At 68.3% G+C, this 57,671-nt stretch carries 53 protein-coding genes, 3 tRNA genes and 1 pseudogene (1 of these 57 running past the window's edge); 26 read left to right on the top strand and 31 right to left on the bottom strand.

Annotation, left to right across the window (positions count from 1 at the left end):
* Both AU197_RS03015 and AU197_RS03010 read right to left on the bottom strand, forming a co-directional pair.
* Positions 1-573, bottom strand: the 5' portion of a protein-coding gene (locus AU197_RS03015; RefSeq protein WP_197415449.1) for an ESX secretion-associated protein EspG. It extends 207 nt beyond the left edge of the window; the window shows 573 of its 780 coding nt (coding positions 1-573); its start codon is at positions 571-573; its stop codon lies off the left edge, out of view.
* Positions 574-629: 56 nt separating this feature from the next.
* Positions 630-956 (bottom strand): type VII secretion target, encoded by a 327-nt coding sequence (locus AU197_RS03010; protein WP_064401008.1) that lies wholly within the window; start codon positions 954-956, stop codon positions 630-632.
* Between the two features lie 515 nt (positions 957-1,471).
* Between AU197_RS03010 and AU197_RS03005 the strand changes: the two genes are divergently transcribed.
* On the top strand, positions 1,472-2,782 hold the full coding sequence (locus AU197_RS03005) for a MinD/ParA family ATP-binding protein (RefSeq protein WP_064401182.1): 1,311 nt from the start codon (positions 1,472-1,474) through the stop codon (positions 2,780-2,782).
* Positions 2,783-2,791: 9 nt separating this feature from the next.
* Here the strand turns inward: AU197_RS03005 and AU197_RS03000 are convergent, their stop codons facing one another.
* Positions 2,792-3,523 (bottom strand): helix-turn-helix domain-containing protein, encoded by a 732-nt coding sequence (locus AU197_RS03000; protein ID WP_064401005.1) that lies wholly within the window; start codon positions 3,521-3,523, stop codon positions 2,792-2,794.
* 311 nt (positions 3,524-3,834) lie between these two features.
* On the opposite strand from AU197_RS03000, the gene AU197_RS02995 reads away from it, so the two are divergent.
* Positions 3,835-4,125 (top strand): WhiB family transcriptional regulator, encoded by a 291-nt coding sequence (locus tag AU197_RS02995; RefSeq protein WP_064401003.1) that lies wholly within the window; start codon positions 3,835-3,837, stop codon positions 4,123-4,125.
* Between the two features lie 199 nt (positions 4,126-4,324).
* Here the strand turns inward: AU197_RS02995 and AU197_RS02990 are convergent, their stop codons facing one another.
* Entirely contained in the window at positions 4,325-5,893 is a 1,569-nt protein-coding gene (locus AU197_RS02990) for an acyl-CoA carboxylase subunit beta (protein WP_064401001.1), read from the bottom strand.
* A gap of 97 nt (positions 5,894-5,990) precedes the next feature.
* On the opposite strand from AU197_RS02990, the gene AU197_RS02985 reads away from it, so the two are divergent.
* Genes AU197_RS02985 through AU197_RS02970 form a run of 4 tightly spaced genes read left to right on the top strand, consistent with a single transcriptional unit; the run spans position 5,991 to position 8,559 of the window.
* Positions 5,991-6,407 carry an EVE domain-containing protein gene (locus AU197_RS02985; RefSeq protein ID WP_064400999.1) on the top strand — a complete coding sequence of 139 codons (417 nt, stop codon included), beginning with the start codon at positions 5,991-5,993 and terminating at the stop codon, positions 6,405-6,407.
* Positions 6,408-6,422: 15 nt separating this feature from the next.
* Complete coding sequence (locus AU197_RS02980; RefSeq protein WP_064400998.1) at positions 6,423-7,388, top strand: pirin family protein; 966 nt, start codon at positions 6,423-6,425, stop codon at positions 7,386-7,388.
* A 7-nt stretch (positions 7,389-7,395) separates the two neighbouring features.
* Positions 7,396-7,728, top strand: coding sequence for a GNAT family N-acetyltransferase (locus AU197_RS02975; protein ID WP_064400995.1), 333 nt, complete (start codon positions 7,396-7,398; stop codon positions 7,726-7,728).
* A 27-nt stretch (positions 7,729-7,755) separates the two neighbouring features.
* The gene (locus AU197_RS02970; RefSeq protein ID WP_064400993.1) at positions 7,756-8,559 is read left to right on the top strand and encodes an acyl-CoA thioesterase domain-containing protein; all 804 of its coding nucleotides are present in this window, start codon (positions 7,756-7,758) and stop codon (positions 8,557-8,559) included.
* Positions 8,560-8,635: 76 nt separating this feature from the next.
* On the opposite strand, the gene AU197_RS02965 is transcribed toward AU197_RS02970, so the two are convergent.
* The 5 genes from AU197_RS02965 to AU197_RS02945 all read right to left on the bottom strand — a co-directional run bounded on the left by AU197_RS02965 (position 8,636) and on the right by AU197_RS02945 (position 12,157).
* Complete coding sequence (locus tag AU197_RS02965; RefSeq protein WP_064400990.1) at positions 8,636-9,595, bottom strand: coiled-coil domain-containing protein; 960 nt, start codon at positions 9,593-9,595, stop codon at positions 8,636-8,638.
* 128 nt (positions 9,596-9,723) lie between these two features.
* Entirely contained in the window at positions 9,724-10,203 is a 480-nt protein-coding gene (locus tag AU197_RS02960) for a nitroreductase family deazaflavin-dependent oxidoreductase (protein WP_064400988.1), read from the bottom strand.
* A 4-nt stretch (positions 10,204-10,207) separates the two neighbouring features.
* Positions 10,208-10,708, bottom strand: coding sequence for a pyridoxamine 5'-phosphate oxidase family protein (locus tag AU197_RS02955; protein ID WP_064400986.1), 501 nt, complete (start codon positions 10,706-10,708; stop codon positions 10,208-10,210).
* A gap of 69 nt (positions 10,709-10,777) precedes the next feature.
* The gene (locus tag AU197_RS02950) at positions 10,778-11,956 is read right to left on the bottom strand and encodes a DUF7373 family lipoprotein (RefSeq protein ID WP_064400985.1); all 1,179 of its coding nucleotides are present in this window, start codon (positions 11,954-11,956) and stop codon (positions 10,778-10,780) included.
* Positions 11,957-12,074: 118 nt separating this feature from the next.
* Positions 12,075-12,157 (bottom strand) — tRNA-Leu (locus AU197_RS02945).
* 248 nt (positions 12,158-12,405) lie between these two features.
* Here AU197_RS02945 and AU197_RS02940 point away from each other — a divergent pair.
* The 7 genes from AU197_RS02940 (at position 12,406) to pknB (ending at position 22,207) form a co-directional block, all read left to right on the top strand.
* Entirely contained in the window at positions 12,406-13,890 is a 1,485-nt protein-coding gene (locus AU197_RS02940; RefSeq protein WP_064400983.1) for an FhaA domain-containing protein, read from the top strand.
* Positions 13,891-14,017: 127 nt separating this feature from the next.
* On the top strand, positions 14,018-14,485 hold the full coding sequence (locus tag AU197_RS02935; protein ID WP_064394676.1) for an FHA domain-containing protein FhaB/FipA: 468 nt from the start codon (positions 14,018-14,020) through the stop codon (positions 14,483-14,485).
* Complete coding sequence (locus AU197_RS02930; protein WP_064400982.1) at positions 14,482-16,062, top strand: PP2C family protein-serine/threonine phosphatase; 1,581 nt, start codon at positions 14,482-14,484, stop codon at positions 16,060-16,062. The genes AU197_RS02935 and AU197_RS02930 overlap by 4 nt, the downstream gene beginning before the upstream one ends.
* Positions 16,059-17,471 carry an FtsW/RodA/SpoVE family cell cycle protein gene (locus AU197_RS02925; protein WP_064400980.1) on the top strand — a complete coding sequence of 471 codons (1,413 nt, stop codon included), beginning with the start codon at positions 16,059-16,061 and terminating at the stop codon, positions 17,469-17,471. Before AU197_RS02930 ends, AU197_RS02925 begins: the two co-directional genes overlap by 4 nt.
* Positions 17,468-18,943 (top strand): D,D-transpeptidase PbpA, encoded by a 1,476-nt coding sequence (gene pbpA / locus AU197_RS02920; RefSeq protein ID WP_064400979.1) that lies wholly within the window; start codon positions 17,468-17,470, stop codon positions 18,941-18,943. Before AU197_RS02925 ends, pbpA begins: the two co-directional genes overlap by 4 nt.
* Positions 18,944-18,989: 46 nt before the next feature.
* Complete coding sequence (locus AU197_RS02915) at positions 18,990-20,333, top strand: protein kinase domain-containing protein (RefSeq protein ID WP_064400976.1); 1,344 nt, start codon at positions 18,990-18,992, stop codon at positions 20,331-20,333.
* Positions 20,330-22,207, top strand: a complete 1,878-nt coding sequence (pknB, locus tag AU197_RS02910; RefSeq protein WP_064400975.1) for a Stk1 family PASTA domain-containing Ser/Thr kinase — start codon at positions 20,330-20,332, stop codon at positions 22,205-22,207. The genes AU197_RS02915 and pknB overlap by 4 nt, the downstream gene beginning before the upstream one ends.
* On the opposite strand, the gene AU197_RS02905 is transcribed toward pknB, so the two are convergent.
* Entirely contained in the window at positions 22,185-22,871 is a 687-nt protein-coding gene (locus AU197_RS02905; RefSeq protein WP_064400972.1) for an aminodeoxychorismate/anthranilate synthase component II, read from the bottom strand. The two genes, pknB and AU197_RS02905, sit on opposite strands and share 23 nt — an antisense overlap.
* Before the next feature lie 74 nt (positions 22,872-22,945).
* The gene (locus AU197_RS02900) at positions 22,946-23,659 is read right to left on the bottom strand and encodes a DUF881 domain-containing protein (RefSeq protein ID WP_064400971.1); all 714 of its coding nucleotides are present in this window, start codon (positions 23,657-23,659) and stop codon (positions 22,946-22,948) included.
* A 152-nt stretch (positions 23,660-23,811) separates the two neighbouring features.
* On the opposite strand from AU197_RS02900, the gene crgA reads away from it, so the two are divergent.
* Both crgA and AU197_RS02890 read left to right on the top strand, forming a co-directional pair.
* Entirely contained in the window at positions 23,812-24,075 is a 264-nt protein-coding gene (gene crgA, locus AU197_RS02895; RefSeq protein ID WP_064394683.1) for a cell division protein CrgA, read from the top strand.
* Between the two features lie 154 nt (positions 24,076-24,229).
* Positions 24,230-24,655, top strand: coding sequence for a PH domain-containing protein (locus tag AU197_RS02890; protein ID WP_064400967.1), 426 nt, complete (start codon positions 24,230-24,232; stop codon positions 24,653-24,655).
* 97 nt (positions 24,656-24,752) lie between these two features.
* Here the strand turns inward: AU197_RS02890 and AU197_RS02885 are convergent, their stop codons facing one another.
* On the bottom strand, positions 24,753-25,280 hold the full coding sequence (locus tag AU197_RS02885) for a peptidylprolyl isomerase (RefSeq protein WP_064401181.1): 528 nt from the start codon (positions 25,278-25,280) through the stop codon (positions 24,753-24,755).
* Between the two features lie 106 nt (positions 25,281-25,386).
* On the opposite strand from AU197_RS02885, the gene cwsA reads away from it, so the two are divergent.
* On the top strand, positions 25,387-25,827 hold the full coding sequence (gene cwsA / locus AU197_RS02880; RefSeq protein WP_064400965.1) for a cell wall synthesis protein CwsA: 441 nt from the start codon (positions 25,387-25,389) through the stop codon (positions 25,825-25,827).
* 35 nt (positions 25,828-25,862) lie between these two features.
* Here the strand turns inward: cwsA and AU197_RS02875 are convergent.
* From AU197_RS02875 to dnaA, 11 genes are all read right to left on the bottom strand, one after another.
* A tRNA-Ala gene (locus AU197_RS02875) sits at positions 25,863-25,935 on the bottom strand.
* On the bottom strand, positions 25,926-26,054 hold the full coding sequence (locus AU197_RS26745) for a hypothetical protein (RefSeq protein WP_286145545.1): 129 nt from the start codon (positions 26,052-26,054) through the stop codon (positions 25,926-25,928). Before AU197_RS26745 ends, AU197_RS02875 begins: the two co-directional genes overlap by 10 nt.
* Before the next feature lie 16 nt (positions 26,055-26,070).
* Positions 26,071-26,144: transfer RNA gene (locus AU197_RS02870), tRNA-Ile, on the bottom strand.
* A 139-nt stretch (positions 26,145-26,283) separates the two neighbouring features.
* Entirely contained in the window at positions 26,284-27,183 is a 900-nt protein-coding gene (locus AU197_RS02865) for a DUF3566 domain-containing protein (protein WP_064400963.1), read from the bottom strand.
* 30 nt (positions 27,184-27,213) lie between these two features.
* Positions 27,214-29,721, bottom strand: a complete 2,508-nt coding sequence (gene gyrA / locus AU197_RS02860; RefSeq protein ID WP_064400961.1) for a DNA gyrase subunit A — start codon at positions 29,719-29,721, stop codon at positions 27,214-27,216.
* 45 nt (positions 29,722-29,766) lie between these two features.
* Complete coding sequence (gene gyrB, locus AU197_RS02855; RefSeq protein ID WP_064400960.1) at positions 29,767-31,803, bottom strand: DNA topoisomerase (ATP-hydrolyzing) subunit B; 2,037 nt, start codon at positions 31,801-31,803, stop codon at positions 29,767-29,769.
* 244 nt (positions 31,804-32,047) lie between these two features.
* Positions 32,048-32,602 carry a DUF721 family protein gene (locus AU197_RS02850; protein WP_064400958.1) on the bottom strand — a complete coding sequence of 185 codons (555 nt, stop codon included), beginning with the start codon at positions 32,600-32,602 and terminating at the stop codon, positions 32,048-32,050.
* Entirely contained in the window at positions 32,599-33,759 is a 1,161-nt protein-coding gene (recF, locus tag AU197_RS02845; protein WP_064400956.1) for a DNA replication/repair protein RecF, read from the bottom strand. The genes AU197_RS02850 and recF overlap by 4 nt, the downstream gene beginning before the upstream one ends.
* A gap of 11 nt (positions 33,760-33,770) precedes the next feature.
* Positions 33,771-34,664, bottom strand: coding sequence for a phosphogluconate dehydrogenase (NAD(+)-dependent, decarboxylating) (gene gnd, locus AU197_RS02840; RefSeq protein ID WP_064400954.1), 894 nt, complete (start codon positions 34,662-34,664; stop codon positions 33,771-33,773).
* Between the two features lie 38 nt (positions 34,665-34,702).
* On the bottom strand, positions 34,703-35,902 hold the full coding sequence (gene dnaN / locus AU197_RS02835; RefSeq protein ID WP_064400952.1) for a DNA polymerase III subunit beta: 1,200 nt from the start codon (positions 35,900-35,902) through the stop codon (positions 34,703-34,705).
* 549 nt (positions 35,903-36,451) lie between these two features.
* Positions 36,452-37,936 carry a chromosomal replication initiator protein DnaA gene (gene dnaA, locus AU197_RS02830; protein WP_064400950.1) on the bottom strand — a complete coding sequence of 495 codons (1,485 nt, stop codon included), beginning with the start codon at positions 37,934-37,936 and terminating at the stop codon, positions 36,452-36,454.
* Between the two features lie 553 nt (positions 37,937-38,489).
* On the opposite strand from dnaA, the gene rpmH reads away from it, so the two are divergent.
* From rpmH to AU197_RS02785, 9 genes are all read left to right on the top strand, one after another.
* Entirely contained in the window at positions 38,490-38,633 is a 144-nt protein-coding gene (rpmH, locus tag AU197_RS02825; RefSeq protein WP_064346175.1) for a 50S ribosomal protein L34, read from the top strand.
* Positions 38,634-38,666: 33 nt separating this feature from the next.
* Positions 38,667-39,026, top strand: a complete 360-nt coding sequence (gene rnpA / locus AU197_RS02820) for a ribonuclease P protein component (RefSeq protein WP_064401180.1) — start codon at positions 38,667-38,669, stop codon at positions 39,024-39,026.
* Positions 39,023-39,403, top strand: a complete 381-nt coding sequence (gene yidD, locus AU197_RS02815) for a membrane protein insertion efficiency factor YidD (RefSeq protein ID WP_502687851.1) — start codon at positions 39,023-39,025, stop codon at positions 39,401-39,403. The genes rnpA and yidD overlap by 4 nt, the downstream gene beginning before the upstream one ends.
* Before the next feature lie 43 nt (positions 39,404-39,446).
* Positions 39,447-40,517, top strand: coding sequence for a membrane protein insertase YidC (gene yidC, locus AU197_RS02810; protein ID WP_231744811.1), 1,071 nt, complete (start codon positions 39,447-39,449; stop codon positions 40,515-40,517).
* Positions 40,518-40,551: 34 nt separating this feature from the next.
* A complete protein-coding gene (locus tag AU197_RS02805; protein ID WP_064400946.1) occupies positions 40,552-41,097 on the top strand; it encodes a Jag family protein in 546 nt (181 codons plus the stop codon).
* Between the two features lie 59 nt (positions 41,098-41,156).
* Positions 41,157-41,846 carry a 16S rRNA (guanine(527)-N(7))-methyltransferase RsmG gene (gene rsmG, locus AU197_RS02800; RefSeq protein ID WP_064400944.1) on the top strand — a complete coding sequence of 230 codons (690 nt, stop codon included), beginning with the start codon at positions 41,157-41,159 and terminating at the stop codon, positions 41,844-41,846.
* A 32-nt stretch (positions 41,847-41,878) separates the two neighbouring features.
* On the top strand, positions 41,879-42,946 hold the full coding sequence (locus AU197_RS02795) for a ParA family protein (RefSeq protein ID WP_082696484.1): 1,068 nt from the start codon (positions 41,879-41,881) through the stop codon (positions 42,944-42,946).
* Between the two features lie 107 nt (positions 42,947-43,053).
* Positions 43,054-44,037: a ParB/RepB/Spo0J family partition protein gene (locus AU197_RS02790; protein WP_064401177.1), complete on the top strand. Its 984-nt coding sequence runs from the start codon at positions 43,054-43,056 to the stop codon at positions 44,035-44,037.
* Between the two features lie 207 nt (positions 44,038-44,244).
* Positions 44,245-45,144, top strand: coding sequence for a hypothetical protein (locus AU197_RS02785; protein ID WP_064400942.1), 900 nt, complete (start codon positions 44,245-44,247; stop codon positions 45,142-45,144).
* On the opposite strand, the gene AU197_RS02780 is transcribed toward AU197_RS02785, so the two are convergent.
* The 8 genes and pseudogenes from AU197_RS02780 to AU197_RS02745 all read right to left on the bottom strand — a co-directional run bounded on the left by AU197_RS02780 (position 45,039) and on the right by AU197_RS02745 (position 56,004).
* Positions 45,039-46,235: an N-acetylmuramoyl-L-alanine amidase gene (locus AU197_RS02780; RefSeq protein WP_064400941.1), complete on the bottom strand. Its 1,197-nt coding sequence runs from the start codon at positions 46,233-46,235 to the stop codon at positions 45,039-45,041. The two genes, AU197_RS02785 and AU197_RS02780, sit on opposite strands and share 106 nt — an antisense overlap.
* A gap of 154 nt (positions 46,236-46,389) precedes the next feature.
* Positions 46,390-46,725, bottom strand: a complete 336-nt coding sequence (trxA, locus tag AU197_RS02775) for a thioredoxin (protein WP_064400939.1) — start codon at positions 46,723-46,725, stop codon at positions 46,390-46,392.
* A gap of 13 nt (positions 46,726-46,738) precedes the next feature.
* Positions 46,739-47,710: a thioredoxin-disulfide reductase gene (trxB, locus tag AU197_RS02770; protein WP_064401176.1), complete on the bottom strand. Its 972-nt coding sequence runs from the start codon at positions 47,708-47,710 to the stop codon at positions 46,739-46,741.
* Between the two features lie 93 nt (positions 47,711-47,803).
* Positions 47,804-48,421: an RsmA family anti-sigma factor gene (locus AU197_RS02765; protein WP_064400937.1), complete on the bottom strand. Its 618-nt coding sequence runs from the start codon at positions 48,419-48,421 to the stop codon at positions 47,804-47,806.
* A 57-nt stretch (positions 48,422-48,478) separates the two neighbouring features.
* Positions 48,479-49,051 carry an RNA polymerase sigma factor SigM gene (gene sigM, locus AU197_RS02760; protein ID WP_064400935.1) on the bottom strand — a complete coding sequence of 191 codons (573 nt, stop codon included), beginning with the start codon at positions 49,049-49,051 and terminating at the stop codon, positions 48,479-48,481.
* A gap of 67 nt (positions 49,052-49,118) precedes the next feature.
* The gene (murJ, locus tag AU197_RS02755; protein WP_082696483.1) at positions 49,119-52,841 is read right to left on the bottom strand and encodes a murein biosynthesis integral membrane protein MurJ; all 3,723 of its coding nucleotides are present in this window, start codon (positions 52,839-52,841) and stop codon (positions 49,119-49,121) included.
* Positions 52,759-55,102, bottom strand: a pseudogene (locus AU197_RS02750) (hypothetical protein); the annotation flags it as partial. The pseudogene AU197_RS02750 and the gene murJ, both read right to left, overlap by 83 nt.
* On the bottom strand, positions 55,099-56,004 hold the full coding sequence (locus tag AU197_RS02745) for an NUDIX hydrolase (RefSeq protein WP_082696478.1): 906 nt from the start codon (positions 56,002-56,004) through the stop codon (positions 55,099-55,101). The pseudogene AU197_RS02750 and the gene AU197_RS02745, both read right to left, overlap by 4 nt.
* 187 nt (positions 56,005-56,191) lie before the next feature.
* Between AU197_RS02745 and AU197_RS02740 the strand changes: the two genes are divergently transcribed.
* Entirely contained in the window at positions 56,192-57,631 is a 1,440-nt protein-coding gene (locus tag AU197_RS02740; RefSeq protein WP_064400932.1) for a CCA tRNA nucleotidyltransferase, read from the top strand.
* Positions 57,632-57,671: the final 40 nt, after the last annotated feature.

Genomic DNA, 57,671 nt, shown 5'->3' with positions numbered 1-57,671 from the left:
GGCTTGGGTGAACGTGCCGCCGGGGTGCCGCTCGATCGCGGTGATCTCGGCCCAGCTCGCCGGGTCGGCGATGATCTCGGCGTAGGCGCGTGCCGAGGAGGGCCCTATTCCGTAGGCGGCGATCTCGTTTGCGTCGCGGCATGCGGCGAGTTTGCTCGCCACGCCGGTCAGCGGCTCGACGTCGGCCGGTGTCGCGGTGCCCAGCACCGTCGTCACCATGCCGGCCAAACCCACCTGGGGAGCCACTCGCTGCAACACCAGCATGTCGCCATCACGGGCCGCGACGACATGGCGGTCACCCTTGCGACAGACCACGAACCTGATCAGCTTGCCGCCGACGTCGCGCCGCCACCAGCGAGCTTCCAACGTGCGGTCCGCCCGGCTCAACGTGTCGACCATCGCCGCCACCTCCGGATGCGGATGGCCGAACACGTCGAGCACACCCTGCGCGGACAGGTCCCGGGCGACTTGGTCCCACACACGGTCGCGCAGTTCAGGCTGAGGGATGTTCGGCCGGATGCCCAACGCCGTCGGGAATTCCATCAAGCCCATCCGGTCGGCGATGACCAGCATGCCGTCGATGGTCACCTCGACGCCCACGACGTCGTCGATATGCGTGGCATCCGTGCTCACGGCCGATCCCTCTGCAGCTGGGTGCTCAGCGTCGAGGCCGCCGCCTCATCGGCCCGGTCGTAGCGCGCGGCGGCGTCGGTCAGCCCGTCGGAGAGCGCCGTCGACGATTCCGCGACCGCGACGCCCGCGTGGTCGCGCGAGGTGAGCACGGCATCGAGCGCACCGACGGTCGGTGCCGCGATCGTGCCGTGGGTGTTCGTGATCGCTGCCTGGAGGTCCTCGCCGGCGCGACTCGTCGCTCGCATGTCCGCGGCGGTCCGATCATGGCGGGCGGCCAGGTCGCCGAGGTGCGCGGCGGAGACACGCACATTGTCGTCAGACACCGCCGTTCACCCCTTCCCTTCGTCGTGTGGTGACACGCCGTTGCGGAACCACCCGTTTGCGCGCAGAGCCCATATATTTGCCGCGGATCCCTCCACACAGCCGGAACCGAGCGCGCAGGCGCCGTCGCCGCGAGTCAGCGTACCAGCGGTTGAGCACCCTCAACGTCACCAAATTTTCGACCCCTCGGGGCGGCCCGACCGGTCGGCACACGGGCCTCCCAGTTAATGCCCAAACCTCCATCCCAGCGGCATAACCGAACCTATGTCGGTTGCAGCAAACTCGCTTGGTGCGCTTGGCCACGCTTTCCGCGTGCGCAAGCCGCTCGCCCCTGCTTGACCTGGCAAGCACGCCCGCCGACGGTCCCGGCCTGCTGGACGTCGGGTCACCGCGCTTCGCATCGTCCCGGACAATGCCCGGCAGCTGTTAGCTGGCAGTGCTGACGAGGAGCCGCACGGACCGTGGTTGATACTTGAGCCCGGGGACCGACGACAGACGAGATCCGGAGGAGATCGCATTGAGCGACCGCGATGACGCGCTGCGCAGAGAACTCGGCTGGACGAGCCCCGAGGAGGCCGGCCAGCAGCCGCCGCCCTCCGAACCCGAACCCGAACCGGCGCAGCCGCCGCCACCGGGTTTTCCGGATCCGGAGGCGCCGCGCGCCAGTTTCCGCGAACAGCCGTCCCGATTCGGTCCGCCCCCGGACTCGCTGCGCGACACCGGACCGGTACCGGCCGCCCCCCGTCCCGATCCGCGGATGTGGGGCCACCCGACCAGGCAGCAACCGCCGCCTCGTCCTCCGCAGCAGCCCGGCCAGCCGACCAACGGGCCCTGGCCCGGTCCCGGGCCGCAGGCTCCGGCCGCACCGCCGCAACCGACGGGTTCCTATGCCGAGAGGATCCGGCCCGACGAGTTGATGCCGCCACGTAAACCGGTGCCCACCCGGGGTTGGCGATTCGCCCTGTACCGAGCGACCTTCGGATATGTGAACCTCGGGCCGGGGCCGGACGAGGTCCGGCAGGCCGAGCTGGAGGCGAAGATCCGCGGTGCGCTGCGTGGGCACTACAAGATCGGCGTCATGGGCAAGGGCGGGGTCGGCAAGACGACGGTCTCGGCCAGCATCGGATCCGTGTTCGCCGAGATCCGTCAGGACGACCGGGTCGTCGCAATCGACGCGGACACCGCATTCGGCAAGCTGGGCAGCCGTGTCGACCCCAGGGCGCAGGGTTCGTACTGGGAACTGGCCGCCGACCAGCACCTGGAGACCTTCGCCGACGTCCGCAGCCGCGTCGGAAACAACGCCGCCGGGCTCTTCGTGCTCGCCGGTGAAGGCACGCCTGCGCGCCGCCGGGTGCTCGACCCGGCGATCTACCGCGAAGCCACCTCGCGGCTGGACCGCTACTTCACGATCTCGATCATCGACTGCAGCTCGACGATGGACTCCCCGGTCACCCAGGAGGTGCTCCGGGACCTGGACGCGATGGTCGTGGTGTCCTCACCGTGGGTCGACGGCGCGGCCGTGGCCGGCCAGACGCTGGACTGGTTGGCCGCACGGGGGCTCACGAAGCTGCTGCAGCGCACGGTGATCGTGCTCAACGATTCTGACGGCCATGCCGACAAGCGCACGCGTTCGATACTGGCCCAACAGTTTTCGGGTCAGGGCCAAAGAGTCATCGAGGTGCCGTTCGACGGGCATCTGCGGCCGGGCGGTGTCATCAACGGGACATCGGAGATGTCTGCCAAGACCCGGCGGCGGTTTCTCGAGATCGCCGCCGCGCTGGCCGAGCACTTCCCCACCAGCGACGACCGCAGCCGCGAACGCCACTGACTCGCCGGCTCAACTGAGCTCGTCGACCAGTGCGGCGATCGCCTCGGCGGCCACCGCCGGAACCTGCTCTCCTGCCTCGGCGTGCGCGATATCGTCATCGGAAACCCCCGCCGCCTGGGCGGTTTCGGCGATGGTGAGGTTGGCGCGGCGTCGGGCGGCGTAGAGGCGCTGACCGAGTGTTGCGCCCGCGGATCTCGCCGCGCGCAGCATCAGCTCGTCGTAGCGTGTCCGCACCGCGCTCAACGCCTTGATCAGCGGCGGAGTCACCCTGCCGATCCGCGCCGCCCGCGCCGCCACCGCCTCCAGTTGACGCAGGTCGGCCAGGATCTTGGCGGCCTTGGCGCCGAACTCGGGGTCCTCGGATTCCGGTAGCGCCGCGATGGCCGAGTCGAACGTCCGCGCGGCGGTGATCACCGCCTCGGCGATCAACGGCACCTCGGCGCTGCGCGGTGTCCCGGCGGGCGGTTGCTCCTCGCCCACCGGTTCGCCTCGACGGAGCCCTGCGATCGTGCCGGGCGGCCACCGCAGCACCTCTTCGAGCTTTGCTCGGGTCCGCTCCCGCGGCCAGCTTCTGCCCTTCTCGAAGGCGATCAGGGCACCGGCGTTGATGATGCCGTCCGCCGCGAGGCTGCGTTGGCTGATGTTGAGTTCGCGACGTCGGGCCGCGGCGGCCGCACCTGCTCGAACCATGCCGGGATCGAGCGCCTCGGTCGATCCGTCGACCGATTCCGGATTGGTCATGGGCGCGGCGGGTCCTCGATGGCGGGGATGACAAGTCGCCGCAATCGTATCCCTCGTTATGTTGCGCGCTACGGCTTGGGGCGGCGTGGCGGCTGACAAATCGTGTCGACGCTGCGGTTCATACTGACCACCGAGTGCCAGCGCTACACCTTTTGGGTGGCGCTATTTCCGCGATAACCCCTGTTCAACCGGCCTTAGCGCACCTGAGCCGGGCGGATTGTCGCCACTAACTGTTGCGTCGCTACGGTTTCTCCGCTACGTTTTCGGCATCGCAGCCGATGGGCCGCACACAGCACAGAGGAGCAACACGAATGAACACGACCCCATGGGACGAGACGCCCGTCGGTGCTTGCACCCGGGACCCGGAGCGGTGGACCACATCGGCCGACGAGCAGGCCAAGGCCATCTGCCGCGCGTGCCCCCGCCGCTGGCTCTGCGCCCGGGACGCATGCGAGTTGCCGCGCGCCGAGGGTCTGTGGGCAGGGATCTTCGTTCCCGAGGCGGGGCGCGGCCGCACGTTTGCTCTGCGGCAGCTGCGGTCGTTGGCAGAACAGCACGGCCACCCCGTGCGGGCTCGTCGGTTCTACGCGGAATCGGCCTGACACGGACCGACCACGGATCGGGCCCGCCGCCGGATCGGGGGGTCGGCGGCGGGCCCCGACCGTCGCCCGGAATATCTCCGGGCACCGACGGGTTGACGGATGCGACGGTGCCGGGCATGCCCCGGGCCCCAACCACAATCGTCGCTTCGAGCGACCACTCGCCGAGAGGCGCAGGCGGCACCGTCCCCTTTTTCTTGCGCTACCAGGTATCGACGAATCGCCGGCCCGGACCACGCTGCGCGTGCGCGGTGGCCGCGGACAACGCGTTGATCACGACGTCGCGCGTGTCCGCCGGGTCGATCACATCGTCGATCTCGAACAACGCAGCGGCGTTGAGCGCCTTGGCCTTTTCCTGCGCGGCCGTCGTCGCCTGCCTGACCCTTTCCTCGCGCTCGTCCTCGTCGGCGATCGCTTCCAGTTCCTTACGCATTCCCAGCCGGACCGCGCCCTCCAGTCCCATCGGACCCAGGTGCGCCCCCGGCCACGCCACCGTCAGCACCGGCTCGTGCAGGCTGCCGCCGGTCATCGCCTGTGCCCCCAGTCCATACCCGCGTCGCAGAATCACCGCGACCAGCGGTACCTCGAGCGCCGCACCCGCCACCAGCATCCGCGACGCGCGGCGCACCAGGGCCTCGGACTCGGCCGCCGGACCCACCATGTAGCCCGGGCAGTCGACCAGTGAGAGCACGGGCAGCCCGAACGTGTCGCACAGCTGCAGGAAGCGGGCCGCCTTGTCCGCGGCGGCAGCCGTGATCGCGCCGGCCATCACCATCGTGTTGTTCGCGATGATCCCGACCGCGCGGCCGTCGACACGGCCCAGCGCGGTCACCATCTCCGGTGCGAACTTCGTCCGCAGGTACGTGACCGTGCCCTCGTCGGCCAACGTCTCGATGATCGGTGCGACCTGATACGCCCTGCGGGCGCGCTCGGGAACGATTGTGCGCAAACGTGTTTGGTCCGCGACCGGCCCGGGCTCGGCCGAACCTTGAAAGTAGCCGAGCAGGCGTTTGGTCACCGCGACGGCCTCTGCCTCGTCGGCCACGACGACGTCGACCACCCCGTTGGGCGACTGGACGCTGATCGGGCCCACCTCGTCGGGCGGCACGTCACCGAGCCCACCGCCCGCGATCATCGCGGGCCCGCCCATACCGATCGATGTGTCCTCCGTTGCCACGATGAGGTCCGAGCATCCGGCGATGACGGCGTTGCCGGCGAAGCAGCGGCCGTGAACGACGGCGATGCGCGGCACCACGCCCGACAACGCGGCCCACAGCTTGAAGGCGCGCGCATCGAGCGACGACACGGCCGGGTAGTCGGTGTCGCCGGGCCGCCCGCCGCCACCTTCGGCGAAGAACACCGTCGGCAGTCGCATGCGCTCGATCAGCTCGAACAGTCGGTCCTTCTTGCGGTGGCCCAGCGCACCCTGCGTTCCCGCCAACACCGTGTAGTCGTAGGACAGCACCGCACACGCGCTGCGCTCGGCGCCGAACACGTCGCCGTTGATCCGGGCCGTGCCGGCGACCAGACCGTCGGCGGGGGTGCGGGCGATCAGATCCTCGAGGTCGCGGCCGTGCCGCTGCGCGGCGATCGCGAACCGCCCGTACTCCACGAACGATCCCTCGTCGACGAGGTCGGCGATGTTCTCCCGAGCGGTCCGGGCCTTCGCCGCATGTCGCCTGGCTACGGCATCCGGCCGGGCCGCGTCCTCGGTGAGTCCGCGGCGTCTTGCGAGCTCGGCGTGGTCGTCGCGCAGCGACTCATCACTCACGGCGTCCGATGCTAATCACGCGACGCCCGCCGCGGGTTATCCACAGGCGCTTCTCGCAACACCGGAAACTGTCGGCCGCCGCACTTAGCGTGCGGACATGACCAACTGGATCAACACAGTGAGCCGCGACCACGTCGAACTCGGCGTGCGCGGCCGCTTCACACAGGCCAATCACGGCAAGCCGACGATGCTGCGCAGGATGGCGCGCGGCGACTGGATCGTCTTCTATTCCCCGCGCACCGTCTACCCCGATGGCCCGCCGCTGCAGGCTTTCACCGCGCTCGGGCAGATCGCCGACGACGAGCCCTACCTCGATGCGTTCCCGGAGGGCGAACGATGGCGGCGCAACGTCGACTTCCTCGCCTGCAAGGAAACGCCGATCCGGCCGCTCCTCGAGAGGCTCGACTTCGTCGAGGACAAGTCACGGTGGGGATACAAGTTTCGCTTCGGGTTGTTCAAGATCGGCGACGACGATCTGGAGGTGATCCGTTCGGCGATGACGAGCCCCGATTAGCCCTACTGTGGGTGGGTGAGCAACACCGACCCGGCTCCGGCCGAAGTTGCCTGCGCGGCAGTCCCGTTCGCGGGTGTCCTGCATCCACGGGAGGTGCCGCTGGGCGGACCGCGCGCGATCCGGGTACGGCGGACGCTGCCGCAGCGGGAGCGGTCGCTGATCGGTGCATGGTGTTTCGCCGACCACTACGGTCCGCACGATGTGCGCGGCGGGACGGGAATGGACGTGCCGCCCCATCCGCACACCGGGCTGCAGACGGTCAGCTGGTTGTTCGACGGCGAGGTCGAGCACCGTGACAGCGGGGGCGTGCACGCGCTGGTGCGGCCCGGCGAGCTCAACCTGATGACAGCCGGAGCGGGCATCTGCCACTCGGAGGTGTCGACCAGCGCGACCACGATCCTGCACGGCGTGCAGCTGTGGGTGGCTCTGCCCGAGGAGGCGCGCGACACCGCACGCGGGTTCGAACACTTCATCCCCGCGCCGCGCGCAGTCGGGGACGCGACGCTGCGGGTGTTCATCGGCGAACTCGAGGGCGAGCGTTCACCGGTGCACACATTCACACCGCTGCTCGGCGCACAGATCGATCTCGACCCCGAGGCGGAGGTGACGCTGGAAGTCGATTCGGCATTCGAGCACGGAGTACTGCTGGACCACGGCGACGTCGCCGTCAACGGCACCGCGCTCGAGGTCGCCGACCTGGCGTTCCAGGCGGCCGGCGCCGAGAGGTTGCACCTGGCCAATCGCGGCAGCGAGGCCGCCCGACTCGTGCTGCTCGGCGGCCCGCCGTTCCCCGAGGAGCTGGTCATGTGGTGGAACTTCGTCGGCCGCAGCCACGACGACATCGCGGCCTACCGCAGGCAGTGGGAGGACGGCGACGAGCGGTTCGGCGCCGCGCAGGGCTACCGCGGCGCGGTGACACGGCTGCCCGCTCCCCCACTGCCCAACGCGACATTGCGTCCCCGCCGGAACCCGGGGGTATAGAGACACCATGACGACCGACAAAACCGGCGCGCCCACCGAGGTCACCGCCGAAGCCGACCGCTACACCATCTCCGTCGACGGAAAGAACGTCGGGCTTGCCGAGTTCGCCGACCGTGACGGGCAGCGGGTTTTCACCCACACCGAGGTGGATCGCGACTTCGAGGGCCGCGGCCTAGCGACGATCCTGATCGGCGAGGCGCTGCAGAAGACCCGCGACGCGGGGCTGCGCATCGTGCCCGTCTGCAAGATGGTGGCGTCCTACGTCGAGAAGCACGACGAGTTCGCCGACGTCGTCGATCCGGTGTCCGACGACGTCGAGCAGTGGCTGCAGAATCGGTAGTTCGGTTCGCCCGCTATCGTCTGCGCGATGGTGGCCGCGTTCTTCACCCCGGATGGTGACGCCTTCGTGCCCACGCCGATGGCGCAGGGCCCGTGGGGGCACACGATCAGCGGCAACTACGCCGGCGGTCTGCTCGGGCACGTGCTCGAACGCGACGCCGGCGACCCGGACTTCCAGCCCGCCCGCCTGACCGTCGACCTGTTCCGCCCCGCCGCGCTCGCGCCGGTGCGGGTCCAGACCACCGTCGTCCGGCAGGGCCGCCGCCTCAAGCTGGTCGACGCACTGATGACGCAAGGCGATACGAGCGTCGCGCGTGCGACAGCGCTGTTTCTCCGCCGAGGCGAACAACCCGTGGACGAGATCTGGACCTCGCCGGTCACCATGCCCGCACCGCCTCCGACACCCGATCCCATCCCGGCGAAACTGTCCACGCTGGTGTGGTCCTACGGACGGGACGAGCGCGAACCCGGGCCCGGTGAAGGCCTGTCGAACTGGCAGCACTCCGGTCCGAAACACCTGTGGGTGCGCGACTTTCGGCCGCTGGTCGTCGGCGTGGAGCTGACGCCGTTCACCCGCGCCGCGATGGCCGGCGACATGGTCAGCTCCCTGACGCACTTCGGGCCCAGCGGCCTGCAGTGGATCAACGCCGACTACACCCTGACGTTGTCGCGTCTCCCGAAGGGTCCCTACCTCGGGCTCACGGCGCTGACGCACTTCAGCGACGCCGGGGTGGCCACCGGCACCGCGACCATCGTCGACGAATTCGGCCCGATCGGCAGCGGTGTCGCCAACGCCCTGGCCAACCCCGGCTTCACCCCGCCCCGCATGTAGCGCGGCGCCCCAATCCTGCCGCGACGAGAAGCACCCCGCGGTTTCCCGCGGGGTGCTTCCGGTGCCATCCAAAAGGTCAGCTGATGCCCACAACCTCCTGGGCGATATCGGCCAGGCGCGTCTGCGCCGCCGACACCAGCCGCTGACGGTTCTTGTGCATCTCCTCGTAGGCGATGATCGTGCGGATGTCGGACGGATCGTCGAGATCCTTCACCGCGGCCACCGCGTCGCTGAGGTTGAGATCCTCATACCCGGCGATCGGCAGCTCGTCGGCGTCGACGACACCACTCTGGGCCCGCGCCTTGTGCAGCGCATCTGCCGCGTCGTCGGCGCCTTCGCGGCGGACAACCCGCTCCGCGTTGCGCAGGGCACCGTCACGCGACGCCCCGAGCGCCTTGAGCGTGATCTCGCCGGCGCGCTGGGCGCGCTCGCGCAGGTCGTCGACGGCCGGGCCCGCTGACCGCAGCAGCTCCGCGAGCCGCTCGACCGACTGCGCCGACCACTGCCCCGGCAGGTTCACCAGCTTCACCGCGGTGCCCGCAGCGGCCTGCAGCGGGGTGCGCTGCAGCGCGGCCGGGCCGCCGAGGGCGTCCTCGGCCAGCACGGTGGTCAGCCAGTTCACCGTCGCCGAATGCGCGGTGATCAGGCGGTCGGCGAGGTCCTGCACGTCCGGCTCCTTGGCAGCGACCGCGAGCGCCTTGACGTAGCGGGCGCGGTCGAGCAGCTGATCCTCGAGCGCCAGATCGCCCAGCAGCGCCTCATCGAACGGCTGTGCCTGCTCGGTGAGCGCCTTGACCGCGGCAGCGGCGCGGCCCAGCAGCGGGCCGATCGTGTCCGGGAAGCCACCCAGATCGCGGATCGCCTTCTCGATGGCCTCGGCGCGGATCCGGCCGTTCTCGGCGTTCTGTGTCAGCTCGCGACGGACGGCCTCGGTCCGGGCCTGCGCGATCCGGGTCTCGGCGACCTGGATCTCGGTATGGGTCAGGTCAAGAAGGGTGCGCAACTGCGCGATCAGAGTGGTCTTGGTGGTAGTCATGTTTTCTCGCCCCTTAAGCGTTGACGGTTTGGGTCGGCGCTGGGGTGCACCTGCCCAGTTGGCTACCCGGTGCGCGGGGGGAGCCGAAACGCCTCAGGGGTGTGAGATGGATCGCAGTCGGCGTGTCGTCAGCGCGGCTGCAGGATCACCACTGGAATATCGCGATCGGCCCATGACTGGTAGGTGTCGAAGTCCGCGTACGCCTCGACCAGCTTCGGCCACAACCGCTTCTTTTGTTCGGGCGTCGCCGTGACGGCGCGCACGGGTCGGCGGTCCGAACCGATCTCGATGTAGGCCTCGGGGTTGGCCACCAGGTTGCGGTACCACTGCGGATCGGTGTCGCGGCCGCCCTGTGAGGCCACGACGATCACGTCGTCGCCGTTGTGGATGTACACCAGCGGCGACACCAGCCGCCTGCCGGATTTGCGCCCGATGTGCTCGAGCAGCAGCGTCGGTACGGGCTTCTTGAAGCCCGCGCCCACCCGCCAGGTCGCGCCGATCTTGCCGCCCGAGCGGCGGTACACCCATACGTGGGCCTTGCCCGCGTACTTCATGATCTTCGTGACGACAGGCGAGTTCAGCTGCTTGGGCTTGTTGTTCGGATCCATGTGATCAACCTAAATACTGCGCCGTGCTGCCACCCAGCGGCATCGCCGGCATGCCGAGCTTGCGGTGGTCCCAGCTGCGGGTGCGCAGCGGCACCACCCGCACGCAGATGCGGTTGTTCATCATCTGGTCGACGAACGGGCGCATGTCGTCGGAATAGGGTCCGGTGTAGCGCTCCCACACGCTGATGCCCACCCGCAGAACGGTTTCCGGGTCGTCGACGATCTCGGCCCTGCCGTCGATCGAGACGCCGCGCAGCGTGTCGTAGGTGTGGCCGTCCTCGATCATCACCGTGACCGTCGGATCGCGTCGCAGGTTGACCGCCTTCTGCGACTTGGCCTTCGTCTCGAACCAGATCTCTCCGTCGAGCACCGCGTACCACATCGCCACCAGGTGCGGCCGCCCGTCGGCCAGCACCGTGGCCATCGTCGCGGTGCGGCTGCGTTCGATGAATTCGGCGACCTCGTCGTCGGACATGACGATCTTCGCGCGTTCGTTCTTGCCCACAGCCCGATCTTGTCAGGTCGCGGGGGCGACGACCGTCACCGGGATGGATTTGAGCGAGGCAATAGGGGTCTAGCTCATCAGCATGATGTACTGCGCGGCCGTCATCTGTTGTGCCGCAAGCAGAGTCGGAGCACTCGTCTCGATGGTGTACCGGTCGGCGGTGGCCAGGCAGTAGAAGCTGCCCTCATTCGTCCGCAGGCAGCGGCTGCCCGGCATGTCCGGCACCGGGTTGGCCGGCTTGGCCGTCGCCGACACCTCCTCGGCGAACTCCTCGACCACACCCGCGGCGCCCGCGCCGTCCTCGGCCTCGTAGACGGTCGTGCCCGCCATCGCGACCAGATCGACGCCGGTGTCGGCGAAGAGCTTGGCCGACCGCACCGGATCGGACTGGAAGTGCAGCGCACCCCGCCGTTCGTAGGTACCGCCCTTGGTGAACGTCGGATCGCGGCCGTCGAGCGGAAGCGTGCGGGCCAGCAGGCCGGTCGGATCGATCGAGATGTCGGCCAGCTCGCTCGGGTCGGTGGCGCGGAACTTGTGGATCTCCGGGACCTGCAGGTCCAGGCTCTCGGTCACCAGCCGGGCGGCGGCGTCGATGCCGGCGGTCACCTGGGCCAGCTGCATCAACACGTAGGGGCCGTGCGCGGTGAACGACCGCACCGCACCGAATTTCCCGATGTTGCGATCGGTGCCGGTGTGACTGCTGGCGCGTGCCTCGGGATGGCCGGGGATCTCCATTTTCGGCGACGGTCCGTCGGTGCCCTGTGGCTGCGTGACCGCGTCGCCCATGTCGTCGGCCGCGGCCTGCGCGGCGCGATCGTCGGCGAATCGCAGCACCGCATTGAGCAGGATCTGCTTGTTCTTCTCGGTCCGCGTCGTGGCGAAGCCGGTGACGAAGTCGTGGCGGGCGGCCGCCGCGGCGACGTTCATCGGGCCGATCATCGCCAGCGCTTCGGCGCGGGGCAGCACCATCGCGCCCAGGCCGAACCATTCGGTCAGCGCCTCGTCGACCTCCCACGGACCGGTGACATGGTTGGCCAGCCGCTGGCCCTCGAGCACGACGCCGAGCATGGGATCGCCCGCGACGCCGAGTGGATCCCGCGGCGCCGTGGGAAACCGGCCCGGGTCCAACCGGTCGAAATCCAGCGCGGGCCCACCGGCGGCCCTGACCGCGGATCCCTCGACGGTCGATGTGCACGCCGTCGCGAGCAGCGCGACGACAGAGATGAGCGTAAGGATCGCGTTACGCATATCCCGGAAATTACCCCGCGCCGCGTCGGCCACGGATTCAGGCGTGCCGACGCCGCGACGGACGTCATACAAATGAGACGAGCCACCCGAAATTCCGGTGGCTCGTCTTCATTGTTTGTGGGCGAAGGGGGACTTGAACCCCCACGTCCCGAAGGACACTGGCACCTGAAGCCAGCGCGTCTGCCATTCCGCCACTCGCCCCAACAACCGGGGGAGCCTATCACGCACAACACCCGGCTCCCCAACCGTACCGGCTGGGCCCTGACCACGTTCGGCCGATCGTGATCCGGGGCGCTGAACTGCGGCGATGTGATTCTCAGAGTTCTGTTGGTCCCGCAGTCCGGCGCTCGGCCGATACCATGCACATGAACAATGTGGCCAGGCGACACGCTGGCTCCCGTCGCGGTGAGCAGGGCCGACGGACGACGACCGAGTGAGGCGGACGTGACATGGGTCTAGTCGACCGTTTCGAGCGCAAGCTCGAGTCGACGGTCGGCGATGCGTTCGCCCGGGTGTTCGGCGGTTCGATCGTCCCGCAGGAGGTCGAGGCGATGCTTCGGCGGGAGGCCGACACCGGTGCGCGCGAAGTGCTCGGCGATCAGGTTTTGGCACCAAACGACTACGTCATTACCCTCAGTGTGCCTGACTATCAGAAGGTGAGCGCCGACCCAGACCTCACGTCAGCGACTTTTGCCAAGCACTTGGAGGGATACATCCGTGAGCAGGGGTGGCAAACGTATGGTGATGTGGTCGTCAGGTTCGAACAATCACCCACCCTGCACACCGGACAGTTTCGCGCGCGTGGAGCGGTCAATCCCGACACGACCACTGGCGAACCCGCACCACCACCCCATGTACGTGCGTCCAGCGCAGAATCAGGAGTACCACCGATGAGCGACAACCCGACCTACCGCGGCGGCCAGGGGCCGGGGAGGCCCGCCGACGAGTACTACGACCGTCCGCAAGACCGTCCGCAAGAACGTCCGCAGGACGATCGCTACGGCCGCCCGGACGACCGCGGCCCTTATCCCCCGCACGAGCAGGGCGGCTATCCGCCTCACGGCGATCCCTACGCCCCGCGTCAGGGCGGCTACCCCGACCAGGGCGGCTACCCCGACCAAGGTGGCTACCCGGACCAAGGTGGCTACCCGGACCAGGGCGGTTACCCCGACCAGGGCTACCCGCCGCCGTCATACGAGCAGCGCCCCCCGGCCGGCTACGGCCCGCCGCAGGGCGGTTACCCCGACCAGGGCTACCGGCAGGCCCCGGGCGGCTACGGTCCCCCGCCGGGCGGCCAGCCCGGCTACGGCGGCGCACCCGCATCCGACTACGACTACGGGCGTCCCCCGGGCCCCGGCCGCCACGAGGAGGGCGGCTACGGCCGTCCCGAGCCCCGGCCCGCTTACCCGGATCAGGGCGGCTACCCCGACCAGGGCGGCTATCCCGACCAGGGTGGTTACGGCGGCGCACCGTACGGTCGCCAGGACCAGGGCTACGGCGCCCCGCCGGACTACGGCCGCTATGGTGACGCGCCGGCAGGCGGATACGCCGAACCGGGCTATTCCGAGCCCGCTGGCGGCGGCTACGACTACGGCCAGCCGGCCGGCTACGGCGGTGGCTACGGCCAGGGCGACTACGGTGCGAGCGGCGCGACCGTGACGCTGCAACTCGACGACGGCAGCGGTCGCACCTATCAGCTGCGCGAGGGCACCAACGTGATCGGCCGCGGCCAGGACGCACAGTTCCGGCTGCCCGACACCGGGGTGTCCCGGCGGCATCTGGAGATCCGTTGGGACGGCCAGGTCGCGCTGCTGTCGGACCTGAACTCCACCAACGGGACCACCGTCAACAACGCGCCCGTCCAGGAGTGGCAGCTCGCCGACGGCGACGTGATCCGGCTGGGCCACTCCGAGATCATCGTCCGCGTGCACTGAGCGCCCGCCGGGGCGGAGAAGCTGCCGCTTCCCCCTCATGTCGGTAACCGTCCAAGTATCGTGACGGTGCCGAGGCTGGCTGCGTTGCCGAGGCGGCGCCACGGGATGGAGACGGAGAGGACGTCAGATGCAGGGGTTGGTACTGCAACTGACGCGCGTCGGATTCCTGTTGCTCCTATGGCTGTTCATCTGGTCGGTGCTGCGAATCCTGCGGACCGACCTCTACGCCCCGACCGGTGCCGTCATGGTGCGTCGGGGGCTGCCGCTGCGTGCCTCGCTGCTACCCAACCGGGCCCGTCGTAACGTGGCCCGGCATCTGGTGGTCATCGAGGGCGCGTTGGCCGGCACCCGCATCACACTCGGCAGCCAGCCGGTGCTGATCGGGCGGGCCGACGACTCGACGTTGGTCCTCACCGACGACTACGCCTCGACGCGCCACGCGCGGCTGTCGCCTCGAGGTTCGGAATGGTATGTCGAGGACCTAGGATCGACCAACGGCACATACCTCGACAGGGCGAAGGTGACGACGGCGGTACGCGTTCCGATAGGCACGCCGGTTCGGATCGGCAAAACGGTAATCGAGCTGCGCCCGTGACCCTGGTGCTTCGATACGCCGCGCGCAGCGACCGCGGCCTGGTCCGGGCGAACAACGAGGATTCGGTGTACGCCGGCGCCCGGCTGCTCGCGCTCGCCGACGGCATGGGCGGGCACGCCGCGGGCGAGGTGGCCTCACAACTGGTGATCGCCGCGCTCGCCCACCTCGACGACGACGAACCCGGCGGCGACCTGCTCAGCAAGCTCGACACCGCGGTGCGCGAGGGCAACTCCGCGATCGCAGCACACGTGGAGGCCGACCCCGAGCTCGAGGGCATGGGCACCACCCTGACCGCAATCCTGTTCGCGGGCAATCGACTTGGCCTGGTGCACATCGGGGACTCGCGCGGCTACATGCTGCGCGACGGCGAGCTCACCCAGATCACCAAGGACGACACCTTCGTCCAGACGCTCGTCGACGAGGGCCGCATCACCGCCGAGGAGGCCCACAGCCATCCGCAGCGGTCGCTGATCATGCGCGCGCTGACCGGCCACGAGGTCGAGCCCACGCTCATCATGCGCGAGGCGCGCGCGGGCGACCGCTACCTGCTGTGCTCCGACGGTCTGTCCGACCCGGTCAGCCAGGAGACCATCCTCGAGGCGTTGCAGATCCCCGATGTCGCCGAAAGTGCCGACCGGCTCATCGAATTGGCGCTCCGCGGCGGCGGCCCCGACAACGTCACGGTCGTGGTGGCCGACGTCGTCGACAACAACGCCTACGACTACGGCCAGACCCAACCGATCATCGCCGGCGCGGTATCGGGCGATGACGACCAGCCCCCGCCCAACACCGCGGCCGGTCGCGCGTCGGCGTTCAACCCGCGACGCAATGAGGCCAAGCGCGCCCTACCGGAACCGGAGGAACCGCCGCGACCGCCCAAGTCGCGGCGGCGAATGTTCATCGCCGCCGCCCTCGTCGTCCTGGTCGTCCTGGCCGGATTGGCCGTCGGCCGCGAGATCATCCGCAGCAACTTCTACGTCACCGCCCATGACGGCATCGTCTCGATCATGCGAGGTGTCCCCGGATCGATCCTCGGATACCCGCTGCAGGAGCCGTACCGACGGGGCTGCCTGACCGAACGCAACGGGCTGACCCTGATCAGTCCCGGCCAGGAGCCACGCGATTGTCAACCGCTTCGGGTGTCCGACCTCAAGCCCTCCGAACAGCGGCAGGTCATCTCCGGTCTGCCGACGGGGTCGGAAGATCAGGCGATCACGCAGATCAACCAGCTGGCGCGCGATTCTCTGTTGCCGATCTGCGCCCCGCCACCACCTCCTGCCCCGCGCACCACAGCGCCGCACAGCCCGGGGCCGAATTCGCCTGGCCTGCCGAATAATCCGCCACCTCGCGGTGAGGAGGGCACGCCCGCACCGGAGACTCCGCGAACGGTGACGCCTCCGCCGCCGTCACCGAAGCCACCATCGCCCGCACCCGAGTCCCCGCGTGCCGAACCGGGCACACCGCCGCCGCCCGAGTCTCCGGCGCCGCCGACACCCAAACCGCCGCCGCCCCCGACGGTCACCGCGCTACCGCCCCCGCCGCCCGAGCCGGGAGTCAACTGCCGGGAAGTCTCATGACGACCCAGCCGCAGTCCGCCGTTTCCGTCGCGCCGCCACTTCCCAACCGGCGCAACGCCGAACTGCTCCTGCTGGGTTTCGCCACCGTCATCACCACCTTGGCGCTTCTGCTCGTCGAGGCGAACCAGGAACAGGGCCTGCACTGGGACCTCGCGAGCTACACCGTCGCCTACATGGCGCTGTTCAGCGGTGCGCACCTGGCGATACGACGTTTCGCCCCGTACGCCGACCCGCTGCTGCTGCCGGTCGTCGCGCTGCTGAATGGCCTGGGGCTGGTGATGATTCACCGTCTCGACCTCGCCGCCGGGGAGTTGTCCCAAGACGGCATCGGCGGCACGGCCAACCAACAGATGCTGTGGACCCTGCTTGGCGTCGTCGGGTTCTCGCTCATCGTGATCTTTCTACGCGATCACCGGCTGCTGGCCCGCTACGGCTACGTCTGCGGACTTTCCGGCCTGGTGTTGCTCGCCATCCCGGCCGTGCTGCCGCGCGCGTTGTCCGAACAGAATGGCGCCAAGATCTGGATCCGCTTGCCGGGCTTCTCGATTCAGCCCGCCGAGTTCTCCAAGATTTTGCTGCTGATCTTCTTCGCCGCGGTCCTGGTGTCCAAGCGCAGCGTGTTCACCAGCGCCGGAAAACACGTCCTCGGCATGGATCTGCCCCGGCCCCGCGACCTCGCGCCGCTGCTGGCCGCGTGGATCGCCTCGGTCGGCGTGATGATCTTCGAGAAGGACCTCGGCACCTCGCTGCTGCTGTACGCGTCGTTCCTGGTGTTGGTGTACGCGGCCACCGACCGGCTCAGCTGGGTCATCATCGGGCTGGCCCTGTTCGCCGCGGGAAGCGTTGCGGCATACCACATGTTCGACCACGTGCAGGTGCGGGTGCAGACGTGGCTCGACCCTTTCGCCGATCCCGACGGCGCGGGGTACCAGATGGTGCAGTCGTTGTTCAGCTTCGCCACCGGAGGCATCTTCGGCACCGGCCTCGGCAACGGTCAGCCCGGTACGGTGCCCGCCGCGTCGACCGACTTCATCATCGCGGCCGTCGGTGAGGAACTCGGACTGGTGGGGCTGGCCGCGGTGCTGATGCTCTACACGATCGTGATCATCCGCGGCCTGCGCACCGCGATCGCCGTGCGCGACAGCTTCGGAAAGCTGCTGGCCGCCGGCCTGGCGTCGACGCTGGCGCTGCAGCTGTTCATCGTCGTCGGCGGGGTCACCAAGCTCATCCCGCTGACCGGGCTGACCACACCGTGGCTGTCCTACGGCGGTTCGTCGCTGCTCGCGAACTACGCACTGCTGGCGATCCTGGTGCGCATCTCGCACGCCGCGCGGCGCCCGATCATCGCCGGACCTCAGACCCCCACCCCGATCGCGGCGGCCAGCACCGAGGTGATCGAGAAAGTATGAACACCTCGCTGCGCCGCATCGCCGTCACGGTCATGGCCCTGATCGTGTTGTTGTTGGGCAACGCCACGCTGACGCAGGTGCTGACGGCCGACGGGCTGCGCTCGGATCCCCGCAACCAGCGGGTGCTGCTCGACGAGTACTCCCGCCAGCGCGGGCAGATCTCTGCGGGCGGCCAGCTGCTGGCGTATTCGGTGTCCACCAACGGCCGGTTCCGCTTCCTGCGGGTGTATCCCAATCCGCTGGCCTATGCGCCGGTCACCGGCTTCTACTCGCTGCAGTACTCGAGCAGCGGACTGGAACGCGCCGAGGATTCCATCCTCAACGGCTCCGACGAGCGGCTGTTCGGCCGCCGGCTGGCCGACTTCTTCACCGGCCGCGACCCGCGCGGCGGCAACGTCGACACCACGATCAAGCCGCAGGTCCAGCAGGCGGCCTGGGATGCGATGGAAGAGGGCTGCGACGGTCCGTGCAAGGGTTCGGTGGTGGCCATCGAGCCGTCGACCGGCAAGATCCTGGCCATGGTGTCGTCGCCGTCCTACGACCCGAACCTGTTGGCCACCCACGACATGGCCGCCCAGACCGGGGCTTGGCAGCGACTGCGTGACGACCCCGAATCACCGCTGCTGAACCGGGCGATATCCGAAACCTACCCGCCGGGCTCGACCTTCAAGGTGATCACCACCGCGGCGGCTCTGCAGCGCGGTGCGACGGTGAACACGCAGCTCACCGCGGAATCGCGAATTCCATTGCCGGACAGCACCGCAACGCTGGAGAACTTCGGTGGCTCGGCCTGCGGCGGCGGTCCCACCACGTCGCTGCGAGAGGCCTTCGCCCGGTCCTGCAACACCGCGTTCGTCGAGCTGGGGATCGACACCGGTGCCGACGCGCTGCGGTCCACCGCGCGCGGGTTCGGGCTCGACGCACCGGCTCCGACGATCCCGCTTCAGGTGGTCGAGTCGAGCGTCGGTCCCATCCCCGACGCCGCCGCGCTGGGCATGTCGAGCATCGGGCAGAAGGACGTCGCGCTGACCCCGCTGCAGAACGCCCAGATCGCCGCGGCCATCGCCAACAAAGGAGTGGCGATGACGCCGTACCTGGTCGATAACCTGAAGGGACCGGACCTCTCGAACATCGCCACGACGGCCCCGCAGGAAGAGCGCCGGGCGGTCTCCGAGCAGGTCGCCGATACACTTACGGACTTGATGGTCGCCGCCGAGCAGGTGACTCAGCAGAAGGGAGCCATCGCCGGCGTGCAGATCGCATCCAAGACCGGCACAGCGGAGCACGGTACCGATCCACGTAACACCCCTCCGCATGCCTGGTACATCGCCTTCGCCCCGGCCCAGGCCCCCAAGGTGGCGGTCGCGGTCGTGGTCGAGAACGGCGGTAACCGGCTGTCGGCAACCGGCGGCGCGCTGGCCGCCCCGATCGGGCGGGCCACCATCGCCGCAGCCCTGCGGGAGGGCTCATGAGCTCCCGGCAGCGGGCGGTCCGCACAGCATGTGACCGGGGGGCCGTATGACGGCTCGCGTAGGTGTGACGCTGTCGGGGCGCTACCGGCTGCAGCGCTTGATCGCCACCGGCGGCATGGGACAGGTCTGGGAGGCCGTGGACTCCCGGCTCGGCCGCCGGGTCGCGGTGAAGGTGCTCAAGGCGGAGTACTCCACCGACCCCGAGTTCGTCGAGCGGTTCCGGGCCGAGGCCCGCACCGTCGCCATGCTCAACCATCCCGGCATCGCCAGCGTGTACGACTACGGCGAGACCGACATGGACGGTGAGGGCCGCACCGCCTACCTGGTGATGGAGCTGGTCAACGGCGAACCGCTCAACTCGGTGCTGAAACGGACCGGGCGGCTGTCGCTCAGACATGCGCTCGACATGCTCGAGCAGACCGGCCGCGCCCTGCAGGTCGCCCACAGCGCGGGGCTGGTGCACCGCGACGTCAAGCCGGGCAACATCCTCATCACCCCGACGGGCCAGGTCAAGCTCACCGACTTCGGCATCGCCAAGGCCGTCGACGCCGCGCCGGTGACGCAGACCGGCATGGTGATGGGTACGGCCCAGTACATCGCCCCCGAGCAGGCCCTGGGGCACGACGCCACCGCCGCCAGCGACGTTTATGCACTGGGAGTCGTTGGCTACGAATCGGTTTCGGGTAAGCGACCGTTCACCGGTGACGGTGCGCTGACGGTGGCGATGAAGCACATCAAGGAGACGCCGCCGCCGCTGCCCGCCGATCTGCCGCCCAATGTGCGCGAGTTGATCGAGATCACGCTCGTCAAGAACCCCGGCATGCGGTACCGCTCCGGCGGGGCGTTCGCCGACGCGGTGGCCGCCGTGCGCTCCGGACGGCGCCCGCCGCGGCCGAACGCCGCGCCCTCGATCGGTCGCGCCGCGCCCACCGCCGTGCCGTCGGCCACCCAGGCCCGTGCGGCCGCCGATATGACCGGGCGCGCCCCGGCCACCGCCGCGCGCCCGCGCTCGGCGACCGGCAGCCATCGGCCTCCCCCACCCCGGCGGACGTTCTCCTCCGGTCAGCGCGCGCTGCTGTGGGCCGCGGGCGTGCTGGGAGCGCTGGCGATCATCATCGCGATCCTGATCGTGCTCAACGCCCAGGATCGCCAAGACCGCCAGACCCCGCCGCCGACCATCACCAACACCATCACCGAGACCACCCCCTTCGAGTCGCCCGCGGCGCTTCCCAACCGGACCGTCGAGCAAGGCGGTGGCGGTGGTGAGGGACAATCAGGGGTAACCACACCGCAGGCGATGGCGTCACCGGCAATGCCGCCGGTATTGCCGTCAGCCCCGGCACAGGAGCCCTACCAGTGGCGTTGGGCTCCAGAACAGACATTGCAATGACGACCCCGCAACACCTGTCCGACCGCTATGAGCTCGGCGAGATCCTCGGCTTCGGGGGCATGTCCGAGGTCCACCTCGCGCGCGACGTACGCCTGCACCGCGACGTCGCGATCAAGGTGCTGCGCGCCGACCTCGCCCGCGACCCGAGCTTCTATCTGAGGTTCCGTCGCGAGGCCCAGAACGCCGCGGCGCTCAACCACCCCGCGATCGTCGCGGTCTACGACACCGGCGAGGCCGAGACCCCGCAAGGACCGCTGCCCTACATCGTCATGGAGTACGTCGACGGCGTGACGCTGCGCGACATCGTCCACAACGACGGCCCGATGGAGCCGCGGCGGGCCATCGAGGTTATCGCCGACGCATGCCAGGCCCTGAACTTCAGCCACCAGCACGGGATCATCCACCGCGACGTCAAGCCGGCCAACATCATGATCAGCAAGACCGGTGCGGTGAAGGTGATGGACTTCGGGATCGCCCGCGCGCTGGCCGACGCCAACAGCGTCACCCAGACCGCCGCGGTGATCGGGACCGCGCAGTACCTGTCGCCCGAACAGGCCCGCGGCGAGAAGGTCGACGCCCGCTCCGACGTCTACTCCCTGGGCTGCGTGCTCTACGAAATCCTCACCGGGGAGCCACCTTTCATCGGTGACTCGCCGGTGGCGGTGGCCTATCAGCACGTTCGCGAGGATCCGATACCGCCGTCACAGCGCAACCCCTCGATCGGCCCCGAACTGGACGCGGTGGTGCTCAAGTCGTTGGCGAAGAACCCCGACAACCGGTATCAGACCGCGGCCGAGATGCGCGCCGACCTGGTCCGGGTGCACAGCGGGGAACAACCGGAGGCGCCCAAGGTGTTCACCGACGCCGAACGCAGTTCGCTGCTGTCGGCGCCGACGGGCCACGAGCGCACCGAGCCGATCGACCCGATGCCGCCGGTGCCGACCCACGACGACGCCGATCGCGACCGCCGCGGTTCGGTCGCCCGGTGGCTGGCAGCGGTCGCGGTGCTGGCCGTCCTCACGGTCGTGGTCACCGTGGCGATCAACATGTTCGGCGGAAACACCCGCAACGTCGAGGTGCCCGACGTCAGCGGTCAGCCATCGGCGGACGCGATCGCCGAGCTGCAGAACCGGGGCTTCAAGACCAGGACCCAACAGCGGCCGGATTCGACGGTGCCACCCGACCACGTGATCAGCACCGATCCCAGCGCCGACTCGTCGGTCGAGGCGGGCGAGGAGATCACCCTCAACGTCTCCACCGGCCCGGAGCAGCGCGAGATCCCCGACGTCAAAAACCTGACCTACAACCAGGCGACGGAGCGGTTGAAAGAGGCCGGCTTCGAGAAGTTCAAGTCGTCGTCATCGCCGTCGACACCCGAGCTGAAGGACAAGGTGCTCGGCACCAATCCCCCGGCCAACCAGACCTCCGCGATCACCAACGAGATCACCATCATCGTCGGGTCCGGTCCCCAGAGCCGCCCCGTGCCCAACGTCCAGAACCAGCCCGAGGCGTCGGCGCGCCAGATCCTGACCGCCGCCGGGTTCACCAACGTGGTGTCCGTGCAGGTCGACAGCCCCGAAGCCTGCGGACAGGTGATCGGAACATTGCCCCCGGCCGGACAGGACTCCGCGGTCGACTCCCCCATCCAGCTGCAGTTGTCGGCGTGCAACCAGTTCGTGATGCCCGACCTGCGGGGCATGTTCTGGGTGGACGCTGAACCGCGGCTGCGCGCGCTCGGGTGGACGGGCTTCCTGGACAAAGGCGCCGACGTGCAGAACAGCGGTCAGCGCACCAATGCGGTGGTGACCCAGAACCCGGCGCCCGGCAGCGGTGTCAACTTCGGGGACACGGTCACGCTGAGCTTCGCGTCGTAGCGGCTTCCCGGCCGGCGGCGATGGCGCTGGTGACCTCGTCCTCCAGCCGGCGGACCAGCGACTCGGGGGGCGCCACGCCGCAATAACCGAGCCAGTTGGCCAGCATCCGGTGACCACCCTCGGTCAGGATCGACTCGGGATGGAACTGCACGCCGTGGATCGGCAACTCGACGTGGCGCACCGCCATGATGACGCCGCCCTCGGTGCGTGCGGTCACCTCGAGTTCGTCGGGCACCGTCTCGGGCAGAATGGTCAGCGAATGGTATCTGGTGGCGGTGAACGGGTTCGGAAGTCCTTGCATCACACCGGAATCGGTGTGGTGCACGACGCTGGTCTTACCGTGCAGCAGTTCGGGTGCGCGATCCACTGTGCCGCCGAACGCGACCCCGATCGCCTGGTGTCCGAGGCAGACACCCAGCAGCGGGGTGCGCGCCGACGCGCACCCTTTGACGAGCGGGATGGAGGCACCGGCCCGCTCGGGCGTACCCGGGCCGGGGGACAGCAGCACACCGTCGAAATCGTTGGCGGCCTTTTCGATATCGGCATCGGTGGCCAGCCGGTCGTCGTCGTTGCGCCACACCTGAGCCTGCACCCCGAGCTGCCCGAGGTACTGCACCAGGTTGAACACGAAGCTGTCGTAGTTGTCGACGACCAGAACTTGCATCAGCCCAGGTTACTGGTTGCGCGCGGCGTACCGGCCGCGCCGGGTGCGCCGTGCCACCCCGCAGGACGTCTGGGTCAGTATCCGATCGGGCCCGCGGGCTTGGCGAACTGCATCCGCAGCGGCTCCTTGTGGCCGACCAGTTCCACCGACGCCCGGGGTTCTTCCGAATAGCCCAGGCCGAACCGCACCACGTACTGGCGGTAAAGAGTGACCAGGGGAGCGGCCGCCAACGCCGCCTGCATCGCGGGAGCGTCGCCGATCGCGGCGATGACATACGGCGGGCTGTACGTGCGCCCGTTGAGCAGCAGGGTGTTGCCGACGCACCTGGGCGCCGACGTGCCGATGATGCGCTGGTCCTGCATCTGGATGCCCTCGGCCCCTGCGCTCCACAACGCGTTGAGGACGGCGTCGATGTCCTGCTGGTGCACCACGAGGTCGTCGGGGGTGGCGTCGCGGGGAAAACGGCCCTCGGCGTCGCGTTGCGCGTCGGTGAGCGTGACAACCAGGCCGGCACCGCGCAGTGGCTCCAGGCCCGCCTCGGAGGCCAACTGCGCCGAGCGTGCGGTGATCGCGGTCAGGGCCGCATCCGCACCCGGGCTGCCCCCGTGATGGCTGTCGACCTCCGAGGCCAGCGCGTCGCGTTCTGCGCTGAGCCGGTCCACGGACTGTTGGGTCTCGCGAACCAGGTCGACGAGGCGTGGGGCGTCGCTGCGGCGGATCTCGTCGCCACCGGAGACACCGTGGGTGGCCGCGAGCAACAGCCCGGCGAGCAGGCAAACCACCGGCACCCCGTACCGCCACGTCGTGGCGCGCCGACCGCTCGTGGCGGCGTCGGCTTTCGACGATGCGACCGCTGCAACTGGCTTCCCTGGCTCTCCGATGCCGGGCCTACGTTAGGCTCGTGTGTACATAGTCGCATTCAGATGTCCCGAAGGTACCCATGCCCAAGTCGAAGGTCCGCAAGAAGAACGACTTCGCCGCCAACCCGGTGAGCCGTACGCCCGTCAAGGTCAAGGCCGGGCCGTCGAGCACCTGGTTCGTCGTGCTGTTCGTCAGCCTGATGCTGATCGGCTTGGTCTGGCTGCTGGTCTTCCAGCTCGCATCGTCGGCCATCCCGTTCCTCGCCGAACTCGGCCCGTGGAACTACGCGATCGCCTTTGCCTTCATGATCACCGGACTGTTGCTCACCATGCGGTGGCGCTGAGATTCCCCACACTGAATTGAATTCAACCCTGTCGCCTCGCGTTACCCTGCCAGCAACCGTTCGGTAATCGGATCACACGGATGTGATTCATCCCCATTGGGGATAGCACTTGTGGATAACCGCATACGTCCCGGTTGGAGGGTGTGGAAGACTCGTGCAGCAAACTCAATGGAGCCCTGCCGCCGGTGGCATCGCCGCGTGCGCCGTAGGCGGAATTATCTTGGCTACCGTCGCTGTGAGCCTGATCACAGACCCGCCGGGGCGCCTTCTCGGTGGCGTTGCCGGGCTGGGTTTGCTCGTGTTCGCAATCTTCTCGTGGCGCGCCCGGCCCAAGCTGGCAATCAAAAATGACGCCCTCGTCAGCCGCGGATGGTTCGGCGCCAAGGTTTTGCCACGCGCCGAGATCAAACTGATCCGGATCACCGAGTTCCGCCGGTTGGCCCGCAAAGTTCGGCTACTTGAGATCGACACCAACAGCGGGGACCTGATCGTTTTCACCCGTTGGGATCTGGGCACCGACCCGCTGCACGTCCTCGACGCGCTGACCCAGGCCGGCTATACCGGCCAGGGTTCCTCCTGAGCGCTTACGTACCGGGTGTCGAGACTGCGGTTCCTGATGCGTGCGGCGCGAATTTCGTCAGAAACCGTCGTCTCGGCAACCCTTCGGCGATCGCCCGTCAGGCGATCGTGATCGAGTCGACGACCACCGGGTCGGTCGGCCGGTCGCTGCGGTCGGTCGCGGTGGTCGCGATGGCGTCGACGACCTTCTGCGACTCCGGGTCGACGACCTCACCGAAGATCGTGTGCTTGCGATTCAGGTGCGGGGTCTTGGTGACCGTGATGAAGAACTGCGAGCCGTTGGTGCCCGGGCCGGCGTTGGCCATCGCCAGCAGGTAGGGCCGGTCGAACTGCAATTCGGGGTGGAATTCGTCCTCGAACTTGTAGCCCGGTCCGCCGCGGCCCGTCCCGGTCGGGTCGCCGCCCTGGATCATGAAGCCGTCGATGACGCGGTGGAAGACAACGCCGTCGTAGAAGGGTCCGGACGTCCCGCCCGATGCGTTCTCACCGCTGTAGTCCTTGGTTCCCTGCGCCAGGCCGACGAAGTTGGCCACGGTCTTGGGCGCGTGGTTGCCGAAGAGTGCGATCTTGATATCGCCGCGGTTGGTGTGCAGTGTCGCGGTCGCTGTCTGAATGGGGCTCGTCACGGGATGCCAGTGTGCCACGCCGCGTTCAGCGCCCTTCTGGCACCGTTGGGTTCGGGTGAATGGCAGGCTGTTGTGGTCCCACCCCGGCCCCGAGAAAGGCACGCCCATGAGCACGAGGACCGAGATCCGGTTGAGCCCCGGCCAGCGGTTGAGCCGCGGCCTCAAGTACACCGCCGTCGGGCCGGTCGACGTCACGCGCGGAGCCCTCGGTCTCGGGGTCAACGGCGCGCAGTCCTCGGCGGCGTGGGTGGGGGACCGGTATCGCCGGGGCCGCATCAAAGCTCAGCTGAGCGAGGATCTGGCCAGCGCGCAACAGGCGATCGCGCAGGAACTCGCCGCGGCGCAGGAGGTCGTGTCCCAGGTGTTGCAGGGGGCGGCTCCGGTCCGCGACGCGAGGGCCAGACAACGCAGGCGCCGGCTCATGCTGGTGGCGGCCGGTGTCGTCGCGGTGGCCGGGGGAGCGGTGGCGTTCTCGATCGTGCGCCGGTCCACGCAGCCGGAGCCCTCGCCGCTGCCGCCCAGTGTGGAAGTGACGCCGAAACCCTGAACGCTCTGCGGGCCGACCGGGAATCGAAATCGAAGTGGAGCCTAGGAGAATCGAACTCCTGACATCTACCTTGCAAAGGTAGCGCTCTACCAACTGAGCTAAGGCCCCTGATCTGGAGGCGGCGCATCGGGCGCCGCGTGCCACACCTCGATGCCGTGGCGCGAACGCCAGACCGCGACGGTGGCCGCCGCGGCGATCGCCAGGGCGATCAGCAGCAGCCGCCTCATGGTGTGAACCTTTCCGTGGGGCTAGGAGGACTCGAACCTCCGACCTCTTCGTTATCAGCGAAGCGCTCTAACCGCCTGAGCTATAGCCCCGTACAGCCTCCGATGGCCGAGCGACGAGATTACCGCAAGCGTGGGCTCCCGCCCAAACCGCGGTGCGCCTGCGTCCCGACGGCGGGCCGACAATCATTCCGACGGCGGGCGGACAATCAATCCGTCGGCCGGCCGACCATCAATCCCGGTCGGCGAGCGTGACTTCCACGCCGCCGACCAAGTCCGTGGTCAGGTTGTAGATGAACGCGCCGATGGTCGCCATCGCGGTCAGCAGCACGATGTTGACCAACCCGATCAGTGTCGCGCCGCCGAAGATGGTTCCGCTGGACACCAGCTCACCGCCGGAACCACCGCCCGCGCTGGTGAGCAGGTCGCCGACGTTGGTGTTGAGCTTGCTCCACACGCCCATGCCGCCGAGCACGAGGTACAGGAACGCGACGGCGATCATCCACACGAAGAACAGCGCGACCGACAGCACCGCCGACACCTTGAGCGTGCTCCAGGGGTCGATCCGGCGGATCTGCATGCTGGCCCGCACCGGGCCCTTGTGCCGGGTGCCAACCTGGACGCGGACGCCGGAGGGCGGCCGGCTTCCCGGTTCCGGATGCGGGCGCTCGGCGGGCTTGCGCTGCTGCGCGGGGCGCGGCATCGGCCCGGACAGGTCCGGTAACTCGCTCGCGTAGGCCTCGGGCCGAGCCTGCTGGGGCCGCTCGCCTCGCGCCGGCACCTCCTCGGTGGGTGTCCCGGCGCCGACGATGTACCGGTTGGGCCGGGCGCCGACATTGGGGCCGTTGTTCGGATGTCCACGGGTGTCATCGCCGGGCCGCTCGGGCGCAGGCCCGTCGTCGCCCGGCCCCTCGACGCGGGGACCGGCACCCGGCGCTCGTGCCGGTGGCTCGGGGGGCCGTTGGCCGGGGTGCGCGCTCCGCGCCGCGGGGCCACGCTGCCACGGTGGGACCTCGGCGCGGTCGGCGACCTCGGACCGCGTGTTGACGGCGTCCTGGTTGGTCGCGGAGCCGTTGGCGCCGCCTGGACCGTCGCCCCCGCGGGGGTGTCCCGGCTCGTTCGGTGAACTCACCTACGGCTCCTCACTGGTCCCGTCCCCGGATCAGGCACCGGGGTCGGTGTTGACCTCGTCGGTGCTGTCGCCTTCCTCCGCGTTGCGTGCGATGGCTATCAGTGTCGTGCCCTCACCCAGGTTCATCAACCGAACACCCTTGGTTTGCCGCCCGGCCTTGCGAACCTGGCGAGCCGCCGTCCGGATGACGCCCCCACCGGAGGTGATGGCGTACAACTCTGTGTCGTCATCGACGATCAACGCTCCCACAAGATTGCCACGGCGCTTGTCGAATTGGATCGTCAGGACCCCTTTACCGCCGCGTCCCTGTACCGGGTACTCGTCGATCGCGGTGCGCTTGGCGTAGCCGCCGGATGTGGCGACCAGCAGATACGTCTCCGGTCGCACGACGTTGAGCGACAGCAGCTCGTCGTCGGTGTTGAACCGCATGCCCTGCACACCGGAGGTCGCACGCCCCATCGGCCGCAACGCCTCGTCGGTTGCCGAGAACCGGATGGACTGGCCCTTGGCCGACACCAGCAGCAGGTCGTCGTCGGCCGAACACAAGACCGCGCCCACCAGCTCGTCGCCGTCGCGCAGGTTGACCGCGACGATGCCGCCGGAGCGGTTGGAGTCGAAGTCCACCAGCCGCGACTTCTTCACCAGCCCGTTGCGGGTGGCCAACACCAGGTACGGCGCATCCTCGTAGGTCTTGAGCTGGATGACCTGCGCGATCCGCTCTTCCGGCTGGAACGCCAGCAGATTCGCGACGTGCTGGCCCCGCGCGGTGCGCGACGCCTCGGGCAGTTCGTATGCCTTGGCGCGGTAGACCCGACCCTGGGTGGTGAAGAACAGGATCCAGTCGTGCGTCGAGCAGACGAAGAAGTGGTTGACGATGTCGTCCTGCTTGAGCCCGGCGCCCTGCACGCCCTTACCGCCGCGCTTCTGGCTGCGGTACAGGTCGGTCTTGGTGCGCTTGGCGTAACCGGTCTCGGTGATGGTGACGACGACGTCCTCGCGAGCGATGAGGTCCTCGTCGGCGACCTCCCCGTCGGCGGCCACGATCCTGGTGCGCCGGTCGTCGCCGTACTTGTCGACGATCTCTTTGAGCTCATCGCGAACGATCGCGCGCTGCCGTTCGGGCTTGGCCAGGATGTCCTCGAGGTCGGCGATCTCGGCCTCGATCTTGGCCAGGTCGTCGACGATGCGCTGGCGTTCCAGGGCGGCCAGGCGGCGCAGCTGCATGTCCAGGATCGCCTGGGCCTGGATGTCGTCGATGTCGAGCAGCTCGATCAGGCCCTGGCGGGCCACGTCGACGGTCTCCGAGGCCCGGATCAACGCGATCACCTCGTCGAGCGCGTCGAGCGCCTTGACCAGACCGCGCAGGATGTGGGCCCGTTCGTTGGCCTTGCGCAACCGGTACCGGGTGCGCCGCACGATCACGTCGAGCTGGTGGTTGACGTAATGGCGGATCAGCTGGTCGAGGCGCAGCGTGCGCGGGACACCGTCGACGATGGCCAGCATGTTGGCCCCGAAGCTGGTCTGCAGCTGGGTGTGCTTGTAGAGGTTGTTGAGCACCACCTTGGCCACCGCATCGCGCTTGATCTCGATGACGATGCGCAGGCCGACCCGGTCGCTGGACTGGTCTTCGATGTTGGAGATGCCGGCCAGCTTGCCGTCGCGGACCTGCTCGGCGACCGAGGTGATGAAGTTGTCGTGGTTGACCTGATACGGCAACTCGGTGATGACGATGCCGGTGCGGCCGCGGCTGTCCTCTTCGATCTCCACCACACCGCGCATGCGCACCGAGCCGCGGCCGGTGGCGTACATGTCCGAAATGCCCTGGGACCCAACGATCAGGCCGGAGGTGGGGAAGTCCGGGCCCTTGACGCGTTCGGTGACGGCGGCGAGCGTGGCCTCCTCGTCAGCCTCGAAGTTCTCCAGGCACCAGTACACCGCGTCGGCCAGCTCACGCAGGTTGTGCGGCGGAATGTTGGTGGCCATACCGACGGCGATACCGCCCGAACCGTTGGCCAACAGGTTGGGGAACCGGCTCGGCAGGACGGTGGGTTCCTGCACCCGCCCGTCATAGTTCGGAATGAAATCGACTGTCTCCTCGTCGATTTCACGCAGCATCTCCATCGCCAGGGGAGTGAGCCGCGCCTCGGTGTACCTCATGGCGGCCGGCGGGTCGTTGCCCGGTGAACCGAAGTTGCCCTGCCCGTCGACCAGCGGGTAGCGCAGTGACCACGGCTGGGCCATCCGGACCAGGGTGTCGTAGATCGACGCGTCACCGTGCGGGTGGTAGTTACCCATCGTTTCGGCAACGGAGCGTGCGGATTTCGCATGGCTGCGGTCCGGACGGAAACCGGAGTCGAACATCGCGTAGAGCACGCGCCGGTGCACGGGCTTGAGGCCGTCGCGCACCTCGGGCAGTGCGCGCCCGACGATCACGCTCATCGCGTAGTCGATGTAGCTGCGCTGCATCTCCTGTTGGATGTCGACCGGTTCGATGCGGTCGCCTGCTTCGTCGCCGGGCGGCAACGTCGTATCAGTCATCAATCAGCCTTAGTATCGGTTGAATATGCGTCGGTGTCCCCGCCGCTAAACATCGAGGAAGCGAACGTCTTTGGCGTTTCGGGTGATGAAGCTACGGCGGGCTTCGACGTCTTCGCCCATCAGGATGGAGAACAGCTCGTCGGCGGCCGCGGCGTCGTCGAGGGTGACCTGGCGCAGCACACGCACCGACGGGTCCATCGTGGTCTCCCACAACTCCTTGGCGTCCATCTCGCCCAAACCCTTGTAGCGCTGGATGCCGTCATCGGTGTTGATCTTCTTGCCCGCCTTGCGCCCGGCCTCGAGCAACCCGTCGCGCTCGCGGTCGGAGTAGGCGAACTCGGGCTCGCTGCGCTGCCACTTGAGCTTGTAGAGCGGCGGTTGGGCCAAGAACACATGGCCGTTCTCGATGAGCGGCTTCATGAACCGGAACAACAGGGTCAGCAGCAGCGTGGAGATGTGCTGGCCGTCGACGTCGGCGTCGGCCATCAGCACGATCTTGTGATAGCGCAGTTTGGAGATGTCGAACTCGTCGTGGATGCCGGTGCCCAGCGCGGTGATGATGGCCTGGACCTCGGTGTTCTTCAGGACCCGGTCGATGCGGGCCTTCTCGACGTTGATGATCTTGCCGCGCAGCGGCAGGATCGCCTGAAACATCGAGTCGCGTCCGCTCTTGGCCGAGCCGCCGGCCGAATCACCCTCCACCACATACAGTTCGGACTTACGCGGGTCGGTGGAACGGCAGTCGGCCAGCTTGCCCGGCAGACCACCGATGTCGGTGGCGCTCTTGCGGCGCACCAACTCCCGCGCCTTACGCGCGGCGATCCGCGCCTGTGCCGACGAAACCGCCTTGTTGACAACGGTCTTGGCCTCGGCGGGGTTGGCGTCAAACCAGTGTGTCAGCTCCTCGTTGCAGATCTTCTGCACGAACGACTTGACCTCGGTGTTGCCGAGTTTCGTCTTGGTCTGGCCCTCGAACTGCGGTTCGGCGACCTTCACCGAGATCACCGCGGCCAGCCCCTCGCGGATATCGTCACCGGTGAGGTTCGGATCCTTGTCCTTGAGCAGCTTCTTGTCCTTGGCGTACTTGTTGACCACCGACGTCAACGCCGCGCGGAACCCCTCTTCGTGGGTGCCGCCCTCGTGGGTGTTGATGGTGTTGGCGAAGGTGTGCACCGACTCCGAATAGCCGGCGTTCCACTGCATCGCGATCTCGACCTCGTGGCCGGGGCCCTTGCCGTCGAAGTCGATGATGCTCTGCTGAATCGCCGTCTTGGTGCGGTTGATGTGCTTGACGAAGTCCACCAGACCGCCGGGGTAGTGGAAGACACGGTGCTTGACCTTGTGCGGAGCCTTGTCCTCGGCGGCCTTCTCGTCGGCGGTCTTGGGTGCCTCGGCGGTGTCGCTGACCACCTCATCGACCACCTCTTCGGCGGTCACCCGCTCGTCGGTCAGCTCGATGGTCAGGCCCTTGTTGAGAAACGCCTGCTCCTGCAAACGGCGGGCGACGGTCTCGAAGTCGTATTCGGTGGTCTCGAAGATGTCCGGGTCGGCCCAGAACCGCACCGTGGTGCCGGTCTCCTTGGTCTTGCCGCCCTGCTTGAGTTCGCCGGGCACCGAGCGGTCGTAGTACTGGAACCACTCGTAACCGTCACGCAGGATCGTCACCTCGACCCGCGAGGACAGCGCGTTGACCACCGAGACACCGACGCCGTGCAGACCGCCCGAGACGGCATAGCCGCTGTTCTCGCCGCCGAACTTGCCGCCGGCGTGCAATTGAGTCATGACCACGTCGACGGTCGGGATGCCCGCCTGCTTGTGCTTCTCGACCGGGATGCCGCGCCCGTCGTCGGTCACGCTGACGCTGCCGTCGCCGAGGATCTTCACGTCCACCCGGGTGGCGTAGCCGGCCATCGCCTCGTCGATCGCGTTGTCGACGACCTCCCAGATCAGGTGATGCAGACCGCGCTCGCCAGTGGACCCGATATACATGCCCGGACGTTTGCGGACGGCCTCGAGACCCTCGAGAATGGTGATTGCATCGGCGCCGTACTCCTTGGGAGCATTCTTCTTCTGGGCAGCCACGTTGGACGGGTCTCCTTGGTCTCTTGCCGGGGACGGCTGGCGCGGCGGTGGACCACCGCCTGCGGATCTGCTTCCATCCTACCGGCAGAGCTTGACAGCACCGACTCTGAGGCGGCGTTTCTGCACACCTATTTGGGCCGCCTGTGGAATTTCTCGATCTCGGGTGCCTGAAGACGCTTGGGAACTAGGATTGCGGCGTTCTCGTGCCTTTCAGGCAACTCCTCTTCCGCTGCCGTTCCGGCGGCTACCCGTACGTGTCCCGCGGCCCTCTGCCCGCGATGTGGTAGCGGCCCTTGCGCCACGACGGCGCCACCGGGCCGACGATCTTCAGCGATTTGACGACGCCGTCTCCCACCGCGTCCGCGATCTTGGCCAGCACCTGTGCCTGCACCATCCTCAACTGCGTCGCCCACGCCGTGGACTCCGCCGAGATCGTCAGCACACCGTCGTTGAGGGACGTCGGGGTCGCGTGCGCGGCGATACCCTCACCCACGACGCCGGACCAGCGGCCGAACACCGCACCCTCGGCGACTCGCCCCGACCATCCGCGGTTGCGGGCCAGCTCGCTGGCGGCGGGTCCGAACGGCTGGGGGTCGCGTGAATCCGGGCCGGGACCCGACCACCGCCGCCGAGTGTTACCCGCGATCCTTCGCGGTGCCGTCCCGCGGCCCCGACCGACCTCCTTACCCTGGCTACGCGCCGCACCGCGCGCCTCCTCGAGCGTGCGCCGGACCAGATCCATACCGCGCAGGTGCGCCAGGTGTTCAGGCGGCCCCGCTTGGTCCTCGGGCGACGTCATGGCTCCACCACCGAGATTCGGCCGGAATCCTCGTCGCGCATCGTCACTCCAATCCTGCGCGCGTCCCAGTCGGCTGGTACGTCCTCGGGCACCGCCGCGGTGACCAAGACCTGCTCGGCCGAGGCCGCGACCGCGGCGAGTGCCTGCCTGCGCGACTTGTCCAACTCGGCGAAGACGTCATCGAGCAACAACACCGGATCGCCCCCGTCCGCGCGGAGTAATTCGTAGGCGGCCAGTCGCAAAGACAACGCCATGGACCATGATTCTCCATGGCTGGCAAAGCCTTTGGCGACCTGATCGCCCAGCCGCAGTTCCAGGTCGTCGCGGTGGGGCCCCACCAGGCACACTCCGCGTTCCAGCTCGGCGTCGCGCCGCCGCGCCAACGCATCCAGCAGGGCGGCCTCGAACATCTCCGCATCGGCGGTACCCGCCGCCGCTTCCGCTTCCACCACCTCCACACCGCTGCGATAGCGGATCGCCGCAGGCCGCGACGACGGCGCCAACAGCTGGTAGGCCTTCTCCACCTCGGGTGCCAGTAGATTGACCAGATCCACCCGTGCGGCGATGAGTTTCGCGCCCTTCTCCGCGAGGTGCCCGTCCCACACGTCGAGTGTGTCGAAAACACTTCGGTCACCGCGGAATCGAGCACCGGCCGCCGTCTTCAACAGCGCGGTGCGCTGGCGCAGCACCTTGTCGTAATCCGCGCGGATCGCGGCCACCTGCGGGCGCCGAGTGGTGGCCAGTTCGTCGAGATAGCGACGTCGCTCACCGGGATCCCCTCGCACCAGAGCCAGATCCTCCGGGGCGAACAACACGGCCCGCAGCACGCCGAGGATCTCGCGGGCCGAGCGCACGGGGGAGCGGTTGATGCGTGCCTTGTTCGCACGCCCGGCCGTGATCTCCAGGTCCACCGCCAGTTCCCGGCCTTCGTTGACGACGATCGTCGACACCACCGCGCGTTCGGCCCCGGTCCGGATCAGAGGCGCGTCCGAAGCGACCCGGTGTGAGCCCAGTGTCGACGTATACCACAGTGCCTCAACGATGTTCGTCTTACCAAAACCGTTCGGGCCGACGAACACGGTACGGCCGGGCTCGAGCTCCAATTCGACGTGCGGCCACGATCGAAAGTCGGTCAACGCCAGGCGCCGGACGTACACCTCGCGACCGCCTACCCCGACTCGCTGACCCGCTTGACCGCGTGCCCACCGAACTGGTTGCGCAGAGCCGAGACCGCCTTCATCGCGGGCGAATCCTCCTGCCGCGAGGCGAACCGCGCGAACAGCGAGGCCGCGATCACCGGCATCGGCACCCGATGGCTGATGGCCTCCTCAACCGTCCACCGGCCCTCGCCGGAATCCTCGGTGTAGCCGCTGATCTCACCGAATTCGGGGTCTTCCTTCAGCGCTTTGGCCAGCAACTGCTGCAGCCAGGACCGAACAACGGTGCCGTTGCTCCACGCCTGGATGACCGCCTGGGTGTCGGTGATCAGTTCTTCGGCGGCCAACAGCTCGTAACCCTCGGCGTAGGCCATCATCAGCCCATACTCGATGCCGTTGTGCACCATCTTCGCGTAGTGCCCCGCACCGACCGGCCCGGCGTGCACGAAACCGTCTTCCCGCGGCCCCGGCGGGCGCAAGGTGTCGAAGATCGGCATCGCGCGCTCGACATCGGCGTCGCTGCCGCCGACCATCAGGCCGTAACCTTCCTTCAACCCCCACACCCCGCCGGAAACACCGGCGTCGATGAAGTTGATTCCCTTCTCGCCCAACAGTTTTGCGTGCGGGCCGTCCTCGGTGTAACGGGAATTACCACCGTCGATGACCAGATCGCCGGCAGTGAGCTCATCGGCCAGAGCCGTGATGGTGTCGTGGGTGATCGGTCCCGAGGGCACCATGACCCACACCACCCGCGGGGTATCGAGGGCTTCGGCCAGGGCGGCGAGCGTGGGCACATCGGTGACTTCCGGTCTCGGGTCGTAACCGACGACCTCGTGGCCTCCCTCCCGGAGGCGCTCGCGCATGTTGAAGCCCATTTTGCCGAGGCCGACCAGGCCGAGTTGCATAAGCGCCCCTTCTCCGGCGTTCTTTGGCGTCAGCCGGTTCAGCCGGGTAGGCGCACCGGCATCAGCAGATAAACGTAGTCGGTCTGTTGCGCCGGGAACGGTCCTGCCGCACCGACATCTGCGTCGTCGTCATTGGCCGGACGCAGCACCGCGGGCCTGCTGGGCGTTGTGAAACCGAAGGTGACACGTTCGGAATGCAACGAGCTCAGCCCGTCGGTCAGATACGTGGGGTTGAACGCGATGGTCAGCGGGTCCCCGGCGAAACTGACCGGCAGGTCTTCCTCCGCGCGGCCCACATCGTCGGCGCCCGCCGAGAGGTGCAGCGAGTCCTCGGAGAACTCCATCCGCACCTGGGCGCCACGATCGGCCACCAGCGCCACACGCTTGATGGCCTCGGTGAGTTCACCGACACCGATCGTGGCCATGGCGGTGTGCTCGGTCGGCAGCAGCTGTCGGAATTTTGGGAATTCCGCGTCGAGCAGACGGGTGGTGCTGCGCTTGCCCCCACTGCTGATACCGAGCAACCCCTCCTTGCCGACCGCCGATCCGGCACCCAACGCCAGATGCACATCACCGCCGTCGGAGCCGGCTTTGGCCGCTTCCGAGAGCGTTTTGGCGGGCACCAGCACCGCCGCCTCCAGATCGGAGCCGGTCGTCGACCATGTCAGCTCCCGCACCGCCAGGCGGAACCGGTCGGTTGCCGCCAAAACCACCTTCTCCCCGGCGATTTCGACGCGGATACCGGTCAACATCGGCAGCGTGTCATCGCGGCCGGCCGCGACGGCGACCTGTCCGATCGCTTCGGAGAACAGCTCGACCGATACGACGCCGGTCTCGTCGGGCAGCGCCGGCAGTGTCGGGTAGTCCTCAACGGCCATCGTCGGCAGCGAGAACCGCGAACTGCCACACGTCAGCGAAACCCGCGTGCCGTCGACGCTGACGTCGATCGGCTTGGCGGGCAATGCCCGGGTGATGTCGGACAACAGCCGACCGGAAACCAAAACGCTACCGGGTGAAGCGATCTCGGCGGGCACCCGCACCTCTGCGGAAACCTCGTAGTCGAATCCCGAAATCGTCAGCCCGTCCTCGGAGCCGGTCAGCAAGACACCGGCGAGCACCGGGACCGTCGGCCGGGTGGGCAGATTGCGGGCCACCCATGCCACGGCTTCGGCGAAGTCTTCACGTACCAGGCGGAACTTCAGATCGGTGACACCAACCGTTGTCGTCGCCACGTCCATAGGGTCCCTTCGATCACAATCACGACAAGCCTCAAGCAGCGGTTTCCCGGCGTCTCACACACGTCTCAACGAGCGTCCCCGACGACCGTAACGGCTGTGCTGAATCACCGTAGAGCTTTCCGCCCCAACTTGAAAGCTAATCGATCGGGGCGACATCGACGCCCTCCGGCCGGTGTGGCGGCCGACGGTTCCGTGCTTCCCCAACCGCCTTCTTTCAAGGAGATTCTTCAGAGATATACAAGCAACAGTATTAGGGCCTGTGGACGCTGGGGATGAATACATGTCCGTGCTGCTTACGGGCGTGGGCGGCTGTGAGGGACCTGTGGATGAGCGCGGCCCCGGGCGGGACAGGCTGTGGAGGTGTTGGAGGTTGTGTAGCAATCGGCTGGTAGTTCGCGGCTTGATCCCAAGTTCTCCACACCGGTGTGCACAACGCCGCGCTGTGACTGGTGGTGCCGGCGGTACAGAAGATTTTTGAAGGATTTTCGTCATGAGGGCCGCATTCGGGCGCGATCGAGCGCGACGGGAAGGGGAGTGGGCGCCGATGGGTCAGCGCTTGGAGCGCTGGCGGATACGCGTCGTGAGTTCCTTCACGTGATCGAAGACCTCACGCCGCTCGGCCATCTCGCCGCGAATCTTCTTCTCCGCGTACATCACGGTGGTGTGGTCACGACCGAAGGCCTGCCCGATCTTCGGCAGGGACAAGTCGGTCAACTCGCGACACAGATACATGGCGATCTGGCGGGATTGCGCGAGCGCGCGGGTCTTACCGGGACCCCGTAATTCCTCGACGGTGGTCTCGAAGTACTCGGCGGTGGCGGCCATGATCGCCGCGGTGCTGATCTGCATGGTGCTGGCATCGGAGATCAGATCGCGCAGCACGATCTCGGCAAGCGACTTGTCGATCGCCGTCTTGTTCAGCGACGCGAACGCGGTGACCCGGATGAGTGCGCCCTCCAGCTCGCGGATGTTGCGCTCGATGCTGCTGGCGATGAGCTCGAGGACGTCGTCGGGCACATCGAGACGGTCCATCTGGGCCTTCTTGCGCAGGATGGCGATGCGTGTCTCGAGCTCGGGTGGCTGGACGTCGGTGATCAGTCCCCACTCGAACCGGGTGCGCAGCCGGTCCTCGAGGGTGGCCAACTGCTTGGGCGGGCGGTCCGAGGAGATGACGATCTGTTTGTTCGCGTTGTGCAAGGTGTTGAAGGTGTGGAAGAACTCCTCCTGGATGCCTTCCTTGCCCTCGATGAACTGGATGTCGTCGACCAACAACACGTCGATGTCGCGGTAGCTGCGCTTGAACGACGCCTTGCGGTCGTCGCGCAGCGAGTTGATGAAGTCGTTGGTGAATTCCTCGGTCGAGACGTACTTGACGCGCATGCCGGGAAACAGCCGCTGGGCGTAGTTACCCGCCGCGTGCAGCAGGTGCGTCTTACCCAGCCCGGACTCACCCCAGATGAACAACGGGTTGTACGCCCGGGCCGGGGCCTCGGCGATCGCAAGTGTCGCCGCGTGAGCAAACCGGTTCGAGGCGCCGATGACGAACGTGTCGAAGGTGTAGCGACGGTTCAGATTGACCGCGGTCGTGTCGTCGGTCAGCGTGTTGGGCGGGCGGCTGGTGAAGTAGGTCGGCCAACTTTCCTCGGCGCTGACCCGCGCCTCGAGATCGTCGTCGACTTCGTCGGGGTCGCCGACGGCCGATAGTCCGGCCAACGGCCCGTCGGTCTCGTCGGGTCCGGGGTCGGCGATACGCACACCGAGCTCAACGCGCTGACCGAGCTGACGGCTCAACGCCGTGATGATCGGCTCCCGCAAATGACGTTCGATCTCGTTCTGCACGAACGGGGTGGGCACCGACAGCAGGGCAAACCCCTCGGTGATCACCAGGGGCTTGACCAGCTTCAACCAGGCTCGTTGCTGAGGCGTGAGGCCCGGGCCCGCCATATCGCCACCCGCTGAGGCGGGGTTGCCGTTGAGCTCGGCGACCACCGTGTTCCACACGGCTACGAACGGGGGGTCGGGGTCAGCTGTCAACGACGACTACCCCCTTGCGGCCGGCCCAGAGCGACCAAAAGGAACGATGACGATCTGTCCACAAAGTTATCCACAGGCTGTGGAGACTGGACAGTCGTCGTCGTTCTGTTTTCTACCGGCGGGGAGGCCGCGGGTCGGGCCACATCACAGATGTGAGGCATCCTGTGGGCTCACGACTGGCTGGGCATCCTCGCTTCGTTGTCCGTCGCCGTTTCGTTATCGAATCGGCATTGGCAGAAGCTAACAGTTTTCTTCGCGGGTGCCAACCGTTCTGCAACATTGCGTGGACGGATATTATCTGCTGTTGGTCGGCGGTGACGCGTGTTGCAAATGTGGCTGTCCACACTGTCATTCGGCCAGGTTTGACCCAGCGAAATCTCCTCAGTACCCTCGAACAGTCGCCCGTACGAGGCGATACGGCTGCGACCCGGGCATCGACCGGGGACCGCGCCGGCTAGCAAGATGGACGAGCTTACCAACGGCAACTGCGTCCAAACCGATTCGTACGTCGTCGGTGGGGGATGCGGGTGCCAGACGCAACAAGGAGACAGCCGTGGCCAAGGGCAAGCGGACCTTCCAGCCGAACAACCGGCGCCGGGCGCGTGTGCATGGCTTCCGGCTGCGGATGCGCACCCGGGCAGGTCGGGCAATCGTGACGAACCGTCGGAGCAAGGGTCGGCGCAAGCTGACCGCGTGACTCTCACGTGACTTCGAGCGGGAGTTGACGCTGGTGCTTCCGGCGCGGTACCGCATGACGCGTTCGACGGAATTCGGGAACACGGTCAGCCGAGGGGTGCGCGCAGTGCAGCCCGATCTCGTCGTGCACGCCCTACGGTCCGGCGAGCCCTCCGAGCCCGGGCCCCGGATCGGACTGGTGGTTTCCAAAGCCGTCGGCACCGCGGTGCAACGTCATCGCGTGGCCCGTCGGCTGCGGCACGTCGCGCGAAGCCTCGTCAACGAGCTGGACCCGGCCGACCGCGTGGTGATCCGCGCGCTGCCCAGCAGTCGGCATGCGATATCGGCGCGCCTCGAACAAGAACTGCGCACGGCGCTTCGCCGGGCCCGACCCAAACCCGGGGCGACCCGGTGAACGCGACGGTGCGGTCGGCCGGCGCGTGGACGGCTCGCGCGGTCATCTACGTGATCCAGCTGTACCGGCACACCATCTCGCCACTGCGGCTACCGACGTGTCGCTTCACCCCGACCTGTAGTCAGTACGCGGTGGACGCGCTGACCGAATACGGGCTGGTGCGCGGCGGCTGGCTCGCGACCGTACGGCTGTTGAAATGCGGACCGTGGCATAGGGGAGGATGGGACCCGATCCCGACCCGCCCCACAGCCGGCGGACACGGCGACGAAAAGGCGGCGGGCGCTCCCGCGGACGAGTCTTCAGAGGATCGGGACACCGCTGTCGAGGACAGTGGCGGCCATCCAGCATTGCGAGCAGGAAGCGAGACGCGTGTTTAACTGGTTCAGCCTCGACATCATCTACTACCCGGTGTCGGCGATCATGTGGGTCTGGTACAAGCTGTTCGCCTTCCTGCTGGGGCCGTCGAACTTCTTCGCCTGGGCGCTCTCGGTGATGTTCCTGGTGTTCACCCTGCGCGCGATCCTCTACAAGCCGTTCGTGAAGCAGATCCGGACCACGCGTCAGATGCAGGAGCTGCAGCCACAGATCAAAGCGCTGCAGAAGAAGTACGGCAAGGATCGTCAGCGCATGGCGCTGGAGATGCAGAAGCTGCAACGCGAACACGGCTTCAACCCGATCCTGGGCTGCCTCCCGATGCTGGCTCAGGTGCCGGTGTTCCTCGGGCTGTTCCACGTGCTGCGGTCCTTCAACCGGACGCAGGGTGGGTTCGGTCAGATTCAGCTGTCCGTGGAGCAGAACCGGGCCACCGGCAACTACGTCTTCAGCCCGACCGACGTCGCGAACTTCCTCGACGCGCACCTGTTCGGAGCGCCGTTGGGCGCGACCATGATTCAGACCACCGGCCTGGACGCCTTCACCGAGTTCAACCGGGCGGCGGTCATCGGAGTCGGCGTGCCGATCATGATCCTGGCCGGCATCGCGACCTACTTCAACAGCCGCGCCTCGATCTCACGCCAGAGCCCCGAAGCCGCCGCCAACCCGCAGACGGCGATGATGAACAAGCTGGCGCTGTACGTCTTTCCGCTCGGTGTCGTCGTGGGCGGGCCGTTCCTGCCGCTGGCCATCATCATGTACTGGCTCGCGAACAACATCTGGACCTTCGGTCAGCAGCACTATGTGTTCGGCAAGATCGAGAAGGAAGAAGAGGCCAAGAAGCTCGAGGCCCAGGAGCGGCAGGCGAAGAACGCACCGCCGCCGGGGGTCAAGCCGAACCGGACCCGCAAGGGCCAGACGACCAAGGCGCCCGAGGCCGCGGAGCCGGCGTCGAGCTCCGATACCGAGAGCAGCGAGGCCGCGGCAGACAACGGTGCGGCGGACAAGAAGCCTTCGGGCGGCAACCCGGGCAAGGCGGCAAGCGCAGCTACGAACCGCGCGCCGCGCCCCGGCGCCTCCCCGCGCCCCGGTGCGCGGCCCAAGAAACGTAAACGGTGACCGGACGAGCCCGGTGGGATGAGGAGAGAACGACATGACTGACGCCGAGACGACCGAGCGCGACGAACTCGTCGAAGAGGGCAGCAGTGCCGCCGCGCCGGTGGCCGAGGACGATCTGGAGGAGAAGCTGGTCGCCGAGGGCGAGATCGCGGGTGACTACCTCGAGGAGTTGTTGGACCTACTCGACTTCGACGGCGACATCGACCTCGACGTGGAGGGGGACCGGGCCGTCGTGAGCATCGACGGCGGCGCCGACCTGAACAAGCTCGTGGGGCGCAAGGGCGAGGTGCTCGACGCCTTGCAGGAATTGACGCGGCTGGCCGTGCACCAGAAGACGGGGGAGCGGAGCCGCCTGATGCTCGACATCGCGCGCTGGCGTCGTCGGCGCCGCGACGAGTTGGCCGCGCTCGGTGACAAGGTGGCGCGGCGCGTGCTCGAGACGGGCGAGCGCGAAGAGCTCGCCCCGATGACGCCGTTCGAGCGCAAGATCGTGCACGACGCGGTGGCGGCCGTGGACGGCGTCCACAGCGAGAGCGAGGGCATCGAGCCGTCGCGCCGCGTGGTGGTTCTCGCCGACTGATCCAGAGTTACAACTATGTAGTTCATTGGTGGCGTCGGCCCGACGCGACGATCCGGAGGATGTTTCACGTGAAACATGGGGAGGTGTCGGCGCCGCCGGACGTAGCCGCCTCCTTGTTTGGCGAGCGCCTCGACCTCACGGCGCGATACGCCGCGACGCTCGCGGGCGCGGGCGTCGAACGGGGTCTGCTCGGCCCGCGGGAAGTCGACCGAATCTGGGACCGCCATATCCTCAACAGCGTGGCACTGGCCGAACTCCTTGGGTCGGACCACCGAGTCGCCGACATCGGTAGTGGTGCCGGCCTTCCCGGGATACCGTTGGCGTTGGCTCGACCCGATCTGCACGTGACGCTGATCGAACCACTCCTGCGCCGCAGTGAGTTCCTGCGCGAGGTGGTCGACGAACTCGGTATCGACGTGACGGTCGTGCGCGGGCGGGCCGAGGAGCCGGGGGTGAGAAGGCAATTGGGGGAGACGGACGTAGTGGTGTCCAGGGCGGTGGCCTCCCTGGACAAGCTGACTCGATGGAGCATGCCGCTCCTTCGCGTCGACGGCCACATGCTCGCCCTGAAGGGGGAGCGTGCCGAAGAGGAGATCCGCGACCACCGGCGTGTGATGGCGTCGCTCGGCGCGGCCGATGTAAGGGTGATGAGGTGTGGCGCGAACTACTTGGATCCACCCGCGACCGTCGTCGTGGCACGGCGGGAGGGGGCGGTGACGCACCGGCCAACGGGCAGGAGACGCGGGTGACGACGCCACGCAACGGGGTGCAGGGATCGGCCATGCCGCTAGGCCAGCGGGCGAATGTTTCACGTGAAACACCAGTCGCCGCTACACAACCTGGCGGCGGTGCGGCCCGGGGCCCACGCGAAACCGGGACGCACGATGTTTCACGTGAAACCGTGCCCGGTACCACCGAGGCGCCGAACGAGAAATGGGCCGAGAAGACGGCACCGGACCAATGGGAGGATCCCGTCGGCATCGACACCCCCATCGGCGCTGAGGCGGAGCGCGCGGTGCGGCTGCTCCACGCCGCGTCCAAGGGGAGCCTTCCGCGACCCGATCGGCAGCGAGTGTTCACGATCGCCAACCAGAAGGGCGGGGTCGGCAAGACGACCACGGCCGTCAACATCGCCGCGGCGCTCGCTCTGCAGGGACTGCAGACGCTCGTCATCGACCTCGACCCGCAGGGCAACGCGAGCACCGCCCTGGGCATCGAGCATCGGCCGGGCACGCCGTCGTCGTATGAGGTGCTGATCGGGGAGATCCCGCTGCGCGACGCGCTGCAGCGCAGCCCGCACAACGAGCGCCTCTACTGCGTGCCCGCGACCATCGACCTGGCCGGCGCCGAGATCGAGTTGGTCAGCATGGTGGCCCGCGAAGGCCGCCTGCGCACGGCGTTGGGCTCGCTCACCGAGTTCAACTTCGACTACGTGTTCATCGACTGTCCGCCGTCGCTCGGCCTGCTGACCATCAACGCGTTCGTCGCCGCGCCCGAGGTGCTGATCCCGATTCAGTGCGAGTACTACGCCCTGGAAGGCGTCGGACAGCTGATGCGAACCATCGAGATGGTCAAGGCGCACCTCAATCCGCAACTCGACGTGACCACGGTGATCCTGACGATGTACGACGGGCGGACCAAGCTCGCCGACCAGGTGGCTTCCGATGTGCGCGCCCATTTCGGCGACAAGGTGCTCCGCACCGTCATCCCCCGCAGTGTCAAAGTGTCCGAGGCGCCCGGTTACGGGATGACGATCCTCGGCTACGACCCGGGCTCACGCGGCGCGATGAGTTATCTGGATGCCAGCCGCGAGATCGCCGAACGCGGCCAGAATCGAACCAACCGATGAAAGCTCGCGCGATAAGCACCGAACCCGGCGAGATCCGACCCAACCCATGAGCGTTCGCGTAGAAAGGCAGAACGATCGATGAGCGCTTGCGCGAAGAGGAGTAGATGATGAGCCAACCCACACGCAAGCGCAGCGGACTCGGCCGCGGCCTGGCGTCGCTCATCCCGACCGGGCCGGCCGACGGCGATCAGGGTCTCGGTCCACGGATGGGTGACGCGGCGGCCGATGTCGTGATCGGCGGGCCGTCGAACGGCGGCGCGATCAACGAGGTCGGTGCGGTGTACCGCGAGATCGATCCCTCGTCGATCGAGCCGAATCCGCGCCAGCCGCGGCAGGTCTTCGACGAGGAAGCGCTCGCCGAGCTCGTCCACTCGATCCGCGAGTTCGGCCTCATGCAGCCGATCGTCGTGCGCGCGCTTCCGCAGCCCGAAGCGGGAGGCGGCCGCTTCCAACTCGTGATGGGGGAGCGGCGCTGGCGCGCGGCTCAGCAGGCCGGCCTCACCACGATCCCGGCGATCGTCCGCGAGACCACCGACGACAGCATGCTGCGCGACGCGCTGTTGGAGAACATCCACCGCGTACAGCTGAACCCGCTCGAGGAGGCGGCCGCCTATCAGCAGCTGCTCGACGAGTTCGAAGTCACCCACGATGAACTGGCGACGCGGATCGGGCGCTCACGCCCGGTGATCACGAACATGATCCGGTTGCTGCGTCTGCCGATCGCCGTGCAGCGCCGAGTGGCCGCCGGCGTGCTCTCCGCCGGGCATGCGCGTGCGCTGCTGTCGCTCGAAGGCGGACCGGAGAAGCAGGAGGAACTCGCCGCGCGCATCGTGGCTGAGGGGTTGTCGGTGCGAGCGACCGAGGAAGCGGTCACGCTGGCCAACAGCGCGGGCGCGCCGGCTCCGGCGGCGCCCAAGCGCAAGCCGATCAACATGCCGGGTCTTCAGGACGTTGCCGAGCGGCTGTCCACCGCCTTCGATACGCGGGTGACGGTCAGCCTCGGCAAACGCAAGGGCAAGATCGTGGTCGAGTTCGGGTCGGTCGACGACTTACAGCGCATCGTCGAACTGATGAGCGCATCCGAACGGTGACCTACCACACCGGGTAATTACGTCACTGTGACACAACCCGGGTCGCATCGGCGTGACCACCGCCCTTCGAAGGAAACCACCTGTGACACAACATGATTCGCTGTTCGATGTGAGAGGCCCGCAAAGCGGGGCGTCGAGGTGTGCGCACCCTTCTATCCTGGAGGGGCAGCGGTGTACCGCTGCACCGTGTAGTACCCGGGGAGTCTAGTGTCGGCACGCATCACGCCTCTGCGGCTCGAAGCGTTCGAGCAGTTGCCCAAGCACGCCCGCCGTTGCGTGTATTGGGAGGTCGATCCGCTGACTCTGGGGCGGGATGCCACCGGAGCCGCGGTTCCCGGTGTCGATGACCACCTGTCGGATCCCGAATTCGAGAAAGAGGCGTGGCTTTCGATGGTCATGCTCGAATGGGGATCGTGCGGGCAGGTCGCGGTGCAATGTGCCGATGGCGACACCGACGACGGGCCGGCCCCACTGCGCGGGGACGAGGCGTGCTTGGGATATGCGTTCTACGCTCCGCCCGGCGCAGTCCCGCGCGCGCACCGATTCCCGACCGCGCCCGTCAGCGCCGACGCCGTATTGCTCACATCGCTGGGCATCGAATCCGGCGAGGACACGGAAGCATTGTCGCGCGCGCTGATCGCGGCGGTCGTGGGAGACCTGGTTCGGCGCGGGGCCCGTGCGCTCGAGGCGTTCGCGCACACCGCCGAAGTCAGCGAGCTCACCGAACCGGGTGCGGTGACGCCGGCGCTGCGGCCGGTGATGGAAGTCCTCGGCGACTGCTCGGTCGACCAGTGCGTGCTCGACGCGGACCTACTCCTGGATGCGGGCTTTGTTGTTGTCGCCCAGCACCGGTACTTCCCGCGCCTGCGCCTCGAGTTGGAGCAGGGGCTGGGCTGGAAGGCCGACGTCGAAGCGGCGCTGGAGCGGTTGTTCGAGTTCGCGCAGATACGCCAGCCCGTCGGGGCGGGTGCGGGCTCGGTGGGCCTGACCGCGATCGGCGGTCAGGACGGGCTGACGCGCCCGGCCTGTTCGACCGACAGCTCGTGGGCGAGCAGTTCGGCGAACGTGAAAGTGCCTGTGGGACGGTCGTTCTTACCGAGCAGGTAAAGCCGCTTGACGGCGGCGAGCATGCCCTCGGCGATGGCGTCGCGGGCCTGAGAGGACACCAGCATCGCCCGGTCTTGCGGATTGGTGATGTAGCCGACGTCGACCTGCACCGTCGGCATCCGGGTGAGACGCAGCAGGTCCCACGTCCGTCCATGGGTGCGGCAATCACGTAACCCGGTGCGGGCCACCACTTCTCGTTGAATGAAGTCGGCGAGGTTGCGACCGATGGTCGACACCGAGCCGTGGGAGTTGCCGAAGTGGAACGATGCGACACCGTTGGGACCAGGACTGGGCTGAGTGGCGCAGCGCAGGCTGATCATCAGATCGGCGCCGACGGCGTTCGCGGTCGCGGCGCGTTCGGCGTCCGAGGGTGCACGGTTGGCAGGCCGCGAGAGGAACGTCTCCATACCGATCGCGGTCATCCGGCCCTCGAGCCGACTCGCCAAGTCCCACAGGATGTCTGACTCGCTGATCGGCCCGCTCGGCCCCTGCATGATCTGACCGTGGTCGTCACCGCCACGGCCCGGGTCGATGATGATGCGCTTACCCGAGAGCCGAGGACCGGAGCGGCGGACCAGCTCCTCCTCGCGAATCGCATGTGGGGAGCCGCCGGTGACGCGTGAGCCCAGAAAGTACAAGGAGCGCAACGTCTCCGGGCCGCAGATCCCGTCCGGATACAGCCCGTACTCGCGCTGGTAGGACATCAACGCGTTGTGCGTGCTCAGCCCGAAATGCCCGTCGACGAGGCCGGTGTAGAAACCGAGGTCCTGGAGTCGGGCCTGCAGCGTCGCGACGTCGTCGCCGAACATCGGGGCGCCGAACTGGTGGCTCAGCGTGCGCGCACCGAGCCGGTACGACGCCTCTTTGAGCGCACGATAAGTCGCTTCGCCGACGATCCCGTCGACCAGCAGACCGCGATGCTGTTGGAAGGCGCGCACGGCGTGGTCGAGTTCGGCGTCGAACAGGTCCAGCGCGATATGCCTGCCGGTGGTGATCTCCTCGTCGGAGTTGTCGAGCATGCCCAGCGCCGTCAACGCAGCCCTGATCTCGGTGACCGCGGACCCGCGGTCACCGCGACGCAGACTGGACATATGCGGCCTTTCAGTCACGGTTGTCAGCTGCGCGAGGGCGCCGACCAAGTTGACGGGCTAGGCACGATTGTCGCAGACACTTCGCCGATTCAAGAAAACCCCAGGCCGGTGTCCGTGCCGCGGATTACGGCTCCCACGGGCCGCCGTAACGCGGTTAGACCACGTCACTGAGTTCGCGCAGCAGCGCAGCCTTGCCTTTTGCGCCGACGATCCGCTTCACCGGGGAGCCGTCTTTGAACACGATGAGCGTCGGGATCGAGACCACCTGGAAATCACGGGCCGTGGCGGGGTTGGCATCGACGTCGAGCTTGGCGACCGTCAACTCGCCCGCCTTTTCGGTGGCGATCTCTTCGAGCACCGGGGCGATCATCTTGCACGGACCGCACCAGGTCGCCCAGAAGTCCACCAGCACCGGTGTGCTGCTGGACAACACGTCGGAGGCGAACGTGTCGTCGGTCACCGCTACCGTGGATCCGGTGCTCTCGGTCATCGGGATGCTCCTATCAGACAGGTGTTTCGATGGTTTCATCGCTTGGGCCAGAACCGATTTCGGCAAGCCAGCGTTCGGCGTCGATGGACGCCGAGCAGCCGGTGCCCGCCGCGGTGATCGCCTGGCGGTACGTTCGGTCGACGAGATCGCCTGCGGCGAAGACACCTTCGATCGAGGTGCTGGTCGAATTACGCTGCGTCAGGACGTAACCGTCCTCGTCGAGGTCGACCTGGCCGCGAACCAGATCAGAGCGCGGGTCGTGGCCGATCGCGACGAACACACCGGTGACGGCGAGCTTCGACTCCTCGCCGGTCACCTTGTTGCGCAAGCGAACTCCGCTGACCTTCGGGCTGCCCTCGACCTCGAGGACGTCGGTATTGGTCAGGAACGTGATCTTCTCGTTCGCACGCGCGCGGTCCAGCATGATTCGCGAGGCGCGGAACTCGTCGCGGCGGTGCACCAGGGTGACGCTGCGGGCGAACTTCGTCAGGAAGATCGCCTCTTCCATCGCCGAGTCGCCACCGCCGACGACGACGATGTCCTCGTCGCGGAAGAAGAACCCGTCACAGGTCGCGCAGGTGCTCACGCCCATGCCCATCAGGGCTTCCTCGCCCGGCACGCCCAGGTGCCGCGCGGCGGCGCCCATCGCGAGGATGACCGCCCGGGCCCGATAGGTGTCGTCACCGACCGTGACGGTCTTGATCGGGCCGTCCAGCGAGACGGCGTCGACATCCTCCATGCGCAGGTCGGCGCCGAAACGCAACGCCTGTTCGCGCATCTCGTCCATCAGCTCGGGACCGGTGATGCCGTTGCGGAAGCCGGGGTAGTTCTCCACCTCGGTGGTGGTCATCAACGCACCGCCGAACTGGACGCCTTCGAACACCAGGGGCTTGAGCTGCGCACGCGCTGCGTAGATCGCTGCTGTGTAGCCGGCCGGACCGGATCCGATGATGATCAGATCGTGAACCGTGGATGTGGTGGTCATGAGCGCCTTTCTGCCGCTGATCCGCGGCACCGGTATAAACACCAGCGTAGGCGGTGGTGTTCCCGGAGTTTCCGAACAACCTCGGAAGACAGACTACGGTCGTTCGACCAGGGTTTCGGCCAGCAGCCCACCGTGAGCCGCATGGCATGAGCCGTCGACGAGCACGGCCAGGACGTCGGTGGCCGCCGGTGCCGGCAGGAGCAGCACGACGGCGCGACGACCGGCGACCTCGACGGTCCGCGCCCCGAGGATGGGCGTGGTCGCCGCGTGGCCCAAGCCCTCGAGGCAGGCACCGCGGCGGCGCGGGTCCGCCAGCGGCCCGTACTCGGGTGGCGTCGAGAGCAGGCCGGTGACCTGCGCATCGGTCAGCGGGAAGGCGGGCGGCCGCCGCGACACGGTGATGCGCTCGGCCGACGGGCCGGGCCGGGAGAACCGCGGTTCGGGGTCGCGGCCCAGCATCGAGACGCCGATGACCACCCCGGCGGTGACGGCGGCGAGGCCGATGAGCAGCCCGAAAACCTGTATCCGGCGGAGTCGGGGCCGATCGACGGCGTGATGAGGTTCACCGGCGGCCCGTAAGGCTGCACCGATGCGCGCGGTGACGCCCGCGGGGACGTCCGGCGCGGAGCCCTCGTCGTGCGCCAGTTCGGCCAAGCCGCGCCGCACCCGCTCGACCGCCGGATCCGAATCGTCGTCCGTTCCGGTCTGCATCGCTAGCCAGTCTCCACCACGACACATAAGACGCGCCGGATCGGCCCGCGGTTCCCCTCAGTCGGCGCCTGCGGAGGTTTCCGCGCCGAAGTACTCGAGCGCCTCGGCCAGCTTGGTCCTGGCGCGCGAGCATCGGCTCTTGACGGTGCCTTCGGGCACGCCCAGCATCCGGGCGGTCTCGGCCACCGAGTATCCCTGCATGTCGACGGCCACCACCGCGGCGCGCTGTTCGACGGGCAACCGCATCAGTGCCCGTTCGACGACGATCGCGGTGTCCACGCGTGATGCGGGGTCACCGATGTGCCCCTGGTCGTCGGACAGGGTCTCGACGGCCCGGGTTTTGTTGCGCCGCAACCGATCCAAACATGAGTTCACCACGATGCGGTACAGCCAGCTGCTCACCGCCGCGTCGTAGCGAAAGGCCGGTGCGCGGCGGTGTGCCTTGAGCATCGCGTCCTGCAGCGCGTCGGCGGCATCGTCGGGGTTGCGGCTGGTGATGCGCGCGATCCGGTACAGCTGCCGGTGGTGGCGGTAAAACAACTCCTCGAACGCGTAGCGGTCACCGGCCACGTGCGCGGCGAGCAACTCGGCGTCGCTGCGTTCCCCGGCCTGCCCCCCGAAGGTCCCCACAGCCGAACACTAAACGGCTACGCGGGTGCCTCCCGACACATCTTTACCGGGCTGGGGATGAACCGGGTCAGGAGGCGGACTTGACCGTGACCTCGGCGATGTCGGAGCGGCTCGCGCCGTTGACCTGGCCGAGGGTCGACACCCAGACCAGCAGATTGGAGGTCGGCGAGGCGTTCTCGACCTTGATGGTGTTGGAGCCCGGCTTGAGCTCGGTGGCCGGCGTCAACACGGTGGTGTCGGCCAGCGACGACGGCGTCGGTGTCTGCGCAGAGCGGATCTCGACGGCCGTGCCGGTGCTGTTGAGATCGATGTCGACCTCGCCGACCGTCGTGGACTGCGGCAGTTGCAGCATCAGCCCGACGCCGTTCTTGAAGTTCGGGAACGGCACCGGGTCGGTGTAGGTGTCGATCGGCCACACCGTGGACTTGTCGCCGTCGATCGCCTTGGGCGCATCCGACGGCGCATCGGCCTCGCCCTCGGGTGAAAAGACCGTCACCGCAGTCGGTTTGACGACATTGCCGCTGTCGGTACTGCCTTCGGCCGACTCGCTGGTGGTCGGATCGTTGAGCCCGAGCCGGTCGCCGCCGAGGCCGTCGCCGACGTCTCCGAAGATCCGGCTCAGCACCGTCGCCAGCACCACGAGCGCGATCACGACGATGGCGCCGCCGACGCCGAGTCCGATCATCAGGGCCTTGCGGCGACGCGCCTGGGTCTCCGGGTCGGTATCGGTGACGCCCGGGGACGCCGCGCGGTCGGCTTCGTCGACCGGGGAGATCAGCTCGGTGCGGTCGGCGATGGCTGTGGCCTGTTGGAGCAGGTTCAGCAGGGTCGGCGCGCTGCGGATGCCGCCGCCTTCCTGTACGGCGCGCGCCGCGGCGGCCGAGATCTGGAAGGGGATCTGGCGGTCGACGGCGCGGGGTTCGATCGGTTGTCCGGCGGAGTCGAGGTCGGCGGGGGCCAGGCCGCTGCGAACCCCGTGCTCGGGCAGCGGCCACCGGTTGATCAGCAGCGCGTACAGCGCCGCCCCGATTCCGCGGATGTCGTCCTCGGGTGTCGCGTCGGGCAGCGTCGCCGGGAAGGCCAGCGCGACGTCACCCTCGATGCTGACCCGGACCCGACCCGGGTGGTCGAGCGAGAGGGCTACTCCGGCCCGGTGCGCGGCCTCGGCGGCCGCCGCCAGCGACTGCATCGCCCTGGCGCCGCCGATCGGGGACGGCGACGTGTCGGCCACCTCGGTCAACGAGCCGCCCCGGATCCACTCCGAGACCACCAGCCCGCCCGATCCGGTGTTGACCACATCGAGCACCCGCGCGATACCGGGCATGTCGATGCTGCTCAGCTTGCGGGTGCGGGTCAGGATCTCACGCAGGGTCTCGTCGGACAGGGTGTTGTCCGGATCGACGAAGGTGAGCGCGACCTGGCGGTCCAGGGCGGTGTCGAGTGCCTGCCAGAACTGCAAATTGGGCGGGCCGCCGTGGAACACCAAGAGGCGATAGCGACCGCCGCCGACCATCGCTCCGGGGATGAGGTGGACGTCCTCGTCGGAGGTGGCCGCCTCGATCGCCGGTTCGCGCGGCGGATCGAACGCAAGGGGCTCGCGGGTGGGGTCGCCGCCGTAATCCGAGGGCGGCCGACCCGACACCGGTGACCGGGTCGCGCCGTTCTCGGCGGCGAACTCGGTGGTCTGACCGGGGTCGGGCACGTCGGGCCGCAGGTCGTCGGCGACGACGTCGGACTGCCCGGTCGGGAGCTTTCTGGTTGCGGTTTCGGGTGTGGGCGCGGAGCCGCCTGCGGGTTCGTCGCTCACCGCTGGTCCTTTCCGCATCCGATCCCCGGCAACGGGGCCAGGTGGTCCGCGCCGGACGGCCGGCGGGCTGTGCCGGCGCCCTGACGCGGACGAATTCCTGCGTTCAGGGTACGGGAGAGGGGCGCGCGTCCGTGGCCGGTCGGGGGTCGCAGCTACCCCATCGCGCCCGGCGCCGGGCCGGGCACCAGCGCCGAGCCTGCGCCGAACCGCAGCGAGGGCCGCGTGGGCGTCAGGGACACGCGCGCCGAGGAGGACGCCGACGATGATCGGCACCATGACCAGGCCGAGCACGACCAATCGCAGGAGGGAGCCGGCGCCGCCCCAGTTCCGGGTCAGCGACTCCAGACGCAACAGTGTGTCGGCGACCTGGCCCGCCATCGCGGCGAGCAGTGATGCCGCGATCGTGACCAGCACCGTGCGCACCACCTGCAGGTCGATGAGCCGGCCGCCCGGCGGGTCGAGATTGGCCCGCAGGAGGAAGTAGCCGACCACCGCACCCGCCACGAAGCCCAGGCCGTTGGCCGTCCCGAGATAGCCGGCCACCAGGTCGGGGTCGTCGGTCAGATGGGGCGCGATCAGCGAGGCGATGATCTTGACGGTGGTGATCACGACGATCAGCAGGATCGGCGTCCACGGTTGTTGGCGCGCGTAGAAGACCCGGAGTTGAAGCAGGACAAGGGCGTAGGGGATCAGCGTGAAGGCCGAGAGCGTGATCGCCATGCCCAGGTAGTTGGCGTCGACCTCGCCGAAATTTCCGTAGGCGAACAGCGCGCTGCCGATCGCGGGGCCGCCGACCGTCGTCAGCGCGACGATGGGGATCAGCGTCACCATCGTCAGCCGGGTGGCCAGCGAGAGGTCGGCGAGCACCGCGCGTTGGTCGTTGGAGGCCGCATTGCGACTCAACCGCGGCATCACGACGGTCAGCACCGTCACACCGATCATGCCGAACGGCAACTGCAACACCAGCCACGTGTAGTTGTAGATTGCGGGCCCGGATGCCGCTGCGCCACTGGCGATTCGGTTGCCGACGATCAAGCCGACCTGGCTGATCAACACGTACAGCACCATCGCCGAGGCCATCGCGCCGAACTGCTTCATGCGCTCGTCGATGCCCCACAGCGGGCGCAGGCTGATGCGTTCGCGGCGGATCGCGACCAACAACACCATGACCTGGGTCACCGTGCCGAGCGTCATGCCGATGCCCAGCACGAGCAGTTTCGCGTTGCCCATCTGAACCGGGTCGAGCGAGAGTTCGCCGGGCACAATGAGATACACGCCGAGAGTCACGATGGCGACGAGGTTGTTGCACACCGGCGCCCAGGCGGGTGGCCCGAATACGTTGCGGGTGTTCAGGATTGCCATGAACACCGACGACAATCCGTAGAACAGCACCTGCGGAAGTAACAGATATGCGAACGCGGTGGTCAGGTCGCGGTTCACTTCGGGATCGCTGCCCAACATGAGGTCGACGAGCATCGGCGCCGACGCCACCGACAGCGCAGTGATGATCAGCAGCAGCGTCGTCGTCAGCGTGACCAGGCGGCGGATGAACGCCGTGCCGTTGTCGGCGTCGTCGCGCTCGGCGCGCGCCAACACCGGCACGAAGATCGCGGTGAACGTCGCCTCGAGCACGAGCGCCGCGATCAGGTTCGGCAACTGGTAGGCCACCGAGAAGGCACTGGTGAGCGCGGCGCCGAGGATGGTCGCGAGCAGGACGATCCGGGCGAACCCGGTGAGGCGGCTGACCAGCGTCGCGACGGCCATGCCCCACGACCGCGACACCACCGCGGCGTCGGACAGTTCCTCGCGGCCGGCGCGGCGGTGCCGGGTGAGCACCCCCCGGCACCGCCGCGGGTGCCCGAACCCCTGCGGCCGGCTCGGCTCAGGGTGGCGTCGATGTCGTCGTCGTAGTGCAGCGCCACCTCGAGCGGGTCGGGCCGGTCCAGGTCGGCGGGATCGGGCTGGCCGCGGAACCGGTGCCAGAGTCGACGGCCGGCAAGCAGCACCAGGACCGCGCCTGCCGAGAGCGTGATGAAAAACAGCACCTTGCCGTAGGCGTTGGAGTGCACCGACAATCGCACCGGTTCCCCGAGCGGCAGGCCGTCGACCGTGCGCAGCGCGACGTCGACGGCGACCCGCTGGGTGAAGTGCACCTCGATGGGGACCCGCAACGGTAGGTAGCCCGGGGGCAGCACGATCTCGCCCATGTCGGTGACCGTCATCCCCGGGGGCGCGTCGACGTCGAGGCGGACCCGTATCGGTACCGGCAGGTCGTTGCGCAACGCGAGCGGCAATGGGCTGCGTTCGGTGGCCAGCGTGTAGGCCCCGCCCGGGTTGACGATCGTGACCGCCCCGAAGATGTCGTCGACGGTGTGCCCGACCGTCGTGAGTCGTTGTTGCGCAAGGCCGTTGCGGGTGTCGGGCGGCACCGACTGGCTCAGCGCGCGCAGCATGTCCTCGCGCAGCGGGGCGGTGTAGCCGTATCCGGTCAGCCCGGTGCGTTCGTCGGTGGACAGCGCCGCGGTCAGCCCCCACAGCCGCCCGGTGACCGCCGCGATGCCCGACACGACGGCGTCGTCGAACCGGGCATCGGGGTCGCCCAACTCGTCGCTGGGCAGCGGAGCCATGTCTTCGGGTGAGACGGCGCTGCCTTCGCCGATCACCGCGGTCAGCGGTCGCGGCGCGGCGAGTCCGGCGTTGATCGCGGTGGTGACCGCCCGAAACAGTGCCCGGGCGTCGTCGGGGCCGAGGCTCCAGGCCATCGGCGGCATCAGTATCTGGGTGCGCGGGCCGATGTCCGGATTGAGGGCGCGCCAGAGCATGGCCCCCAGGGCGTCCTGGCGCCGGGCCACCTCCGAATCGTGCTGCAACGGGATGTCCAGAGACGGGTGCAGGTATCCGGGTGCCACGGGATCGGTGCCCGCGCCGGCGAGCGCCGCTCCGACGGCCGGATCGAAGGGCGCCGCGACGACCTGCGGTGTGTAGCGCACCGGCGTGGTGTCGGCGACGCCGGAGTCCGCGACGTCGGTGCCGTCGTCCGAACCCGATTCGGCGGCCGCGACGGCCACGGTCTGGCCGCCCTGGTCCGACAGCAGGCGCACCGCGGGACCGGTCAGCGGTCCGTCGCCGACCAGGCTGGCGCCGCGCACCGAGGTCACCCCCAGAATCTGGTCGACGATGTCGCCCGCCGTGGTGGTCGCTATCCGGCTGAGCCCGGGGTCGCGGACACACCGCAGCGCATCGAGGTCGGCCTGCGCGTAGATGGTGGAGGCGACGCAGATGCCCTGCGCCAGGGACTTGAGCCGGTTCAGCCACGCCACGGCCGCGTCCTGCCCGGTCCCGGGGCGGGTGGGAGTGCCTTGTCCCGCGTCGGGGCCGTTGTTGACGACGTAGCCGCCCGTCATCGCGTTGACGGTCACGAGCAGATCGGGGTCGACCGCCAGACATGTCGCGGCGCGCACCCGTCCGTCGGGATCGACCTGGGGGCTGGTGGCGAACTCGGCGGCCGACAGGAGCGTGTCCAGGCGACCGCCCGGCGCCAGGGAGGTCGCCAGCTCATCGTCGATGAGCCGCACCGGGGTGGCGCCGCCCGGTGCGCCCGCGGCCAGCCGCGGCCGGTCGGCGATCGGCCACAGCAGCGTCAGCCCGACGGGCTTGGACGTGTCGGGCGCTGTGACCGCCGTGACCGCGTCACCCGAGTCGATGCCCGGATCGGGTGGGACGCCGAGCACCGGCAGCAGGAAGCGGGCGTCGTCGAGGCGTGCGGGCGCCCCGTAGTCGGGAGTGCCGTTGACGTTGACCATCACCGGGTACACACCCGGTTCGTCGATGCCGAGCGACGGCCGGTCGGCCGACCTCAGGGGATATGACAGGGTGAACCGAACCTCTTGTCCCCGAGCGAGTTCCGGAGAGAGCGGGACGAACTCCCCGACGGGCTCGAACTGGTCGACGTCGCCGGTGAGGTTGGTGCGCAGCCCGGTCGACGTCCGCACCGCCGCGGCATCCTCCAACCGCACGACCACATCGCGCACCGGCCGGTCGCCGACGTTGAGGACGGCCCCGGCCACCGTGACCACCGGCTCGCTGGTGGTGGTGACCACGTCGGGAGTGACGCGGTCGACGCGGATCTGAAGGAACGGCGTCGAAGCGGGTTGGGCGGCGGCGCGCGGGAGGACGAGCGGTAGGACACTCAGCGCCAGCACGATCAGCGCGGCCAGCGCGCGAGGCAGCGCCGCGGCGGTCACGAGCCCTGTCCGCAACCGTTCGTCCGGCGGCCGGGCTGCGTCTTGCCCCACTCGTCCCCCTGCCCTTCGGGCGGGTGGGCCCCCGGCTTGCCCGGGGAGTGCCCCCAGCGCTCGGTCCCCGGGGACGGTTGCGCGCGTTCGTCGGGACGACGCTTGCGGGTGTGCGAGTGCGTCTGGGGGCGGCGTCGTGGCGACGACCGGGGCAGCGGCGGCAGCGCGGACGGGCCGTGGGCGTGCAGCTTGTCGATCAGCTCCCCGGCGACCTCGGCGAGGCGGCGTTCGTCGGCGTAGGCCAGTCGCTTGGGCAGTTCCTTGAGCGGCACCCACGCCACCTCGGTGACTTCGACGTCTTCGTCGGACAGTTCACCGCCGAGGAAGCGCATCAGATAGTGATGCACGGTCTTGTGGACCCGGCGGCCCTCGGTGACGAACCAGTAGTCGATGCTGCCCAGCGCGGCGAGCACGCTGCCCTGCACGCCGGTCTCCTCGGCGACCTCGCGGACCGCGGTCTGTTCGGCGGTCTCACCCATTTCGATATGGCCCTTGGGCAGTGACCACAGCATGCGGCCCCGCCGGTCGATGCGCCCGATCAGCGCGGCGACCTGGCTTTCCTTGGGACCGTCGATACCGTCGATGACCAGCCCGCCCGCGGAGGTCTCGTGGACAGTGCGCAACCGGTCGGGTGGCCGCCGGGGCCGCGACTTCTTGGACTGCCCGTCCTGGGTTCCGTCGACGGCGGCGCCGTTCTTGGGCGCGGCGTTGGTGTGGCCGGAAGGGGGCTGGGGAACGGGTCGGCGGGGCTGCGCGGACGGGTCGGGTGCGGACTCGGGCGGACCTGCCGCGCGTCGGCCACGACGTCGCCCCCGGCGCCGTCGTGGTTTGGCCTGTTCGCCGTCCGACACCCAAGCGATAGTAGCTGCCACACATATTCGCCCCCGCCGCACTCACCGGTCGTGACAGAGCCGTTGCACATTTGTGTGACTCCGCGGCCGGGGGGCCGCTTGATCGCCGCCTGACTCCGTTGAATCGTCAGCCTCCTCAACGCGGCCCGGGGGCCGCTTGATCGTCGCCTGACTAGGCTGTCCGAACGTGCCGCCCTCCACCGACGCCGAACTGCTTGCCACCGCGCAAGTGGAACTGAACCGCCACGGCGAGGTGCTGCGCGAACTCGGCCGGCTGTTCGCTGACGCCGGCCACGAGTTGTATCTCGTCGGGGGCAGCGTCCGCGACGCGCTGCTGGGTCGCGCACTGACTGACCTCGACTTCACCACCGACGCCCGTCCCGAGCAGATGCAGAAGTTGCTGCGGCCGTGGGCCGACGCGTTGTGGGACACCGGCATCGAGTTCGGCACCCTCGGCGTCGGCAAGGGTGACGAGCGCCTCGAGATCACCACCTACCGCGCCGACACCTACGACCAGGTGTCCCGCAACCCCGAGGTGCGCTTCGGCGACAACCTCGACGACGACCTGGTGCGACGCGACTTCACCGCCAACGCCATGGCGGTGCGCATCACCGCCGACGGCCCCGCGGAGTTCCACGACCCGCTCAACGGGCTCGCGGCGCTGCGCGCGAAGGTGCTCGACACCCCCGCGGCTCCCGAGGTGTCGTTCGGCGATGACCCGCTGCGCATGCTGCGCGCGGCGCGCTTCGTCTCGCAGCTGGAGTTCAGCGTGGCGCCGCGGGTGGTGTCGGCGCTGGTGGCCATGGCGCCGCAGCTGGGCCGCATCACCGCCGAGAGGGTGGCCGCCGAACTCGACAAGCTGCTGCTCGGCGCCGACCCGGTCGCGGGCGTCGACCTGATGGTGCAGACCGGACTGGGCGATGTGGTGCTGCCCGAGGTCGGCGCGATGCGCATGGCGATCGACGAACACCACCAGCACAAGGACGTCTACTGGCATTCGCTGACCGTCCTGCGCCAGGCGATCGCACTCGAGGACTCCGGTCCCGATCTGGTGCTGCGCTGGGCGGCACTGCTGCACGACATCGGCAAGCCCGCCACCCGCAAGCACGAACCCGACGGCGGGGTGAGCTTTCACCATCACGAGGTGGTCGGCGCGAAGATGGCGCGCAAACGGCTGCGCGCGCTGAAGTACTCCAAGCAGATGGTCGACGACGTCTCGCAGCTGGTCTACCTGCACCTGCGGTTCCACGGCTACGGCGGCGGCAAGTGGACGGATTCGGCGGTGCGCCGTTACGTGACCGACGCCGGTCCACTCCTGTCGCGGCTGCACAAGTTGGTCCGCGCCGACTGCACGACCCGCAACAAGCGCCGCGCGGCCCGGCTCCAGGCCAACTACGACGACCTCGAGCACCGGATCGCCGAACTCGCCGAGAAAGAGGATCTCGCGCGGGTGCGCCCCGACCTCAACGGCAACGAGATCATGGAGATCCTTGGCATCCCCGCCGGCCCCCAGGTAGGCCAGGCATGGCAGTACCTCAAGGAGTTGCGCCTCGACCGCGGCCCGCTGTCGCGCGAGGAGGCGGTCGAAGAACTGCTGGCGTGGTGGAACGCGCGGGGCGGACAGTAACCCCCCGACCCCCCCCCCCAACCTCCGCCCGCGACCGCGT

The sequence above is a fragment of the Mycobacterium sp. IS-1590 genome (assembly GCF_001500025.1).
Taxonomy (GTDB): domain Bacteria; phylum Actinomycetota; class Actinomycetes; order Mycobacteriales; family Mycobacteriaceae; genus Mycobacterium.
Note: the sequence above shows the minus strand (reverse complement) of the source record. Positions and strands in the feature narration are given on the sequence as shown.

Excerpts from the sequence above, each read along its gene's own strand:
- AU197_RS03000 (WP_064401005.1), bottom strand. The coding sequence starts at position 3,523 with ATGACCAATCCGGAATCGGTCGACGGATCGACCGAGGCGCTCGATCCC.
- AU197_RS02995 (WP_064401003.1), top strand. The coding sequence starts at position 3,835 with ATGAACACGACCCCATGGGACGAGACGCCCGTCGGTGCTTGCACCCGG.
- AU197_RS02985 (WP_064400999.1), top strand. The coding sequence starts at position 5,991 with ATGACCAACTGGATCAACACAGTGAGCCGCGACCACGTCGAACTCGGC.
- AU197_RS02975 (WP_064400995.1), top strand. The coding sequence starts at position 7,396 with ATGACGACCGACAAAACCGGCGCGCCCACCGAGGTCACCGCCGAAGCC.
- AU197_RS02970 (WP_064400993.1), top strand. The coding sequence starts at position 7,756 with ATGGTGGCCGCGTTCTTCACCCCGGATGGTGACGCCTTCGTGCCCACG.
- AU197_RS02965 (WP_064400990.1), bottom strand. The coding sequence starts at position 9,595 with ATGACTACCACCAAGACCACTCTGATCGCGCAGTTGCGCACCCTTCTT.
- AU197_RS02960 (WP_064400988.1), bottom strand. The coding sequence starts at position 10,203 with ATGGATCCGAACAACAAGCCCAAGCAGCTGAACTCGCCTGTCGTCACG.
- AU197_RS02950 (WP_064400985.1), bottom strand. The coding sequence starts at position 11,956 with ATGCGTAACGCGATCCTTACGCTCATCTCTGTCGTCGCGCTGCTCGCG.
- AU197_RS02940 (WP_064400983.1), top strand. The coding sequence starts at position 12,406 with ATGGGTCTAGTCGACCGTTTCGAGCGCAAGCTCGAGTCGACGGTCGGC.
- AU197_RS02935 (WP_064394676.1), top strand. The coding sequence starts at position 14,018 with ATGCAGGGGTTGGTACTGCAACTGACGCGCGTCGGATTCCTGTTGCTC.
- AU197_RS02925 (WP_064400980.1), top strand. The coding sequence starts at position 16,059 with ATGACGACCCAGCCGCAGTCCGCCGTTTCCGTCGCGCCGCCACTTCCC.
- pbpA (WP_064400979.1), top strand. The coding sequence starts at position 17,468 with ATGAACACCTCGCTGCGCCGCATCGCCGTCACGGTCATGGCCCTGATC.
- AU197_RS02915 (WP_064400976.1), top strand. The coding sequence starts at position 18,990 with ATGACGGCTCGCGTAGGTGTGACGCTGTCGGGGCGCTACCGGCTGCAG.
- pknB (WP_064400975.1), top strand. The coding sequence starts at position 20,330 with ATGACGACCCCGCAACACCTGTCCGACCGCTATGAGCTCGGCGAGATC.
- AU197_RS02905 (WP_064400972.1), bottom strand. The coding sequence starts at position 22,871 with ATGCAAGTTCTGGTCGTCGACAACTACGACAGCTTCGTGTTCAACCTG.
- crgA (WP_064394683.1), top strand. The coding sequence starts at position 23,812 with ATGCCCAAGTCGAAGGTCCGCAAGAAGAACGACTTCGCCGCCAACCCG.
- cwsA (WP_064400965.1), top strand. The coding sequence starts at position 25,387 with ATGAGCACGAGGACCGAGATCCGGTTGAGCCCCGGCCAGCGGTTGAGC.
- AU197_RS26745 (WP_286145545.1), bottom strand. The coding sequence starts at position 26,054 with ATGAGGCGGCTGCTGCTGATCGCCCTGGCGATCGCCGCGGCGGCCACC.
- gyrA (WP_064400961.1), bottom strand. The coding sequence starts at position 29,721 with ATGACTGATACGACGTTGCCGCCCGGCGACGAAGCAGGCGACCGCATC.
- AU197_RS02850 (WP_064400958.1), bottom strand. The coding sequence starts at position 32,602 with ATGACGTCGCCCGAGGACCAAGCGGGGCCGCCTGAACACCTGGCGCAC.
- gnd (WP_064400954.1), bottom strand. The coding sequence starts at position 34,664 with ATGCAACTCGGCCTGGTCGGCCTCGGCAAAATGGGCTTCAACATGCGC.
- dnaN (WP_064400952.1), bottom strand. The coding sequence starts at position 35,902 with ATGGACGTGGCGACGACAACGGTTGGTGTCACCGATCTGAAGTTCCGC.
- yidC (WP_231744811.1), top strand. The coding sequence starts at position 39,447 with ATGTGGGTCTGGTACAAGCTGTTCGCCTTCCTGCTGGGGCCGTCGAAC.
- AU197_RS02805 (WP_064400946.1), top strand. The coding sequence starts at position 40,552 with ATGACTGACGCCGAGACGACCGAGCGCGACGAACTCGTCGAAGAGGGC.
- rsmG (WP_064400944.1), top strand. The coding sequence starts at position 41,157 with ATGTTTCACGTGAAACATGGGGAGGTGTCGGCGCCGCCGGACGTAGCC.
- AU197_RS02795 (WP_082696484.1), top strand. The coding sequence starts at position 41,879 with ATGCCGCTAGGCCAGCGGGCGAATGTTTCACGTGAAACACCAGTCGCC.
- AU197_RS02790 (WP_064401177.1), top strand. The coding sequence starts at position 43,054 with ATGAGCCAACCCACACGCAAGCGCAGCGGACTCGGCCGCGGCCTGGCG.
- AU197_RS02780 (WP_064400941.1), bottom strand. The coding sequence starts at position 46,235 with ATGTCCAGTCTGCGTCGCGGTGACCGCGGGTCCGCGGTCACCGAGATC.
- trxA (WP_064400939.1), bottom strand. The coding sequence starts at position 46,725 with ATGACCGAGAGCACCGGATCCACGGTAGCGGTGACCGACGACACGTTC.
- trxB (WP_064401176.1), bottom strand. The coding sequence starts at position 47,710 with ATGACCACCACATCCACGGTTCACGATCTGATCATCATCGGATCCGGT.
- AU197_RS02765 (WP_064400937.1), bottom strand. The coding sequence starts at position 48,421 with ATGCAGACCGGAACGGACGACGATTCGGATCCGGCGGTCGAGCGGGTG.